This is a genomic window from Marinobacter sp. (assembly GCF_965229985.1).
In the GTDB taxonomy this organism is placed as follows: Bacteria; Pseudomonadota; Gammaproteobacteria; order Pseudomonadales; family Oleiphilaceae; genus Marinobacter.
Window position 1 is genome coordinate 4239599 of the sequence record NZ_OZ245935.1, and the last position, 57671, is coordinate 4297269.

Below are 57671 nucleotides of genomic sequence, written 5' to 3' on the forward strand. Positions count from 1 at the left end.
GGGCATAATCCTGGAACACCATGCCGATCCGCCGTTTTTCCGGGGGCAGGGTGCGCCCGGGCAGGCTTATGGCCTGGGACTGCAGGCAGATTTCGCCGCCGCTTAGTGGCAGAAAGCCGGCGAGGGCGCGCAGTATCGTGCTTTTGCCGCAGCCGCTGGGGCCGAGAAGACAACCGATGTCGCCATGACTCAGGGCAAAACTCACATCCTTGACCACTGAATCCCCGCCGTAGCCGCAGGACAGGTTGTTGACCTCAAGCAGCCAGTCTGCCGGAGATTGCGCGGTTGTGCTCATGAAGTCAGTCCAGCCGGTTCAGGATGAGAAATTCAAGCAGGGCCTTCTGTGCATGCAGGCGATTTTCAGCCTCGTCCCAGACTACGGAGGCGGGATGCTCCATCATATCTGCCGAGATTTCCTCGCCCCGGTGGGCAGGCAGGCAGTGCATGAAGAGCGCATCCTTGTCAGCTACAGCGAGTAGCTCCGGGTTGATCTGGTAGCCACTGAACGCTTTTTCACGGGCCTTCTGTTCGTCTTCCTGGCCCATGGAGGCCCAGACATCCGTCACCAGAAGCTGTGCGTTACGGGCTGCCTCTGCCGGCTCCCGGAACACCTTGACCCGGTCTTCGTGGCTTTTGATCAATGACTCGGCCGGTTCGTAGCCTTCGGGGCAGGCAATGTTCAGGTTGAAATCAAACTGGGCGGCGGCGTTGATGTACGAGTGGCACATGTTGTTCCCGTCGCCGATCCAGGCCACCGTGGCACCACGAATGCTGCCACGGTGCTCGCGGTAAGTCTGCATGTCGGCGAGCAGCTGGCAGGGATGAAAATCATCGGTCAGGGCGTTGATCACTGGCACCCTGGATGCAGCGGCAAAGCGCTCCACTGTCTCGTGGGCAAAGGTGCGGATCATCACCGCGTCGACCATGCTGGAGATGACAATGGCAGAGTCTTCAATGGGTTCGCCGCGGCCAAGCTGGGTGTCCCTGGGCGACAGGAACATTGCGGAGCCGCCGAGCTGGACCATGCCGGCTTCAAAAGAAACCCTGGTTCGTGTGGACGATTTCTCGAAGATCATTGCCAGGACCCGGTTTTTCAGGGAGTCCCGAACCTTGCCTTGCCGCCATTCCTTGCGCAATGCCGAGGCATGATCAACCAGGCTTTCAAGCTCGGTGGTTGTCATGTCATTCAATGTCAGAAAATGTCTTGCCGCCATGCAGTGGCCCTTATCTCAACGAACCCCGCCGCTGGCGGGATTGCCTGAACGTTGGCTGAAAAATGGGGCATCAAGTCTAGCCCTTCGGAGCAGGTATGACAACGCTGTAACGGGGCTGGAACTGCCGGTGTTGCGCGAGGTCAAATCAAGGTGTTTGGTGAGGGGTTAGGCACCCGTGTACAATGGCGTCAAGAAAATTGCCGTGTGGCAAGACTGCTCCAACAGAGGTGAATGTTCATGGATATCAATGAAACCATTAAAAGCCAGCTCGAAGAGAATCCGATCATCCTGTACATGAAGGGCAGCCCCCAGGCGCCCCAGTGTGGCTTCTCGGCCAAAACCGTACAGGCTGTAATGGCTTGCGGAGAGCGCTTTGCCTTTGTGAATATCCTGGATAACCAGGAGCTTCGTGAAGCCCTTAAGGTTTACTCCAGCTGGCCGACCTATCCCCAGCTCTATATTAACGGTGAGCTGGTTGGCGGTTGTGACATCGTTCTGGAAATGTCCGAGAGCGGTGAACTGGCCAAGCTTGTGAAAGAGGCCGCGAAGCAGGCAGAAGCCTGAGGTTGCCGCTGGTCAGAGCCGTTTCGGGGTGAACAGCAGTTCGACCTCGAAGCGGTTCCGGCTCCCGCCGTCTTTCGGCGGTTGGGGGTAGGGGCTCGCTGCCAGAGCGGCCCGGTATGCAGCCTCGTCAATTCTCTTGATACCCGTCGATTTCAGCACCCTTGCCCGGGTCAGGGCGCCATTTCCAAGCAATTGCAGCTCCACTTCCATGGCCACTGTCTGGGTCAAATCCCTCATTGCCGGTACTCTCAGCTTCTCCAGCTCCCGGGCCAGGTGGATGGCCAGCTTGACCACGTAAGGGTCCAGTTCAGCCGGTGACTCGGTTATTCGTGTAACCTTCTGTTCCGGGCTTTCCGCAGACGGTTCCAGTTCTGCTCCAGCAGAGGCGCTGGTGCTCGACTGTGCAGCTTCGCTTTCCGGGCCACTGGTATTGGCTCGCTCACTCGGTGCCGGGGTTTTTGTTTGACGGGAGGTGATAGTCTCGGGTTCCGGTGGGGATTCGGGGCGAGGGGGATCAACCTCAAAAGGCGGGATCCGGGCTGCGTCCTGGCTCGGGCTGGGGTTTTCGGTCATGTTGGCGACGGCTTCACGTGCGCCTCTGGGTACCAGCTCAAAACGGACACTCTCCTTGTGAGTGGTTGCCCGTTCTTCCATGGGAGTCGGGATGCCTGAAAGCAGCAGCGTGTGAAGGAAGAGTGCCAGAGAAACTGCAAGCCCCAGCCGGTACGTGGCCGGCAGGGGATTAAGACTGCTGTTGTCAGGCATTGGCGTCAGGCGGTCTTGCTCCGCAGGGTACCGACGACCGCATCCAGGGCCCGATCAATCAGCGCTCCCTGCTCAAGCAGGGTCAGCCGGCCGCGCCGCATTTCGTGGGCCAGTTCAATCCGGGTTTTCTCAATAACCTTCAGCCCCATCCGGTTCACGAAGACAAAGCAGTCTGCTTCCTCAATGATGGCGGAAAGCTTGCACCGGAAGCTGGCGCCATTGACGAGACGGAACTCTACCCAGTTGCCGATTTCTATACTGTCTATCTGCGCCACGTACTCGGAGATAGCCGCCTCTTCCAGCTCCTGCTGACGTTCAACAGCCGTCTGGTGAACGGTGGCAATCTCCTCTTCTTCCGGCTCCTCGGGCGAATCCTGAAGCGCTTCGATTGCGGCATTGGTACGGAATGCTTCGGCCAGCTGATGCTTAAGCTGGCCCATCATCTCGTCAAGTCTGGATGAGTTATAGGACACTTCTTCCAGTCCTGATCGCAACGACTTCAGCAAGCCCGGCACGACGCGCACCCATTGGTCTCTTTCGTCGTCTTCCTGATGAGGGTGAAGGCACCAGATAAGATCGTCGACAACTTTGACGGTTGCGTTCCATCGATGCTCCACATCGTCCCGGAGATAGGCAAGAAACATCACGCGGCTCCAGCCATTCATCAGGATGTCGTGGATGGATTCGGGAAGTTTATAACGGGAGACTTTCTGCTTCAGAAGGTTATCGACGGTTTGTTGGGCTGTCTGGGATTTGATCCGACCCCGCTCTGATTCCCTGGTTCGCTGCTCCACCAGTGACGCCTTGCGGTTCTCACGTTCGAGAAATTGCTCGAATTCCTGGTTCAGGGTTTCAAACAGCGCAACGTCGCCGTCAAATTCGTTGAGAATCCTTTGCACAATGTTATGAATCTGTCCGTAGAGTTTGTCTTTGGTTTTTTCGTCGCTGCTACTCCAGCCGATGCCAGCTCTCGCGAGGGAGTTCAGAAGCCGTCTGGCCGGGTGCGTAGCCTGGCTGAAGAAACTTTTGTCCCGGATAACCACTTTCAGGATCGGAATCTGCAGCCTGCTTATCAATACCTGAACTGGAGCCGACAGGTTGTAATCATCGAGAATGAACTCGAACAGCATGGAGACGAGGTTAATGAGGTCTTCATCAATTTCGTTAAGCGCCGGTTTTCGGCCATCTCCAGTATCGGTCTGGGAAAGGAGCTGTTGTACCAGTTGACGCAGATCAACGCTGACCGGTTCGCCAGCGCTCAGGTTGCCCTGATCCTGCCGGGCGCCTGACAGTGGCAATGAATTCAAAAGACTTGCCAGTTCGGAGTCACCTACTACCCGTACATTCGGGTCTGATGCGCGGGGAGGTATGCCCGCATTGGCCCGCTGAAGCGCCAGCATCTGTCTGATCTGTTCAAAAACCGCACTACTGCTGCCGGCCTGGCCGGCCCGTTCTGTCGCTGAGGCGTCCGGCGCTTTCTCCTCTGTTGGCGTATCTGTCGACTGGGCCTTGGAGGCATCATGCTGCTGTCCGGCTTTGCCGTGATACCTGAAATTCGGAATGATCCCCGCCTGAATCAGTATGCGGTTGGCTTCATCCAGAAGCATGCCCAGGTTGGAGACAACGTAGCGGTCAAACTGTTTTAGCAGAATCAGGCGTTCCCGAATCTGGATTTCCAGAGCCTGTATGGCCTCAGTGAACGCGCTGCACAGGTGTTCTGGCGCCATGGGATTCACCGGTGATTCGTCGGTGGCTTCCGGATACACCTGGCTGAAGCGGGTCTGGAGCTGAAGCAGCGGGCCCTGAAAGTGTGCTTTCGCCTTGGTGATCATGGCGTTGAGCGCAACCTGTTCTTCTAGGTCGTCGTTGCCGACCAGGGCGAGGGTATCTGCGCTGGCCTGCTTGTTCAGGGTTTCTTCCTGGAGCGGGCCAGTATGAGGGGGGGTGGCGAAGTACTGAGCAACCGTGTTCTGAAAATGCCGCTCCACACCCTTCCGCTTGATGCGTATTTCACGCATCGCTTCGAAATACCGGTTCTGTTCATTATTGCTGCGGGCATTGTTGGCCAACTCGAACAGTGAATCGTCGACGGCGTCGAAGGCGCCCTGCAGCAAATCACCAAGTCCGGCGACAACGGTGTCCCGGATGCGGGTGACCTCCGCAGGAACCGGTCTGTTACTTCCGGCTTCCCTGTGCTCACGGAGGTAATGTATGCCGGACTGCTTGTTCATGGCAGACTCCTGTTTACGCCTCAACCGGATACATGACCGAGCGGGTAATCCTTGAATTCTCGTTATTGGTTAAATTTACCGCATTTTTCTCAAAGTTAACATGACCAAACGCTAACCTGGGAGCAAATTCAAAAAAACATGGGGTGCCGAAAAGGCACCCTCATGCAGGTTACTGACTTGCCGAAGAATTCGTATTCAGCTCACATAAACCGGACCGATACCCATGCTCCAGATGACGACGCTGATGGCAAGCAGAGCGACGAACATAACCAGGCCCACTGTCAGGACTGCAGAGGCGAACATAAAGCCCTTGTCCGCCGGTATCTTCATCAGGATAGGGAGGCCCTCATACAGCAGGTAAACGGCGTAGGCAACGGCCACCAGGCCTGCCAGCATGTTCACCCAGATGTTCGGATAAGCGGCGATGACTCCGATCAGGAAAATGGGGGTCGCCGTGTAGGCGGCCAGGGCCACACCTCTGGGAGTTCGCTCGACCGCGTCATAAGTGGCCGCAAAGAAATCGATGAACTTGCCCAGGACAAAGATCCCGGCAAGCATGGCGCCATAAAAGAGCACCGATAACTGCAGCGCGCTCGTCATCGACAGTTTTGTAATCTGGCCGTCTCCAATCTGCCAGCCCACCTGGGTTGTTCCGAAGAAGCCGGCAACTGCGGGAATCAGTGCCAATAACAGAATGTGACCTGCATATAGTTTCGTGACGGACTCAGATTCATTACGAATCGCCTCCCACTCCTGGTCAGGATGGGCGAGCAGGCCAAACGTGTGTGTCAGACTCATGGACGTATTCCTTGTGATTGTTTTTGTTTCGCACGCTCCTTCAGTGTTGGTGGGGGATCAACGGGGGTCAAGCTGGCGGTTAAATTTTGATCTTTCAAGAACGGGAGGCGCTATAACTGTGGGGTCTATAGCGCCAATCCGGGAGCGTTCTCGGGGGACTATTGTTTTAGTGAAAGTGAGCGCTTTTTGCGCTTTTTCGGGTGCACAATGGCTGCCTTCACAACATTGTCCTTGATTTGCAGCACCTCTACCCGATGACCGTCCACTTTCAGGCAGACGTTGGTGTCGGGGATGTTCTCCAGGGTTTCAGTGATCAGGCCATTGAGGGTTTTCGGCCCGTCGGTGGGGAGCTTCCAGCCCAGGGTCTTGTTGATGGTTCTAACGGCAGAGGTGCCGTCGATAATAAAGGTGCCATTATCCTGGGGAATAATGTCCGGGCTGGTGGCGGCGTAATCCGTCGTAAAGTCCCCGACGATTTCTTCGAGTATGTCCTCGAGGGTGGCCAGGCCCAGAACGTCACCATATTCGTCCACTACCACACCAAACCTGCGGCGACCCTTCTGAAAGTTAATCAGTTGGGTGTTCAGAGGCGTGCTTTCTGGAATGAAATAGGGTTCCTGGCAAAGCTGCATGATCATGGCCTTGTTGATCTCATCCTGCTGAAGCAGTTTCGAAGCGCTGCGTAGATGCAGTATTCCCTGGATGTTATTGATGTCGCCCTTATAAACTGGAAGCCGGGTGTGCTGGCTGCTGCGCAGTTGACGCAGGATTGTGTCGGTGTCGTCCTCCAGATCGATACCTACCACCTCGTTGCGGGGAACCATGATGTCGTTCACGGTTACTTTTTCGAGGTCCAGGATGCTGACCAGCATGTCCTTGTGCTTGGCTGGAATCAGGGCCCCGGCCTCGTTCACCAGTGTTCGGAGTTCTTCGCGACTCAGGTGGTCGTTTGCTGCATCCGCAGCAGAAACGCCCAGCAGCTTGAGAATGCCTCCGGTAAACAGGTTTACGGCCCAGACAATCGGGTAGAGGATTTTCAGCAGGGGGCCAAGGATGTAGCTGGCGGGGAATGCGATTTTCTCGGGAAACAATGCCGCCAGGGTTTTCGGGGTAACTTCTGCGAAGATCAGAATCACGATGGTCAGCAGGATAGTGGCGATCGCGATGCCGGCATCGCCCCAGACCCGTATCGCAATAACGGTCGCGATCGACGAAGCAAAGATGTTGACGAAGTTGTTGCCGATCAGGATCACGCCGATAAGCTGGTCGGTGCGTTGCAGCAAGCCCTGGGCCCGCTTGGCACCTTTGTGGCCGGTTTTGGCCATGTGTTTGAGGCGGTATCGGTTGAGGGACATCATCCCGGTTTCGGAGCTTGAGAAGAAACCGGAGAGCAGGATCAGTCCGACCAGGAGAATAAACAGCGCAGTAAGCGATGTTTCGTTCAAAAGAGGTGTCCTTATATTGCTGACAAGTAGCGAAAATAGGGTTTTGGCGAGTGTTGTGTCAAGAGAATACCGGGAGTTCCTGGGATTAGCCGCCGCGCTGGAAGATCAGCTCCAGCACAAACTTGCTGCCATAGAATGCCAGCATCAGAAGTGCGCAGCCCGCAAGGGTCCATCGGCTAGCGGTAATCCCGCGCCAGCCTTTGGTGTAACGACCAATCAGGAGCGCCACGAAAACCAGTAGGGACAGGATGGAGAACAGCGTCTTGTGAGCGAGGTTCTGGGCAAACAGGTCCTCTATAAAGAGGGCGCCCGTCACGATTGCCAGAATCAGCATCACAACGCCGGCCCAGACCATTTCAAACAGTAGCGACTCCATTGTCTGCAATGGCGGCAGGTTGCGAACCAGCAGGCTGTTGTAGTTGTGCTTTAGTTGGCGGTTCTGGAAATAAAGAAGAACCGCCTGGATGGCCGCCAGGGTAAAGAGGCTGTAGGCTGTCACCGAAAGTGCTATGTGGGAGAGCATGCCATAGCTTTGCTCCGACACCAGTCTCGAGGGGCCGTGTGTAACAAGAGCAAGGATGATGGTGAGGCCGGCCAGGGGATAGACGCCCAGGAAAAGGCTTTGTACTGGTTTTTTGAGGTTGAGCCCCAGCAACAGGAACACGATCAGCCAGGAAATCAGAACCGAGCTTTTGAAAAAGCTGAAATCGAAGCCGCCGTCATGGTGGACCGTCTGGCCAATAAGAAGTCCGTGGCTGGTCAGGGCAAGAACGCCAATCAGGGTGGTAATGGCAATATTGCTCTGAACCCGGCCCCTGAAATGCAGGGCCTGCAGCGCGGTACCGACGCTGTAAAGAAAAAGAGAGGTGACCGCGAGAATCAGCGTTCCCATGACTTCCTTATTAACCACTGTTCTGACTGGGGATCGGCGCTGGTTTCGGCCGATTTGACCGGGCTGGTCGTTTCAGGGCGATAGTCTGGTTATAATGTCGCGATTATGCAACTGGAATCAAGGAGTCGTCGCAGGCTCTGTCGATTCACGCACTCAATTTATCCGGGGTACGGAAGAGCAACATGTTTGAGAACCTCCAAGACCGACTTTCCGGCAGTCTGCGCAAGATTTCCGGCCAGGCGCGCCTCACTGATGACAATATAAAGGACACTCTCCGGGAAGTGCGGATGGCGCTGCTGGAGGCGGATGTCGCCCTGCCGGTAGTGAAGGACTTTGTTGAGGGCGTCCGCAAGCGAGCCATTGGCCAGGAGGTGCAGCGCAGCCTGACACCGGGGCAGGTCTTCGTAAAAGTTGTCCAGCAGGAGCTGGAGCGGGTGATGGGCGAGGGCAACGAATCCCTCAATCTGAACGTCCAGCCGCCGGCAGTGATTATGATGGCCGGTCTGCAGGGTGCGGGTAAGACCACTACCGTCGCCAAGCTTTCCCGCTTCCTCAAGGAGCGGCAGAAGAAGTCCGTTCTGGTGGTCAGTGCGGACGTCTATCGTCCTGCCGCGATTCGCCAGTTGGAGACCCTTGCCGGCGAGGTGGGTGTCGAGTTCTTCCCGAGCAGCGCCGACCAGGATCCCGTGGATATCGCCGAGGGCGCGATCGCAGCCGCCAGGAAAAAGCACATCGATGTGGTGATTCTTGATACCGCCGGTCGACTCCATGTCGATGAACAGATGATGGGCGAGATCGGCCGGCTGCATAAGGCGGTCAATCCGGTTGAGACCCTGTTCGTGGTCGACGCCATGACCGGTCAGGATGCGGCCAACACCGCCAAGGCGTTTAACGATGCCCTGCCACTTACGGGTGTGGTGCTGACCAAAACCGATGGCGACGCCCGTGGCGGTGCCGCCCTGTCTGTTCGCCACATTACCGGCAAGCCAATCAAGTTCCTGGGTGTGGGTGAAAAGTCCGATGCCCTTGAGCCGTTCTACCCGGACCGGGTCGCGTCCCGGATCCTTGGCATGGGGGACGTGCTCTCACTGATCGAAGAGGCGGAGCGCAAGCTGGACCAGAAAAAGGCCCAGAAGCTCACCAAGAAAATCAAGAAGGGCAAGAGCTTTGACCTGGAGGATTTTCGTGATCAGCTGCAGCAGATGAAGAACATGGGTGGCATCGGTGGCCTGCTCGACAAGCTGCCGGGCATGGGTCAGATGGCCCAGGTGGCGCAGCAGCAGGTTAACGACAAGTCCATGGGGCAGATGGAAGCCATCATCTGCTCGATGACGCCGAAGGAGCGGCGTTACCCGGATGTGATCAACAATTCCCGCAAGCGCCGGATCGCCACGGGGTCTGGAACCCAGATCCAGGATGTGAATCGTCTGCTGAAACAGCACAAGCAAATGCAGAAGATGATGAAAAAGTTTGGCAAGAAAGGCGGTATGGCGAATATGATGCGCGGCATGGGTGGCATGATGCCCCCGGGCGGCGGTGGGGGAGGCGGTATGCCTCCGTTTGGCCGTATGTAAAAAGCCTTACATGGAAAACGGGGAAACAACTGGTTTTGCTGTTTTCTTTGGCGCTTTTTTAGCATAGAATAGCGCCCCTTTCGAGTATGGGTCTTCGCGTCAGCTGGTGTTCAGCAGGCGTGAATCGTACAAAGTTCGTTCAACAGAACAGGATATTGGTTAAATGGTAATTATCCGTTTGGCTCGTGGTGGCTCCAAGAAGCGCCCGTTCTACCATCTGACAGTCACCGACAGCCGCAAATCTCGCGACGGTCGTTTCATTGAGCGTGTAGGTTTCTTCAACCCGGTTGCCCGTGGTCAGGAAGAGAGCCTTCGCGTTGATCGTGAGCGTGTCGATTTCTGGCTCGGTCAAGGCGCGCAGACTAGCGAGCGCGTTGCACAGCTGCTGAAGGCTGCTGGGTAAGACAGTACTGACACCGGGGTTTATGGCATGACACAGAATTCGCAGGAAACTGTGATCGGCCGGATTACCTCGGTGTTTGGGGTCAAGGGGTGGCTCAAGGTCTTCTCCTACACCGACCCCAAGGATGGAATACTGAACTATCCCGATTGGACGCTTGATCTGGATGGCAAACGTATTCCGGCCAAGCTTGAGGAAGGTCGCCGCCAGGGGCAGGGGATCGTCGTCAGGCTGAAAGGTATTAACGACCGTGATCTGGCCCGCACATACTGCGGTGCCGAAGTCAGGGTCTCGACAGCTGAGTTGCCGGAACTCCCTGAAGGGGAGTTTTACTGGTTTCAGCTGGAAGGTCTTGATGTGTATACGGTCGATGATGAGTGCCTTGGTAAAGTGCACCATCTGATGGAAACCGGATCCAACGATGTTCTGGTGGTACAGGCCACGGCAGGTTCCATCGATCAACGTGAGCGTCTGATTCCTTATCTGCCTGGCGAAGTGGTCCAGAATGTTGATCTGGATTCAAAACGCATGGTGGTGGACTGGGATCCGGAGTTCTGACGGGTGTGGATTGGCGCAGTCAGTCTGTTCCCGGAAATGTTCAGTGCGGTAACGGACTACGGGATTACGGGAAGGGCAGTCCGGGATGGTCTTTTGACTTTCCGGAGCTGGAATCCTCGTGAGTTTACCCACGACCGGCATCGCACGGTAGACGACCGGCCATATGGCGGTGGCCCGGGTATGCTGATGAAAATTCAGCCTCTCCGGGACGCGATCCATGCGGCAAGGGAAGCGGCACCCGGGAACCCCTGTGTGGTTTACCTCTCGCCTCAGGGCGAGACGCTGACTCAGTCCGTTGTTGAGTCGCTTGCGGCAGAGCAGCAGCTGATTCTGGTGGCTGGCCGGTACGAGGGTGTTGATGAGCGCCTGATAGCGACGGAAGTCGATCGGGAAGTGTCACTGGGTGATTTTGTGCTTTCCGGTGGTGAACTGGCAGCTATGGCTGTTATCGATGCGGTTACACGCCTCATCCCCGGAGCGCTGGGTCATGCGCAGTCGGCAGAGCAGGATTCTTTCGCCGACGGTTTGCTGGATTGTCCGCACTACACCCGGCCCGAGGTTTACGAGGGTCAGGCGGTGCCGGATGTTTTATTGGGCGGTCACCATGATCAGATCCGGCGTTGGCGGCTGAAGCAGTCGCTGAGGCGAACCCGGGAGCGACGCCCCGACCTGCTTGAAAGGCGGGTGTTTACGGACGAAGAGCGTGAGCTGCTGGAAGAGATTTTGAACGAACCGGGTGCCTCTGAATGATCAGGGCATTAACAGATTGGGTATCAGGAGCATTACGATGAGCGGCAAGAACAACATCATCAGTCAACTTGAAGCAGAACAGATGACCAAGGAAATCCCTGCGTTTGCGCCGGGCGATACCGTGGTCGTTCAGGTTCGCGTAACCGAGGGTAACCGTGAGCGTCTTCAGGCGTTCGAAGGTGTTGTCATCGGCAAGCGTAACCGCGGCATGAACTCCTCTTTCACCGTACGTAAGATTTCCTACGGTGTTGGTGTTGAGCGTACCTTCCAGAGCTTCTCCAAGCTGATCGACAGCATCAGCGTGAAGCGTCGTGGCGATGTTCGCCAGGCCAAGCTCTACTACCTGCGCGACCTGTCTGGTAAGGCGGCTCGTATCAAGGAAAAGCTGGGCTGATCAGCAAAGCGCTGAACAGCAGGCAGAAAAAGGCAGCCCCGGGCTGCCTTTTTTGTGTCTGAGGTTCAGGTATGCTTGTCGTGAGACGTTCGCGGTCTGGGAACTCGCCATGAGAGCGGAAGATGAGTCTGTAATTGTCCGGTTTGTTGATGCCATCTGGCTGGAAGACGGGCTGGGCGAAAAGACACGGCAGGCCTACCGGAGTGATTTGTCGCGATTGGCGGAATGGCTGGAGAGCCAGCCTGGCAAACCCGCATTGACCGACGTTCGCCGAACCGACCTTCTGGCCTGGATGTCGCGGGGGCTGGCGGAAGGGGTCAAGAGCTCCACCGCGGCCAGGCGGCTGTCCGGACTCCGGCGTTTTTACCGCTTCCTGCTGCGCGAAGGGCTGATCGCTGAAGACCCGACCCTGCGGATCGACAGCCCCAGGTTGCCCCGGCGTCTTCCCGATTCTCTGACGGAAGAAGAGGTGGATGCGCTGCTTTCCGAACCGGATCCGGGGGTTGCCATCGAGCTCCGGGACAAGGCCATGCTCGAGATACTCTATGGTTGTGGTCTGAGGGTCTCCGAGCTGACAGAGCTGCGGGTTGATCAGGTAAATCTGCGCCAGGGCGTAGTTCGGATCACCGGCAAGGGTGACAAGGAACGGCTCGTTCCCCTGGGGGAGGAGGCGGTGGATTGGCTGTTGCAGTACATGAAGGAAGGCCGGCCGGAGCTTCTGAAAGGCCGCTCCTGCGATGCGCTGTTCCCCGGCAATCGGGCGGCGGCGATGACCCGCCAGACGTTCTGGCATCGCATCAAGCATTACGCCGTGCGGGTTGGTATCCGCAAACACCTGTCACCCCACACGCTCAGGCACGCGTTCGCCACACATCTACTCAATCATGGCGCGGATCTGCGGGTTGTCCAGATGCTGCTGGGGCACTCGGACCTGTCAACGACCCAGATCTATACCCACGTGGCCCGTCAGCGGCTCCAGTCGCTGCATCAGGCTCACCATCCCAGGGGCTGATTGGCAGGATGTTTGCGCCGGCGTAGGTGAACTTTCCTTTTATGTACTTGTCGCATTGAATTGATTCCCGGCCTGTGCCAATACTGCCCGGGTTATTTAACTGCTCTCTGAAAAAGGTTGTTTGTCAGAATGAATATGAAAACTGGGGTTGTGGCTTTTGCCTTCGGTTTCGGCTCACTGTTTATGGCGAATGTCAGTGCCGGTGAAGTCGAAGATCGGATTTCCGAGCGCCTGACCGAGGCCGTCCCGGGTCTTCAGGTGATGTCGGTAAAGGAGTCCGAGGCAAAGGGGCTCTATGAAGTCCAGAGCAACAATGGCGACACGATTTATGCGACCGAGGATGGCCAGTATCTGATGACAGGGGATCTTCTGAAGATTACCGATCAGGGCATCGCCAATGTCACGGAAGCAGCCCGCACTGAGGCCCGTCGCGAGATGATGGCGGATTTCGATGCCAATGGAGTGATCCGCTTTCCCGCGGATAACGAAAAGGCCGTCGTGAGCGTGTTCACTGATATCGACTGTCCTTATTGCCGGAAGCTGCATGACGAGGTTCCGCAGCTCAACAACTATGGAATTACCGTCAATTACTATGCGTTCCCGCGGTCCGGTCCCAATACTGCTTCCTTCAGAAAATACGAGTCGGTCTGGTGCGCTGACGATCAACAGGCGGCCATGGACGCAGCCAAGGCTGGCCGAAAGGTCGCCGATGCTAGCTGTGAAAACCCGGTGCGTGAGCAGTTTGAGCTGGGGGGTCGGGTTGGCGTAACCGGCACTCCCGCCATTGTGCTGGAAGACGGTAACATGGTTCGTGGCTATGTCCCGGCGCAGCGTCTGGCCGAGGGGCTCGGGCTGCTCTGACAGCCTTCCGGACACGTCGTCCGGGCTTCGTTGTACGGTATTTGCGATGGATCCGATTCAGGGCTTATTCCGTGAGGCCTGAATCGGTATACTATGCCCGCCTAATATAATTCATCAGCACCCCTTCGGGATCAGAGGTGAGAGTTTGAAAGACGTCAGTGTCGGAATCTGCGGATTGGGAACCGTCGGCGGCGGTACCTTTAATGTCTTGACCCGCAACGCCAGGCTGATTGCCGGCCGGGCCGGGTGCAATATCCGGATTACCCGGATTGCCAGTCGACGGGCCCGCGAGGATATGGACCTTGGGGATGTGCCCTTCAGTACCGACATTTATGACGTGGTGAACGATCCCGGCGTCGATATCGTGGTGGAGCTCATTGGTGGCTATGACGCCGCGCGGGAGCTGGTGCTCGCAGCTATCCGCAACGACAAGCACGTGGTTACTGCCAACAAGGCCCTGATCGCCGTCCACGGTAACGAAATTTTTGAAGCGGCCGAGAAAGCCGGCGTCGTGGTGGCCTACGAGGCGGGTGTTGCCGGTGGTATTCCGGTTATCAAGGCCGTACGTGAAGGCATGGCGGCAAACCGCATCGACTGGATTGCCGGCATCATCAACGGTACCGGGAACTACATCCTGACCGAAATGCGTGCCGGTCGGGAATTTTCCGAAGTTCTCAAGGAAGCCCAGGACCTGGGTTACGCGGAAGCGGATCCGACCTTTGATGTGGAAGGCATTGATGCCGCCCACAAACTGACCATTCTGGCATCCGCCGGATTTGGTGTGCCCCTGCAATTCGAAAAAGGCTTCACCGAAGGCATTTCCAAGATTACCCCTTACGATATTGCCCACGCCGAGTTACTGGGCTATCGCATCAAGCACCTTGGTATTGCCCGTCGTCGGGATGATGGCATTGAACTCCGCGTTCACCCGACCCTGGTGCCCCAGAGCCATCTGATTGCCCAGGTTGATGGCGTCCTCAATGCTGTCCTGGTGGATGGCGATGCCGTTGGTCAGACCATGTATTACGGTCCTGGCGCAGGGGATGAGGCAACAGCGTCGGCTGTCATCGCAGATATCGTTGATGTTGCCCGTGCTGTGGCAACAGAAAGCAGCCTCCGTGTGCCATATCTTGGTTTCTCACCGGATGCCATGGAAGACCTGGATGTGCTGTCCATGGAAGACATCCAGTCTGCCTACTACCTGCGCATTACTGCACTGGATCGTCCGGGTGTGCTGGCAAAGATTGCCTCCATCCTGAGCGAGCATGGCATCAATATTGAGTCGATCATGCAGAAGGAATCCGAGCTGAAAGATGGCCGTATTCCGGTGATCATCCTGACTCACACCGTTCAGGAGCGGCAGATCAACCGTGCGATTGAAGAGCTGGAAGCCCTGTCCGATACCGATGGCCAGGTTGTCCGCATCCGCGCTGAAAACTTCAACTGACAGGTACGAACGTGAGATACATCAGTACGCGGGGTGAAGCGCCCGCACTGGGCTTTGAGGATGTTTTGCTGACCGGTCTGGCGACGGACGGCGGCCTCTACGTTCCCGAATCCCTGCCACATTTCAGTCTGGAAGAAATCCGAAGCTGGCGCGGGCTTTCCTATAGTGAGCTGGCGTTCAAGGTCATGCATCCCTTCGTGGATGACGCGGTCCCCGCAGACGATTTCCGCAAGATGCTGGACGAGACCTATGCGGTCTTCGCCCACAAGGCTGTGGCCCCGCTGGTTCAGCTGGATACCAACGAATGGGTCATGGAGCTGTTCCGCGGCCCGACCCTGGCATTCAAGGACTTCGCCCTGCAGCTGTTGGGCCGCCTTCTGGACTATGTCCTGGAAAAGCGCAAGCAGCACGTGGTTATCATGGGAGCGACCTCCGGTGATACCGGCTCTGCGGCAATCGAAGGGTGCCGCCGGTGCGAGCACGTGGATATTTTTATCCTGCATCCGCACCAGCGCGTTTCCGAAGTCCAGCGCCGCCAGATGACCACCGTCCAGGGTGACAACATCCACAACATTGCTGTGCGGGGCAATTTTGACGATTGCCAGCGCATGGTGAAGGAGAGCTTCGGCAACCAGTCGTTCCTGGGTGGCAGAACCCAGCTGGCAGCCGTGAACTCCATCAACTGGGCCCGGATCATGGCCCAGATTGTTTACTACTTCCATGCGTCCCTGGCGTTGGGTGGTCCGGACCGCAGCATGGCGTTTTCGGTGCCCACAGGGAACTTCGGCGATATCTTTGCCGGTTACCTGGCCAAGAAGATGGGGCTGCCGATTTCCCAGCTGGTCATTGCCACCAACCGCAACGATATCCTGCATCGTTTCATGAGTGGCAACAAATACGAACAGCACCAGCTGGAACACACCCTTTCTCCGAGCATGGATATCATGGTGTCGAGCAATTTCGAGCGTCTGCTGTTTGATCTGCACGGCCGTGATGGGCTGGCAGTGAAGACCCTGCTGGAAAATGCCGCCAAAGGCCCGGTCAGCATTGAGGATTATCGCTGGAAGCACGCACGCAAGCTGTTCGACAGTGATGCGGTGGATGACAAGACCACCTGCGATACCATCCGTGAGATTTACGAGCAGAACGAGTATCTGCTCGACCCTCACACTGCCATCGGGGTTCGCGCTGCGCGCAGCTGCCGGCGCGATCATGCGGTACCGATGATCACCCTGGGTACTGCACACCCGGCCAAGTTCCCGGATGCTGTAGCCGAGTCCGGCCTGAGTGTTAAGCCGCCGCTGCCGGCTCATATGGCTGACCTGTTCGAGCGGGAAGAGCGCTACACAGTGCTGGATAACAACATTGCCGGTGTGCAGGAGTTTATTGCCAAGCACTGGAAAAACGCCTGATCGGGTATGACACCAAAAAAGATCCTGCGTCGCCCCCAGCCCGAGACATTCCCGGACTGGGGGCAAAACCTGCCCCCCTTGCTTCGCCGCCTGTACGCCGCCCGTGGCGTAACCTCTGATGAGCAACTGAGTTACACCCTCAAGCACCTTGCTTCACCGTTGTCACTTCGGGGCATCGATCGGGCTGTCGAGCTTCTTGCGGAAGCCATCGAGCAGCAACAGCGGGTTCTTGTGCTCGGGGATTTTGACGCCGATGGCGCCACCAGCACGGCCGTCGCCATGCTTGGCCTTTCGATGCTGGGTTTGGAGAGCATCGATTTTCGCGTCCCCAGCCGGTTTGCCGATGGCTACGGCCTGACACCGGGTATTATTGAGCGGTTGCGCGATGAAGGTCAGCTTCCCGATCTGATGGTCACCGTCGATAACGGTATATCCGCCGTTGAGGGCGTTCGAGCGGCAAAAGAACTTGGCGTGAAAGTGGTGGTGACGGATCACCACCTGGCCGGCGAAGAGCTTCCGGATGCCGATGCCATCGTCAATCCCAACCAGCCGGGTTGTCCTTTCCTGAGCAAGAACGCCGCCGGTGTTGGTGTCATGTTTTACGTGCTCACCGCGTTGCGCAAGCAGCTCCGTGAAACCAATCGCCTGCCCGATCCCGAGCCGAACCTGGGGAGCCTGCTGGACCTGGTGGCCCTGGGCACGGTGGCTGATGTCGTGCCCCTGGATCATAACAATCGGATCTTCGTGGAGCAGGGCCTGCGCCGTATACGTCAGGGCGAGGCCCGGCCGGGAATCCTTGCACTGCTGGAAATCGCAGGCCGAGACCACACCGCGATCAGCTCAACCGATCTCGGTTTTGTGGTTGGCCCCCGCCTCAATGCCGCGGGACGGCTTGATGACATGAGTATCGGCATTGCCTGCCTGCTGGCAGACAGCCCGGACGAGGCTCGTCGACTGGCCCGGGAGCTGGACACCTTCAACCGTGAACGCCGGACCATCGAGAAAGACATGAAGGCCCAGGCACAGGATCTGCTGGCTTCCATGTCTCTTGATCTTGAGGGGCTGCCCTGGGGCCTCGCCCTGTTTGATCCTGAATGGCATCAGGGGGTTATCGGCATCCTCGCGGCCCGAATTCGAGAGCAGACCCACAGACCAACCATTGCCTTTGCCCCGGATGACAATGGCGAAGACATCAAGGGCTCCGCCCGTTCCATCCCGGGTTTGCATATCCGGGATGTGCTCGCGGTGGTCGATTCCCGCCACCCCGGCATGATGAAAAAGTTTGGTGGCCACGCCATGGCCGCCGGCATGACCCTCGCCAAAGCGGATCTGGATGCTTTCTCCGAAGCCTTTGATCACGCCGTTCGCGACACGCTGTCGGCGGAGGATCTGGAAGCTGCGATCACCACCGACGGGCCCCTTGGGCCAAGCGAGCTTTCCCTAGACACCGCGGCACTGCTCAAGCGGGCCGGCCCCTGGGGGCAACACTTCCCGGAGCCGCTGTTCGACGGCGAATTCCGGGTGGTGAGCCAGCGAATCGTTGGGGAGAACCACCTAAAACTGGTGCTGCAACCAGCCGAGGGCGGCGGAATTATCGACGGCATAGCTTTCAATACCGGCCCGGAAGTGCCCGACTACACCCGCACCGGGGCTAGGGTTGTTTACAAGCCGGATGCCAATACCTTCCGGGGGCGCACCAATCTTCAGCTTCTGGTGGATTATCTGGAGCCGCTTTCCTGAGCCTTTTTTGGGTACAGGAGTCTGGCCGCGAGCCGGGGGAGCTTTTTCTTCCGGGAAAAGAACTCGCTGCGCTCAGCCACCTTTTCCCTGCAGAAAAAGCTCCCCCGGCCCCCGGCCGATCAGGCTGAAGAATGAAACCAAAATCATGGGCAGGAGGCAGGCAAGGCTTTCCGGGAGTGTCGAAAACAGGGATGTTTTCGTCAAGCGTACAGGGATGTATTTACAGCGTCTCCCGGAAAGCCTTGCCTGCCTCCTGCTTGCACCGGTCTCTGGAATCCACATCTGCTGTTTGCTCCTCAAGGCCGGAAAACCACGGCTGATTTAAAAAGCAATTTCGGGTAGAATCCGCCCTCTGTTTTTACTCTCCATTTTCTAGAGCGAGTAAGGGTTTCATGGAAATTAATCCCATTGTGACGAAGATTAAAGAGCTTCGTGAGCGCACTGAAGCGCTCAGGGGGTATCTTTGACTACGATCAGCGTAGTGAGCGACTGACCGAAGTTGAGCGCGAACTGGAACAGCCGAGTGTCTGGGACGACCCCGAGCGGGCTCAGGCTCTGGGCAAAGAGCGAGCGGATCTTGAACTGATCGTCAAGACCATCGACAACCTCACCTCCGGCCTGGAAGACGCCGAAGGTCTGCTGGACATAGCCGCAGAAGAAGAGGATGCGGGCACCGTTGGCGAGATCGAATCAGATCTTGAGGGCCTTGATAAAGAGCTTGAGAAGCTCGAATTCCGCCGCATGTTCTCCGGCGAAATGGACGCCAACAACGCCTACCTGGATATTCAGGCCGGCTCCGGTGGCACCGAAGCCCAGGACTGGGCCAACATGCTCCTGCGCATGTACCTGCGCTGGGCCGAGCGTCGGGGCTTCAAGGCCGAGATTGTCGAGCTGATGGAAGGTGAAGTGGCCGGCATCAAGAGTGCCACCATTCACATCCAGGGCGACTATGCCTATGGCTGGCTGCGTACCGAAACCGGCGTGCACCGGCTGGTGCGTAAGTCCCCGTTCGATTCCGGCAACCGTCGGCATACTTCGTTTTCTTCCGTGTTTGTGTCACCGGAAGTGGATGACAGCTTCGAAATTGAAATCAATCCGGCGGATCTGCGGGTGGATGTCTACCGTGCCTCCGGCGCCGGTGGTCAGCACGTTAACCGGACCGAGTCGGCGGTACGTCTGACTCACAACCCCACCGGTATTGTTGTGGCCTGTCAGGCTGGCCGAAGCCAGCATCAGAACAAGGACCAGGCCATGAAGCAGCTCAAGGCGAAGCTGTTTGAGCGTGAGATGCAGGAGCGCAACGCCGAGAAGCAGAAGGCCGAGGACGCCAAGGCCGATATCGGTTGGGGCAGCCAGATCCGCTCCTATGTTCTGGATGACAGCCGTATCAAGGACCTGCGCACCAAGGTTGAAACCAGTAATACCCAGTCGGTGCTGGACGGTGACATTGACAAGTTCATCGAAGCCAGCCTGAAGATGGCGCTGTAATCAGCGCCTTTGCCACGCTAACCCGGACAACCCGATTCCTAGTGAGCCAAAATGACTGATCAAACTCAGAATGCCGCACAGCATGAGGACAACAAGCTGATTGCCGAGCGCCGCGCCAAACTGTCAGAGATGCGCGACGAGGGCAATGCCTTCCCGAACGACTTCCGTCGTGACGCCACCGCTGCCGAACTGCAGGCGAAATATGGTGATAAAACCAAGGAAGAGCTGGAGTCCCTCGGTATCAAGGTGGCCATTGCCGGCCGCATGATGCTCGATCGCAAGGCATTCAAGGTGGTTCAGGACATGACCGGCCGGATCCAGATCTACGCCTCCAAGGATGTCCAGAAAGACACCAAGCACTGGGATCTGGGGGATATCGTGGGTGTCCGTGGCACCCTGTCCAAGTCGGGCAAGGGCGACCTGTACGTGACCATGGATGAGTACGTGCTGCTCACCAAGTCCCTGCGCCCGCTCCCTGAAAAACACAAGGGCCTGACCGACACGGAAGCCCGTTACCGCCACCGCTACGTCGACCTGATGGTCAACGAGGACAGCCGTCGGGTGTTCTATGCGCGCTCGAAGATCATCAGCGCCATGCGTCAGTACTTCACCGACCGCGACTTCATGGAAGTGGAAACCCCGATGTTGCAGGTGATTCCCGGCGGTGCCACAGCGCGCCCCTTCGTGACCCACCACAACGCCCTGGGTATCGACATGTACCTGCGCATTGCGCCGGAGCTGTTCCTGAAGCGCCTGGTGGTTGGCGGCTTTGAGCGGGTATTCGAGATTAACCGGAACTTCCGCAATGAGGGTCTCTCCACCCGTCATAATCCGGAATTCACCATGGTCGAGTTCTACCAGGCCTACGCCGACTACAACGACCTGATGGATCTGACCGAAGACATGCTGCGCACCATTACGCAGAAAGTGCTGGGCACGACGACTGTCGTGAACACCCGCACCCTGGCGGATGGTAGCGAAGAAACCATTGAGTACGATTTCGGCAAGACGTTCGAGCGCCTGACAGTAGTCGACGCCATCCTGCGCTACAACCCGGACATCAAGCCGGAACAGCTGGCGGACGACGCCAGTGCCCGCCAGGTGGCGAAAAACCTCGGTATTCATCTGAAGGATGGTTGGGGCCTGGGCAAAGTCCAGATCGAGATCTTCGAGGCTACGGCCGAGCATCGTCTGATGCAGCCGACGTTTATCACCGAGTACCCGAAAGAAGTGTCGCCCCTGGCCCGCTGCAAAGACAGCAACCCGTTCGTCACCGAACGGTTCGAGTTCTTCGTGGGCGGTCGCGAAATCGCCAACGGCTTCTCGGAGCTGAACGATGCTGAGGATCAGGCCGAGCGCTTCCAGGCTCAGGTGGCCGAGAAAGACGCCGGTGATGACGAAGCAATGTTCTACGATGAAGACTACGTGATGGCTCTGGAATACGGCCTGCCGCCCACCGCCGGCGAAGGTATTGGAATCGACCGGCTGGCCATGCTGCTGACCAACTCGGCATCAATCCGCGACGTTATACTGTTCCCGGCCATGCGCCCTGAGCACAAGGCCGACAGCCGTAAAGACGAGGAGTGATCCATGAGCCCGGTTGAGGTACTGGCCAGCCAGCTCAGGCCCGACCGGGGCTGGAAAGAACATCTCGCGGAAGAGTTCCGCCAGCCCTACATGCAGGGCCTGGCGGAATTCCTCGCCGCCGAGGAACAGGCCGGCAAAGTCCTGTTCCCCGCCAGCCAACACTGCTTCAACGCCCTCAACAGCACCCCGCTGGATAACGTAAGAGTGGTTATCCTTGGCCAAGACCCCTACCACGGCCCCGGCCAGGCCCATGGCCTGTGCTTCTCCGTGCGCCCGAACGTGGCCATCCCGCCCTCGCTGGTGAACATCTTCAAAGAAATCCAGGACGACTTGGGCATCGCTCCGCCCGATCACGGCTGCCTCCAACCGTGGGCAGAGCAGGGCGTTTTGCTGCTCAACAGCGTTCTGACCGTCGTCCAGGGCCAGGCCGGCGCCCACCAGGGCAAAGGCTGGGAAACCTTCACCGACAAAGTCATCGAAACCATCAACCGCGAACGGGAAGGCGTGGTATTCCTGCTCTGGGGCAGCTACGCGAAGAAGAAAGGCCAGCACATCGACCGCAGCAAACACCTGGTCCTAGACGGCCCCCACCCCTCGCCACTGAGCGCTTACCGGGGCTTCTTCGGTTGTAAGCACTTCTCGAAGGCGAACAACTGGTTGGCTCAGCAGGGAAAGCCCACGGTCGATTGGCAACTGCCTTCGAAAGACGCCCTGCTTGAACAGTATGGAAAGCCTTCCAAAAAGGTTTGAAGCGGCAAAGTATGTAGAAGGGAAAGATGCCCCTCAGAAGTCGGATCGGTGTGGGGGTGGTGAGTCTTTCCCGACAGGAAAAGGTGTCTGAGCGAAGCGAGTTCTTTTCCCGAGGGAAAGACTCACCGCCCCCGCGCCAGCCCCCAAAATCGCGGGGGCAAGGCGCCGAGGTAGGTATTACTGAAGCAGCGCCATAGCCGCTTCCATCTGAGCGTTCAGATCCTCTTCCTCGCTCATGTCGACATTCGGATCCAACCCAAGACGATCAAAGGCCGAAATCTTCGTCCAGTCCATCTCCGTCCACGGATGCTCAGAACCCGCGACCAGCTGCAGATTGGCGACCATCACCAGATCCGCATAGTCGGCCGCCGGCACCTCACGGTTGAAGTTGGCGTATTCCAGGGGAACGTTCTGAAGCTCCTTCGGGAAATCCCACTTTTTGAGGATGGTCGCCCCGATCTTTGGATGCAGTTCATCAACCACGTTGTCCAGCATGATGCTGCTGATCTGGATGTCCTGGTCTTCCACATAGCGCAGGATCGGCAGCACGCCGATCAGATGTACCAGGCCTGCAAGGGTGGCCTGGTCCGGCTTGAGTTTGGTGTAGTGTTGCGCCAGAACGTGGCAGACACCGGCCACTTCGGTACTGGTCTGCCAGGTGGCACGCATGCGCTTGTCGATCATGTCGGAAGTGGCCTGGAACATCTGCTCCATGGCCAGGCCCATGGCCAGGTTGCTGGTGTAGGCCATGCCGAGGCGGCTTACCGCCATGTTCAGGTTCTCAATGGCACGGCTGCCGCGGAACAGCGGGCTGTTGGTCACCCGGATGATGCGAGCCGACAGGGCCGTATCATTGCTGATGACCTTTACCAGGTCGGCTATTGAAGAATCCTCGGATTGCGCAATGTCTCTGACCTGAAGGGCTACCTCCGGAAGGGTGGGGAGCACCAGTTTGTCATTTTCGATGGCTGCGTTGAGATCGGCTTTGATGGTTTCAACAATATTCGACATGGTCAGTAAAGGTCCGCTTAAAGAATTCGAAGAATGGCCAGAATGCCTGAGCCAGTGTCCGAACAATCAAATATGTGAGCTACTGCATAGCAAAATAGCAAATTCTGGCGCGTTTGCCTGTCAACTTATGTATCTGATTGTGCGCTTTTTTCCCTTTCGGGCACCGAGTAGGGCAGTGGCATTGGCATCAGCACCGCCTCTGGCAGGCCATCCGGATGCAGGGCTTTTTCGGCTGCATCGTGGCGCACAACAGCGAGCAGCTCTAAGCTGCCGTCATGGTATTTTACCGAGTTTACAACCTCTCCCACTGACCGTTCGCCAGCAAACACGGCGCTTCCGGGGACGGGCAGATCTTCGGCCTGTTCAATCCGGAAGCGGAACAGGCTTTTCTTCAGTTGTCCGAGAAAATGCATCCGGGCAATCACTTCCTGACCGGTATAGCAGCCTTTCTTGAAATGCACGCCGTCCACATGCTGCCAGTTCAGCATCTGTGGCACGAAAGACTCCTGTGTGGCGGCGGTGAGGGAGGCCACACCCGCAGCAATCTCGGATGCCTGCCAGTCTGCCAACGACATATGGGTGCTGGCCGGAAGTGCTACTTCGCCGTCTTCAGTTTGCCAGAACTCGAAGCGGGTCGTGCCCTCGGCTGTCGGTTGCGTTTTCACGAGGATGCCGCCACGGAGTAGGCAAGAGTCGCCCGGTTCCTTCAGGCTGTCCAACGCATTTTCGGCGAGCTTTTCGGCCAGCTCGTTGCCCAGTATCCCGACGATCCTGGCTTCCTGGACCAGCTCCATCGTGGTCCCGCGAAACAGCATCAGGTATTTGCGCAAGTGGCTGATGATGTCGTCAGCGAGCTCGGAGGCAAAATCCATCAGGATGTCGTCTCCTTCCCGAACCATGCGGGTAAGGCAGTAGGCGCGGCCCTTGGGGGTCGCGGCCGCGGCTCGGGGAGAGCGGCCAGGGATAACCTCGTCCAGGTTCTGGCTGAACTGGCCCTGGAGAAACTTGTCGGTGCCGGGGCCGCTGATGCGCACAACCACCCGGTCGTCGAGAACTGCCCAGCCGCTGTTGGGCAGCGGATAGTCTGCAACGGCTGATACAGGAGAGTCTGTGTCGGTCATGGAGTGCTCCAGATCGGTGAATCAGGTGGTTGATCGCCCGGATCGGCCCAGTCTGAGCCATACCCTCAGGCGACGGAAATCGTCTGCTGCAACGTTACCCGGTCTGCCGGGTGATGGCGCCAGCAGAATCGTGGTGTAAGACTGGAATCTGGTGCCGGTCGGTCGCAGTTTCAAGAGTGCCAGCCCGGACCAGATCCGACTGGATGCCAGCGGAAGCACCTGAACCTGCCGGTTGTCTCCGGTTTTGGCGTATATCTTTCCGTGTTCAATCAGAAGGCCGTGCACAGAACCGCCGCCCAACAGTAATCCGTTGGACCGATACTGCAAGGTGGCGCCGCCCAGTGCAATCGGTGCTGCAGCAAGAAACCAGATTTTGCCGGCCAGCGCCGCGACCAGCAGGAATATCAGTAGCAGCAGCCAGGGCACCACTGCGAGAACGCCAACCGGCAATGAGGGGGTGAGCGTCAGCTCAATCCGGCTGGACACGTTTGAGAATGATGTCGACCATGCGTTGGAGGTCCGGATCTGCCGGGCGGCTGCGCTGCATGAACCACTCGAACATGTCATTGTCCTCGCAGGTGAGCAGCTTCTTGTAACGAGCCTGGTCTTCGGCGTCGAGGTCGCGATAGGCCTCTTCCATGAATGGAATCAGAAGGTTGTCCAACTCCAGCATGCCGCGGCGGCTGTGCCACCACAGGCGGTTGAATTCTGCTTTTTCGGACGATGCAGGTGTCTCTGACATAGTGTTTTCCATTGAATCGTGTGTAACAGTCAGCGTTCGCTCAGGGCGCGAGCGTTCGGTAGGTCGTGGGAACCAGTACGGTATCACGGACCTCATTGAGCAGTCCCGGATAATCCAGCGTGTAGTGCAGTCCGCGGCTTTCCCTGCGCTGCAGTGCCGAGCAGATGATAAGGTCTGACACTGTGACCAGGTTACGAAGTTCCAGCAGGTCGTTGGTCACACGGTAATTGCTGTAGAACTCTCCGATCTCGGCAGACAGCAGGTCCACCCTGTGCTTGGCCCGCTGGAGGCGCTTGGTGGTCCGCACAATGCCCACATAGTCCCACATGAAATGTCGCAGCTCGTCCCAGTTGTGGGAGATAACAACGTCTTCATCAGAATCCCGGACCTGGCTCTCGTCCCAGTCCGGGGCTTCCGGCGGTGGCGGAATGTCGGCTTCCCGACGGGTAATATCCGCGGCGGCGGCGCGTCCATACACGAGGCACTCAAGCAGGGAATTGCTGGCCATGCGATTGGCACCATGGAGTCCCGTGAATGCTGCTTCGCCCACAACATAGAGCTGATTGACATCGGTTCTGGCCCGCTCGTCACTCATGATGCCACCACAGGTATAGTGGGCAGCGGGCACCACGGGGATGGGCTCCCGAGTGATATCAATGCCAAAGCCAAGGCACTTCTCGTAGATAGTGGGGAAGTGATGCTTGATAAAATCGGCGGGCTTGTGGCTGATGTCCAGGTACAGATGATCAGCACCCAGTCGCTTCATCTCATGGTCAATGGCGCGGGCAACGATATCCCGCGGTGCCAATTCGCCGCGTTCGTCAAAGCGGTCCATGAACCGCGACCCATCAGGCAATTTCAGGAGACCACCCTCCCCGCGCACGGCTTCCGTGATCAGGAAGGATTTGGCGTGGGGATGGTAAAGGCAGGTGGGGTGAAACTGGTTGAATTCCATGTTCGCTACCCGGCAGCCGGCACGCCAGGCCATGGCAATTCCATCGCCGGAGGCGCCGTCCGGGTTGGTAGTGTAGCGGTACGCCTTGGAAGCGCCACCGGTGGCAATAACCGTGAATCTTGCCCGGAACAGCTCTACGTGGTTGTCTTCAAGATTCAGGATGTAGGCACCGACACATCGGTTGCCCGGCAGGGACAGTTTGCGATTGGTGATAAGGTCCACCGCGACACGACCGGACATAAGTTCGATGTTTGGTCGTGCCTCTGCCTGGGACGTCAGAGTGGTTGAAACTGCGTGGCCGGTGGCATCGGCTGCGTGAATGATGCGCCGGTGGCTGTGACCGCCTTCCCGAGTCAGATGGTAGTGGGCATCCTGATCCCGGGTAAAATCGACACCGGAATCGATCAGCCAGTCGATGCTCTCCTTGCCGTGCTCAACAGTGAAGCGCACGGCGTCCTCATGGCACAGGCCGGCGCCAGCATTCAGGGTGTCAGTAATGTGGTTTTCGGTGGAGTCCTGATCATCCAGAACCGCAGCGATCCCTCCTTGCGCCCAGAGGGTTGCGCCGCTGCTGATCTGCGCCTTGCTCACCACACAGACCTTCAGATGCTCTGGCAGATTGAGGGCGACGGTGAGGCCGGCAGCTCCGCTGCCGATAATGAGAACATCGTATTCGAAGGACTGTGGCATCGGGTCGTTATCGCAGGCCATAATGTGGACGTGTATTGAACTAAACTTTACGCTTGCTGTCTATTTGGCCTGACAGGGTGAGCCGCCGTACAGGTGGCTAAGCCCGTTCCACTAACGGACGCCGGATAGCATCAATGACGCAGCGAAACTTGGTACAGGCCGGACAGCTGGCCATCAAATCAGGGAACCCCGGCAACCAGTCCATGACTCCTGATACAGAGAAACGTCAAGGCGAACACTCCGATAGCCAGACAGACCTGCAGTTGGTCCGCAAGGTCCGCAATGGTGATCGCGCCGCCTTTGATCTACTGGTGGTCAAATACCAGTCCAGGGTCGCGTCTATTATCAGTCGGTACGTCTACGACACTCAGGAAGTCATGGATCTGACCCAGGAGACCTTCGTCAAGGCATTCCGGGCGATCGAGCGTTTCCGGGGAGACAGTGCCTTCTACACGTGGCTGTACCGGATCGCCGTGAACACCGCGAAGAACTATCTGGAGTCCCGGGGGCGTCGTCCGCAGGGTAGTGCCGATTCGGCCGAGGCGGAGAATTTTGATGACGGCTCCCGACTCCGCGATACTGCATCGCCGGAACGACTTCTGCAACGGGAGCAGCTCCAGAAAGAACTGAACAGGGCTATTGCACAGCTTCCCGAGGAGTTGCGTTCTGCCTTCCTGCTCAGGGAGTACGATGGCCTGAGCTATGAGGATATCGCTGGCATTCTGGAGTGCCCGATCGGTACCGTCCGTTCACGAATATTCAGGGCCCGGGATGCGGTTGATAAGCATCTTGGACCTTTACTCAATCATTCCGTGACGTAATTGAGGTTGCATCCCATGGATGATCGTCTCAGAGAAACACTGTCCGCCATGATGGACGACGAAGCCGACGAGCTTTCGGTACGTCGCCTGCTTTCACACGAAAGCCAGGACGAGGTTCGGGCGCAGTGGCAGCGTTGGCAGGACGTGCGGGACCTTATGCATGATGGCCACTCCCCGGCCCATGGTATGGACGTCAGTTTGGCCGTCCGTGAACTGCTTGATGGCCGCGGCTCCGGGACGTCCCGGCCAGAGCCCGCTGTTCAGGCCAATAAGGCGGGCCGATGGCACTGGCCGGCGGCCGCCATGGTGGCCATGGCGCTGCTGGTCGGATTTGGGGCTGGCGCCGGCTGGGATTCGTCCGGCCCGGGGCCGGTTCAGCCCGTGACAGCGGCCGCACCGGAAACGCCTGTTCAGAATCAGCCTGTCAGGGAGATCGCCCTGCAGGGTCTGGATGAGGAGCAGTGGGAATACATGAGTCGCTACCTGCTGGAACACGCACAGCACAACAGCGTTGGTGCAGGGCGGGGCGCCGTTGGCTATGCCCGCCTGGTCAGCGCCAACGGTGCCGGCTACTGAACCCCGGAGCGAGTGTAATCATGCCTCAAGCCTTCAAAGATTTTTCCCGAAGCCGTGCGCTGTCAGTGGTTGTTGGTATTCTGCTTACACTTGCAGGACCTCCGCTGTCTGCTGCGGAAGAAGATGAGGCTGCCGCCTGGCTCGAAAGGCTCGGGCCGGCTCTGAACATGACCTCCTATCGCGGCGTGTTCGTTTACGCCCGTGGTGAGAGTGTGCACTCCATGCAAATTGCGCATCGCTATAATGATGGTGTTGTTGAAGAGCGGTTGGTGCTGCAGGACGGCGGAAGCGGCGAAATTGTTCGCAAGGGCATGAACGTGGTCTGCGTGCTTCCTGAAACAGGCCGTGTGCAGCTTGATCAGGTCATTCCCTCGGGGCCGTTTGCCGAAGCATTCACCAGCCAGCTGGTGCCGGTTAGCCGCTGGTACCGGGCAGAGATGAAAGGTGACGATCGGGTTGCCGGATATGAGGTGGTTTCTGTGGCGCTGAGCGCTAGAGATTCCTACCGCTATAGCCATCGGCTCTGGCTGGAAAAATCCACTGGGTTGCTGGTGAAGAGCCATGTCCGGAACGCTGAGGGCGAGGTGCTTGAGCAGTTCCAGTTCACCAGTCTTCACATCGGCGAAGACATTCCCGACAGCGAGTTTGTGATTCGTACCCAGGGCAGGGAAATCTCCAGAACCCTGGACGAACCCCCTGCCTCGGCATCTGTGGTACAGCGTATGGACGGATGGCAGCTTGGCTGGCGCCCGGAGGGATTCGTACCCGCCGCAGCGCCCCGCTCCGGCAAGGGGCAGGCGGTTGCCTTCTCCGATGGCCTGGCGGCTTTTTCAGTGTTCGTTGAACCGGCTGGTCCGGTAACCATGCCCACTGGCGCCTCCAAAATCGGCGCCACGACAGTTTACATGCACCAGGTAAAGGAGGGAGACAACGCCTTCCTGGTCACTGTTGTGGGCGAACTGCCACCGCAAACAGCCCGGCAGGTCGCCGAGTCGGTGCGCATTGAAGACTCGCTGGCCCTGGGTGCGGGTGAATCGTGATTACCGAAACCGGGAAGGTTGTCGCGCTCAAGGGCGACCGGGTCTGGGTCCAGACGATTCGAACCAGTGCTTGTCAGAGTTGTGCCGCCCGCAACGGCTGCGGTCAGAAAGTACTGGCGGCGGCGTCTGGTGGACGCGCCAATCAGATTCTGGTGACCAACTCGATCAATGCCAGGGTTGGGGATGAAGTCACTATCGGTATTGATGAGCAGGCGTTGCTGGGCGCTTCGCTTCTGGTTTACGCCTTGCCGCTGATCCTTATGGTGGTTGCAAGTGTCCTCGGTCACCAGCTGTCCGGCGGGCACGATGGCGCAGCGATGCTGGCTGCCGTTGCTGGCCTGGCCCTGGGCTTTTTTGCAGGGCGAAAATTGCAACGCGCAGGCGGCAGGGATTATGAGCCCCGTCTGGTCCGGGTAAACCGGAATTCCTCTGAAAACTGTCTGTAAATCCTACGGTTTTGTAAGTTGAAAATCGGTGGGGTGAGCCCAAAATTTACGCGTATATGCTAGAACAACAGGGGGTACCACATGTCGAGTGCAACAGCAGTTGCCCAACCGTCACAGAACTTTATACCCGGAAGGATGCCGGCTGTTTTGTTTCTCGTTCTGTCCGCCATGGTGTTGGTGGGCTGGAGTCAGGCCAGTGCAGCCCGAAGCTTGCCGGACTTCACCGAGCTGGTTGAGGAGAATGCGGGTGCTGTGGTGAATATCAGCACAACGACCGAACCCCGACGCGGGAATTCCCGCGCCCCCGGGATGCCGTTTGATGAGCGTCAGCTCGAACAACTCCCCGAGTTTTTCCAGGATTTCTTCCGCGGCCCGCAGTCTCCGTTTGGTGGCGGGCCGGGTAACTCACAGCCCCGACGTTCCATGGGCTCCGGGTTCATCGTATCCTCGGACGGCTACGTACTGACCAACAATCACGTGGTTGAAGGTGCTGATGAGATCATCGTGCGCCTGAACGACCGTCGCGAACTGCCTGCTACCCTGGTTGGAACCGATCCCCGTTCCGATATGGCCGTGCTGAAGATTGAAAACGGGGATGACCTGCCAGTGGTGAAGGTAGGCCAGTCCCGGGATCTGAAGGTTGGTGAATGGGTCTTTGCGATCGGCTCGCCCTTCGGATTCGACTATACGGTGACTGCCGGCATCGTCAGCGCTTTGGGGCGGTCATTGCCATCGGAAAACTATGTGCCCTTCATCCAGACCGATGTGGCAATCAACCCGGGCAATTCAGGCGGGCCCCTGTTTAATCTGGAAGGTGAAGTGGTGGGCATCAACTCCCAGATCTATACCCGCTCTGGCGGTTTCATGGGGGTCTCGTTTGCCATTCCTATCGACGATGCCATGAATGTGTTCCGTCAGTTGCGTGACAAGGGCTCTGTGTCCCGCGGCTGGCTCGGGGTGCTGATTCAGGAGGTAAATCGTGACCTGGCCGAGTCCTTTGGTCTGAAACGGCCTCGCGGTGCGCTGATTGCCGAAGTGATGGCGGACTCACCGGCGCAGAAGGCGGGTCTGCAGTCGGGGGATATCGTTCTCAGCTATGACGGTGATGAGGTGCAGCTTTCCTCTGACTTGCCGCCTATGGTAGGCCGCACTCCGGTAGGTGAAACCGCCGAGCTGAGAGTGCTTCGAGGTGGCGAGGAAATCGAGCTTCAGGTTGAAATTGGTCGCCTCCCCGAGGAGGGAAGCCAGCAAGCTGCTGCGCCTTCCGGTGACAGTGGTGGTCCCGCGTCTGCGCCTTTGGGCATGATGGTTGAGCCGCTGCCTGCGGATATGGCCGACTCCATGGGCATTGAAGGCGGCGTTGTGGTCAATAACGTTGCCCGGGGTGCTGCGTCTGACGCTGGCATCCGGGCGGGGGATGTGATCACTGAAATCAACCGCCAGAAAGTGACTTCCTTACAGGAGTTTCGCGAGGCTGTGCGGTCCCTGCCTGAGGGCAAGGCGGTATCGGTTAGGGTGGTTCGCCAAGGCCGGGCACTGTATCTGGTGATGAAGCCCTGATATTCCTCTCCTGAGCCAGATCATAGGCTAAGAAAGCCCCCGCAGGTGTCGGAAACGACACCTGCGGGGGCTTTTGTTATACTCAGCGAATCAACAAAAATGAGTGGCCATGGAACGGACCAGCCCCATGATGAACAGACAGGAACTCTCCCTTCGCAAGTTACTGGAATTTCGCAACGCCTGGGTCGCCTGGCTGATTTTTGCCGTTGCCATTGCTGTCACCCTGTTGCTCTGGCAAGTGTCCATTCGGCTGGTTGAAGACCGCACGGAGGCTCGCTTTCGCACCCAGTCTCTGCAACTTAAATCCGCCATTGAAGAGCGCCTGCTGAACTACGAGCAGGTGCTGGCCGGTAGTGCCGGTCTGTTCGCGGTGACCGGAGACGTTTCCCGTGACCAGTGGCGCGAGTACGTCGACAAGGTGGATATCAACCGTTACTACCCGGGCATTCAGGGTATTGGCTATGTTCGCCGTATTGGTGTCCGCCAGATGGCCGATCATATTGCTTCAGTCCGGGCGGAGGGGGTGCATAATTACCTGGTGAACCCGCTGGGCAGTGGCCCCTATTACTATCCCATGGTTTACCTGGAGCCGGGCACTGAGCGCAATCGCCGGGCCCTTGGCTACGATGCCTTCAGCGATCCCATTCATCGTCGGGCCATGGAGCAGGCCCGTGATGAGGCTGTCCCCACCGTTACGGCCAAGGTGGTGCTGGTTCAGGAAGAGCTTGGTGAAGACCAGGCAAGTTTCCTGATGTACTACCCCGTGTACCAGGGCGGAACCGTGCCCGAGATCCGGGCCGAGCGTCGCATGATGCTGGCAGGCTATGTGTTCAGTGCCTTCCGGATGAACAACCTGATCGACGGCATCGTCGGCCTGATCTCGCCGTTTCTGGATGTCCGGATCTACGATGCCGGAGTGGTGGAGCGGCAGAACCTCATGTACGGCTCCAACCTGGGTTCCCTCGATAACGAATTCAGTTTCCAGATGAGCCAGACTATCAGCCACGGTGGTCGCGATTGGCTGTTGCAGACCCGTTCCACGCCTGCCTTTGATTTCCTGGCCTCGGATCCGCGTCCTCCGATCGTTCTGGGCAGCGGCCTGGTCATCAGTGCCTTGCTGTTCCTCTTCGTGCTCGCGCTGATCCGGTCACGTCTGATGGCGCAGATCAGTGCCGGCCGCTATCGGGCAATTACCGAGGGCGCTGCCAACGTCACTCTGGTGATGGATCGTGCCGGGCAGGCTCTTTACGCCAGCCCGTCCAGCCTCGATATTCTCGGTTTTGAACCGGACCAGGTTCAGTCCCTGGACTTTGAAGAACTGGTTCACGGCGACGACTGGCCTCAGCTACAGAAAGGCTTTGACGATTCCGTGCAGTCGCCCGGAAAACAGATGCCGGTAATCCGGGTTCGTATTCGCGATGCCGAGGGGCAGTGGCGGGATATGGAGGGCACCTTTACCGCCATGTTGTCGGTGCCCGGTGTCAATGGGGTTGTGCTTAGCCTGCGGGATCTGACCCAGCTCAAGGCTGCCCAGTCTGAGCTGCACCGGTTGGCATTCTACGATCCGCTCACAGGGCTGGCAAACAGGCAGCTGTTCCGCGACCGCCTGAACCACGTAGTCAGCCGTAGCCGCCGAAGCGGTGAGCCGGCCGCGCTCATGTTCCTGGATCTGGACGGGTTCAAGCGTATCAACGATACCCTGGGTCATGATTCCGGGGATGAGCTCCTTCGCCAGGTGGCCCAGTGGCTGGTGGGCTGCGTCCGGGAAGAGGACTCGGTTGCCAGGCTCGGCGGCGACGAATTCGTGGTGCTGTTGTCACGGATCAGTGATTCGGACGCCGCCAGCAAGGTGGCAGAGACTATCCTGCGCAGCCTGTGCCAGCGGATCCGGCTGAACGATCATGAAGTCGGTATCACGGTCAGTATTGGTATTACCATGATCCCGCACGACAGCGAGGATGCCGGGACCCTGATGAAGTATGCCGATCTGGCCATGTATCGCGCCAAGGAACTGGGACGCAATACCTTCCAGTTCTTCACGCCGGCCATGAATATCAAGGCGGCGCGCCGGCTCCTGCAGCAGGAGGAGTTGGCCACGGCCCTGGATGGTGATCGCTTCGTTTTGCACTACCAGCCGAAGATTGATCTGGCCAGTGAGCGGGTCATCGGGGTTGAGGCATTCCTGCGCTGGCATCATCCGGAGAAAGGACTGGTTTCCGCCCAGCAGTTCATCGGCCTGGCTGAGGAAACGGGCCTGATCGTGCGCCTGGGAGAATGGGCCCTAAGGCAGGCCTGTATTCAGGTGCAGGCCCTGGAACGGGCCGGTTTCGAATCTCTGAAAATGGCGGTGAATCTGTCCGTTCGCCAGCTGACCGATTCCGGTTTCCTGGATATGATTCGCCAGGTCATCACCGAAACCGGCGTCTCGCCCGAGCGCCTCGAGCTGGAAATGCCGGCGGAACTGCTCAATGAAGATCCACGAATGCTCCGGGAGTTGCTGGTGTCGCTCCATGATTTGGGGGTCTGTCTGATTCTCGATGATTTTGGCACCGGTTCCTGTTCTCTGGTTTCGCTGCAACAGCTGCCCCTGGATGTGATCAAGATCGATCACCGGTTCATCCGCGATATACCCTACAATGTCAGTGCTACCGATGTTGCCTCCGCGGTAATTGCCCTGGCCCGCAAGCTCCACCTCACAGTGGTTGCAGAAGGTGTGGAAACCCCGCAGCAACTGAGCTTCCTGAAAACTCACGGCTGTGCCCAGTGTCAGGGCAACCTGTTCAGCTATCCGCTGGACGAGGATGCCCTCATTGGCTTCCTGATCCGGCAATACGAAAGGCCGCTGATTTCCTGATCATGGCAATGGCGGCCGGTAACCGGTAAAATCACGCCGTTCCCGGATCCCGGTAGCGGCCCCTCCGGGCTCAATCCTTCGTCTTAACTGAGTATTCATTGTCTGTGACTGAACTGAGCCGAATCCGTAACTTTTCCATCATCGCCCACATCGACCATGGTAAATCCACGCTGGCAGACCGTTTTATCCAGGTTTGCGGCGGCCTGACCGACCGTGAAATGGCCGAGCAGGTCCTGGACTCCATGGATCTCGAGCGTGAGCGAGGGATTACCATCAAGGCCCAGAGTGTCACGCTGAATTACAAAGCCCGTGACGGCCAGGAATACAAACTGAACTTTATCGACACCCCGGGCCATGTGGATTTTTCCTATGAGGTCTCTCGGTCGCTTTATGCCTGCGAAGGGGCCTTGCTGGTGGTCGACGCCGGCCAGGGCGTTGAAGCCCAGTCCGTGGCCAACTGCTACACCGCCATTGAGCAGGGTCTCGAAGTTGTGCCGGTTTTGAACAAGATGGACTTGCCCCAGGCCGAACCGGAACGGGTAGCGGCGGAGATCGAGGACATCATCGGCATTGAAGCCTCTGATGCGGTCCGCTGCAGCGCCAAGAGTGGCCTGGGTGTTGAGGATGTGCTGGAAGATCTGATCAAAAAAATCCCGCCGCCGAAGGGCGACCGGAGCGCGCCACTGCAGGCGCTGATTATCGATTCCTGGTTCGACAATTATCTGGGCGTGGTGTCTCTGGTAAGGGTGACCGAAGGTACCCTGAAAACAGGCGACAAGATCGTTATCAAGTCCACCGGCAAGGCCTGGAACGCCGACAAGGTCGGTATTTTCAATCCCAAACCGAAAGACACCGACATGCTCGAAGCCGGCGATGTCGGCTTCGTAGTGGCAGGCATCAAGGATATTCATGGTGCGCCCGTCGGCGACACCATCGTGCATCAGAAGTTCGCCGAGCAGACGCCGATGTTGCCGGGCTTCAAAAAGGTTAAACCCCAGGTCTACGCCGGGTTATTCCCGGTCAGCGCCGACGACTACAACGATTTTCGGGACGCCCTGGAAAAGCTGACCCTGAACGATGCTTCCCTGTTTTTCGAGCCGGAGAACTCCGATGCCCTTGGCTTCGGTTTCCGCTGTGGTTTCCTGGGCATGCTGCACATGGAGATTATCCAGGAGCGGCTGGAACGGGAATACGACATCGACCTGATCACCACGGCGCCAACGGTTATCTATGAGGTGGTTACCAAACAGGGTGAGACGCTGTCGGTAGACAACCCGTCCCGGCTTCCGGATATTGGTTCCATTGAGGAAATGCGTGAGCCGATTGTGGAAGCGAATATCCTGGTACCCCAGGAGCATATCGGCAACGTAATAGCCTTGTGCGAGGAAAAGCGTGGCGTCCAGAAGAACATGCACTTCATGACGACCCAGGTCCAGCTCACCTATGAGCTGCCCATGGCCGAAGTGGTAATGGACTTCTTTGATCGGATCAAGTCGGCCAGCCGCGGTTTTGCCTCTCTGGATTATCATTTTACCCGATTCCAGACCGCCAATCTGGTGCGGCTGGACGTTTTGATCAACGGTGAGCGCGTTGATGCCCTGGCTCTGATCGTGCACAAGGAGCAGGCCCATCACAAAGGTCGCCAGCTGATCGAGAAGATGAAAGAACTGATTCCGCGGCAAATGTTCGATATTGCCATTCAGGCCGCCATCGGTAATCAGGTGGTATCGCGGGTCACGGTCAAGGCACTGCGCAAGAACGTAACCGCCAAGTGTTACGGTGGTGATGTGAGCCGGAAGAAGAAACTGCTGCAGAAGCAGAAGGAAGGTAAAAAGCGTATGAAGCAGCTGGGTAATGTCGAGGTGCCTCAGGAAGCGTTTCTTGCCGTACTGAAAGTAGATAAATAAAAGGCCTCCTGGATGGATATCGATTTTCCCCTGGTACTGGTGGTACTGACCTTTGCAACGGGTCTGATCTGGCTGGCGGACAAGCTGTTTCTTCGTGATCGTCGTCTTGCTGCCTACCGTGCCAGTGGTGCTGCCGGAGAAGTGGGTGATGGCTCATCCTCGGAATCTGAGGAACCGAAAGAACCCTACCTGGTCGACCTGAGCCGATCGTTTTTCCCGGTGTTGGCAATTGTGCTGGTGCTGCGCTCTTTTCTGGTGGAGCCGTTCCAGATCCCGTCAGGGTCCATGCTGCCTACCCTGGAGGTGGGCGACTTCATTCTGGTGAACAAATACGCCTACGGATTGAGACTGCCTGTTGCCGGGACCAAAGTGATCCCGGTTGGCGATCCGCAGCGTGGCGACGTGATGGTGTTCCGCTACCCGGAAGACGGCCAGACCAACTACATCAAGCGGGTAATCGGTCTGCCGGGCGATCATATCCGTTACCGTGACAAGCAGTTGTTCATCAACGGTGAGAAGGTCGAAACGCGATTTATCGCGAGACTGCCGCCGATGGAGCTGCGCCGTGAAGATCTGGGTGAAGTCGAGCACGACATTTTCCTGACCATGGGTCGGCCCGGTGGCAGTGGTGAGGGTGAGTGGCTGGTGCCCGAAGGCCATTATTTCGTCATGGGTGACAATCGCGACAACAGTAATGACAGCCGCTACTGGGGCACGGTCCCGGACGAGCTGGTGGTGGGCAAGGCCTTTGCTATCTGGATGCACTGGAAATCCCTTACCAGTCTGCCATCCTTTGATCGTGTAGGCGGAATCGAGTAACTCGGACTATCTGGAGCGCAGTCGTAATGAAGAAAAACAATCTTTCCGGCATGGGCCGTCAGCGGGGTGCTTCGGCATTGACCATGATGGTTATGGTGCTGTTTTTTGGTGGTCTGCTGACGCTGGTGATCAAGCTGGGCCCCGCCTACCTGGATGACATCACGATTCAGGAGGCGCTGGAAAGTCTCGATGGCACCGAGGGCCTCTCTCAGATGGGGCCGGCCCAGGTCCGCACACTGATTAACAAGCGGCTCAGTGTGAACAATGTCCGGGGTTTCGATGCCAAGAATATTTCTGTCGATAAAGACGGCGATCTGGTCGTTATCAATGTTGATTACGAAGTGCGTAACAACCTGTTCAGTAATGTGGATACGGTGGTTCACTTCAAGCACCAATATGAGATGAAGGGCAAGTGAGTTCACAACCGGATCTGGATCAGTTACAGCGGCGCATTGGCTATCAGTTCAAATCGCCGGAGCGGCTTCTGCTGGCACTTACCCACCGGAGCTTCGGAAACCAGAATAACGAGCGCCTCGAATTCCTCGGCGATTCCATTGTGAACATGGTTATTGCCGAGTATCTGTTTCTGCACTTCGAAAAAGCCCGTGAAGGCCAGCTGAGCCGCCTGCGGGCCCGCATGGTAAAGGGCGTGACGCTGGCTGAGATTGGCCGCGAGTTCCAACTCGGAAGTTACCTGCGCCTGGGCTCCGGTGAACTGAAAAGCGGCGGGTTCCGTCGCGAATCCATCCTGGCTGATGCGGTGGAGTCCATCATTGGTGCGATCTACCTGGACAGTGACTTCCACACTTGCCGGGAACAGGTCTTGCGCTGGTTCGAGCACCGGTTGGAAAAGCTTGATCTCCAGGATACCCAGAAAGACCCCAAAACCCGCTTGCAGGAATACCTTCAGTCCCGCCAGTTTCCATTACCGCGTTATGACGTGATTTCCGTGGATGGCGAGGCTCACAACCAGACATTCCATGTATCCTGTGCGCTGCCTTCGCTGGACCGAAAGACCACCGGGACCGGCAGCAGCCGCCGGGTGGCTGAGCAGCAGGCAGCCCGTAACGCCCTGAAAGAACTGGGCGTGGAGAACCAGTAATGAACGATATCACCCGTCCGGAAAACCCGGACAGTCGCTGCGGTTTTGTGGCCATCGTCGGCCGTCCGAACGTGGGCAAGTCCACACTACTGAACCATATCCTGGGGCAGAAGCTGAGCATAACCTCCCGCAAGCCGCAGACCACGCGTCATCAGGTGCTCGGGATCAAGACCGTGGGGCCGGTGCAGGCGATCTACGTGGACACACCGGGCATGCATGAGGAAGAGCCCCGGGCCATTAACCGTTACATGAACAAGGCAGCCACGTCGGCACTCATTGATGTCGATGTGGTGGTGTTCGTGGTGGACCAGCTGGCCTGGACGACGGCGGATGAAATGGTGCTGGAGAAACTCAGCCGGCTGAAATGCCCTGTGATCCTGGCGGTGAACAAGGTCGACAAGATTGAAAAGCGGGAAAGCCTGCTGCCGCACCTGGAAATGCTCTCGAAAAAGCGTGAGTTTGCCGAGATCATTCCGCTTTCGGCCCTGAAAGAGACCAACCTTGAACCTCTGGAAGAGGCGGTGGGGCGTTTCCTGCCGGAGAGTATCCACTTCTACCCGGACGACCAGATTACCGATCGCAGTGAGCGTTTCCTGGCGTCGGAGATCGTCCGGGAAAAAATCACCCGCCAGTTGGGGGCTGAATTGCCTTACTCCGTGGCGGTGGAGATCGAGGAGTTCAAGCGGGAGGGCAAGACCCTGCATATTTCCGCACTGATCCTGGTCGAGCGTGAAGGTCAGAAGAAGATCATCATCGGCGAAAAGGGCGAGCGGATGCGCCGGATTGGTCAGGAGGCGCGCACGGATATGGAGCGTATGTTCGACAGCAAAATCATGCTGAGGCTCTGGGTCAAGGTTAAGCGTGGCTGGGCAGACAGCGACCGGGCCCTGAAGAGCCTGGGCATGAACGACCTCTGAGACGGCGATGAAGGGGCCTGAACTTCAGGAGCCCGCTTATGTCCTGCACCGCCGGCCCTGGCGGGAAACCAGCCTGATGGTGGATCTCTTTGCCCTGAACCATGGCCGGATGACCGTCATTGCCCGGGGCGCCAACAGTGCCAAAAGTCCTCTGAAAGCCCAGCTACAGCCCTTCCAGCCGCTGGTGGTGGACTGGGCCGGTCGGGGCGACCTGAAAACCCTGACCCAGGTCGACGTGCGAACCGGCCCGACAATCACCCGGACAGTGTCGCTCTATAGTGGCCTATACCTGAATGAACTGTTGCAGCGGGTTCTGCCCGCCGCTGATCCCCATCCGACCCTCTTTGCAGCCTACATAGATGCCATCCGGCAGCTCTCCGACACCACAGACGTGGAGCCGGTGCTGCGGCGGTTCGAACTCGCTTTTGCTGCCGCCCTGGGTTACGACTTTGCCTGGGATCTTGCCACCGATACGGGGCAATCCGTCGAGCCTGACCGGGAGTATTGTTATGATCCGGAGCAGGGCATTGTTTCCGGGCTGTCGGCCGGTGTGCGCCTGCGGAATCTGCCCGGGGAAGTATTACTGGATCTGGCCCGGGATGATCTGCAATCGGACCGCTGTCGGCGGCTGGCGAAGCGGGTCATGCGGGTACTGATCGATTATCTTCTGCAGGGGCGCCCCCTGAATAGTCGCAGCCTTTTCACTCACCTTCGGGGAGAATCCCATGAATCCTAGAGTACTGCTTGGCGTCAATATTGATCACGTTGCCACCCTCCGTCAGGCGAGGGGGACCCGGTATCCGGATCCGGTTCAGGCAGCACTGGTGGCCGAGGAAGCCGGGGCAGACGGCATCACGATCCATCCGCGGGAAGACCGGCGTCATATCCAGGATCGGGACGTGCTGTTACTCAAGGAAGTGCTTCAGACCAAGATGAACCTTGAGATGGCGGTTACAGATGCCATGCTGGCGTTTGCCGAGCAGGTCCGGCCGGAATGTGTCTGCCTCGTGCCGGAGAAGCGTGAGGAATTGACCACCGAGGGTGGTCTGGATGTGGAGGGTCAGGAATCCCGGGTGGCCAGGGCCTGTGAGCGCCTCGCCCGGATTGGCGCCGAAGTCTCGTTGTTTATTGATCCGGACCCGGCCCAGATTGATGCCGCAGTGCGTTGCGGCGCGCCGGTAGTCGAACTTCATACCGGAGAGTATGCCGAGGCCGAAACGTCAGAGGCTGAAAATGCCGCGTTCAAAACCATTGCCGATGCGGTCGCCTATGCCCGCAAAAAAGGGCTTGTCGTCAATGCCGGCCACGGCCTGCATTATCACAACACCGAGCGGGTAGCGGCGATCCATGGCATTAACGAACTGAATATTGGACATGCCATTATCGCCCGTGCGGTTTTCACCGGTCTGAAAGAAGCGGTCCGGGATATGAAGGCCATTATTGATCACGCCCGGAGCCGGGCCTGATTCGAGGTAGCGTCAGGTCGTTTCGGCGGCCTCGTGGCGTTCGCGAAACAGCTGTTGCCAGTCGGTCTGGTCGCTCCAGATTTGCAGCCGCTCCATGGCCGAGAGCAACTGGTCTTTCTGGTGCTCAAGATCCGGGGCAGAGCATTTGATGGCCGTTTCCAGGTGGTTGGCTGCGGCCCGCAGTTCCGGTACACCGCAGTAGCGGGTGGCGCCATGGAGTTTGTGAACGCACTCCAGCAGCTCATCCATATTGTCGTTGGCCCAGAGTCCCGGTATTCGCTCCCGATCCACGTGGACCTGTTCGAGCAGCATGCTGAACAGTTCTTCCGCAAGGTCAGCCTTGCCAGCGGCCAGCTGGATGCTCTCGTCGACGCTGACGCAGTCCTGCTGCATTTTGCGGGTTGACGGCCTGAGGGCCCGGCGGGTGTCGCGGACTTCCGGCACGGGAAGCCGGCCGTTGCTTCCGCTCTTAGGGCAGACGTAACCGGTGTACTCATGGATGATTTCGGTAAGCTGGCCACTGCTGATGGGCTTGGGCATGTAGCCATCGAAGCCCTGTTTGGTCAGCCGTTCCTGCTCGTCCGCCAGGGCGTGGGCGGTCAAGGCAATGATCGGAGTCCGATGATTGCCGGTATCCATCTCCCTCAGCCTTGCCGTGGTTTCCACGCCGTCCATGCCGGGCATCTGCAGATCCATGAAGACCAGGTCGAAGGGTTTCTGTCTGGCCTTGCTAAGGGCTTCAAATCCGCTGGAAGCGCCTTCAGCGTCCAGTTGGCAGTCTTCCAGCAGGGTCATCACCAGCTTGAGGTTGGCGTCGTTGTCATCCACTGCCAGTACCCGGGGAACATTGGCGGTGGTCACTCGGTTGGCGGAAATCTCGTATTCGGGCACCCGCCCACTGGAATTGATGCCGTGCACCAGCAGCAGAAGCTCGTCGTATAGGGAATCGCGGCACACCGGTTTGGTGAGGTGGCCACTGGCAAGCCCCGACAGTGGTGTGTCGTGAGTTTCCAGGGTGGGGGTCAGCAACAGTGTCCGGCAATCCCGTTCGATCTCCAGGGTACGGACAAGGCCACAGTACTGGCTGGAATTGAGCAGGTGACGGGTAATGCCGACAATGGCCACCGCATAACCAGCCTGGCTTTTCTGGGCCTCCTCAATGTGTTCCTGCAGCGCACCGGGTGAGGCCACCCGGTCCACCACCATGCCCCAGTCCCGCAACAGGTGTTCCACGGCCAGTCCGGTGGTTTTCTGTTGTTCCAGGTAGATTACCCGTTCCCCACGCAGGGCATCCCGGGGGGCAACGGCCTCACCGCTGGTGGCAAGCTCCGAGGTAAGGGTGAACCAGAAGGTCGAGCCCTTGCCAAGTTCACTCTCAAGCCCGATCTTGCCCCCCATCTCCTCGACCAGGCGCTTCGAGATGGCCAGCCCAAGGCCGGTGCCACCGTATTGTCGGGCAGTCGAAGCGTCGGCCTGGCTGAAGGCGTTGAACAGGGATTGCTGCTGGGCCCGGGAGAGGCCCACGCCGGAATCCGTGATGCTCAGGCGCAAGGTCACCCGGTTGGTGTCTGTCTCTTCCTCTTCCAGGCTCGCCCTCAGGACCACCTCGCCGGTCTGGGTAAACTTGATGGCGTTGTTGACCAGGTTGGTGATCACCTGTTTGACCCGCAAGGGGTCACCCATGATGTTATCTGGCACATCGTTGTAGACCAGCGGCACCAGATCCAGGTTCTTGGCATGGGCGGCCGGCGCCAGCATGACCATGACTTCCTCGACAATATCCCGCAACTGGAAGGGCACCCGGTCCAGAATCAGCTTGCCGGCTTCAATTTTTGAGAAGTCCAGGATGTCGTTGATGATGGTTAGGAGAATCTCCGAGGATTTCCTGATGGTGCTCAGATGGTCCCTTTGCTGCCTTGGCAGGGGGCTCTTCAGGAGCAGCTCGGTGAAGCCGATAATGCCGTTCAGCGGCGTGCGGATTTCATGGGACATGTTGGCCAGGAACTCTGACTTTATCCGGCTCGCTTCCAGCGCCTCCTTCCGGGCAAAATCCAGTTCAATGTTTTGGATTTCGATGGTCTCCAGCGTTTCCCGCAGATCTTCCGTGGCCTGGTCGATGTTCTGCTGCATTTCTGCCTGGGCCTTGCTCAGTTCCTCGGCCATCGCATTGAGGCCGGATTCCAGTTGTTCGAACTCAGGGCCGGCGCCGGTATAGACGCGAGTATCCAGCTTGCCTTCCTTGAGTTTGGCAACGGCTTCGTTCAGCTCGAACACGGGGTTGGTGAACGCACGGCTCAGCCGCAGGGCAATGGCCATGCTGAGAATAACGCCGGCTAGAATCAGTAGCAGGGAAATCAGCAGGGCCTTGTACGTCTCTTTTTCGGTGCGGATATGGGACATCTCCACAACCACCCAACCGAGAGGCTCCCGAAGATTCGACATGGACTGGCGGGCATCCGGGTCGAGCATGCTCTCGATCATCAGATCCTGGAGAAAAACAGGGGTGATGAAGCGAGTGCTGTTTTTCCGGGATATCCGGGTTGCGTGCTCGGCGGTGAGTTCCCCGGACTGAACGGTCTCTGAGCTTCCCGGCCCGGTGTGAAGCAGGCGCGAGCCGTCACTGCCAAAGAAGGTGATGGAGCGCACGTCCTGCTCTTCCAGGAGGGCATTGGAGAGGCTGCTGAGCAAGCTGCGGTTAGCGGTAAACAGGCCGTACTCGGAACCGGCGGCGAGCTGACGAGAGAGTGATTCGCCCCGATCTTTCAGCAGGCTTTCTATATTGTTAACCCAGCTGTAGGTAAAGAACAGCCCCAGCATCAGGGTGGTCAAGAGGGTGGGAACCAGTGTGACCACCAAAACTTTCTTGCGAATGCCCCAACGTCGCATACCGTGTTCCTGAATTATTGCTTATGTCCGCACCGCAGAGCGGGAAACGTCCGTGTTAAGAATAGCTGATCCGGAACGGGATAACTGTGGTATCAGTCCCGGCAGTACCGGAAAATCCGGTGTCGGATATAGCCGCCGGTCATGGATATAGCGAGAAGCTGTATTGGGAGACCGGGGCGATAACGCGTATCATGCGAAGCCAAAAGTGTACCACAGGGTTATCATATGCATTTTCCCACCATTGAAGATTATGTCGGGCACACCCCTCTGGTTCGCCTGCAGCGTCTCCCCGGTGAGACGAGTAACGTGATTCTGGCCAAGCTGGAGGGAAACAACCCTGCCGGCTCGGTCAAAGACCGCCCGGCTATCAGCATGATCCAGGAGGCGGAGCGCCGGGGCGACATCAAGCCAGGCGATACCCTGATCGAGGCGACCAGTGGCAACACCGGCATTGCCCTGGCCATGGCGGCTGCGATCAAGGGTTACCGCATGGTGCTGATCATGCCTGCGAACATGAGCGAGGAGCGTCGGGCATCCATGCGCGCCTACGGTGCGGAAATTGTCACTGTCACCAGGGAAGAGGGTATGGAAACCGCCCGTGACCTGGCCCTCAAGATGCAGGCGGAGGGCAAGGGCAGGGTGCTGGACCAGTTCAGCAACCAAGACAACCCCCTGGCGCACTACCGCACAACCGGTCCCGAGATCTGGGAACAGACCGGCGGGCGCGTCACCCATTTTGTCAGCTCCATGGGCACCACCGGCACCATCATGGGCGTTTCCCGTTACCTCAAGGAGCGCAACCCGGATATTCGCATCATCGGGCTGCAGCCAAAAGAAGGCGCTTCGATCCCCGGGATCCGGCGATGGCCCGAAGCCTACCTGCCGAAAATCTACGATGCCGCACGGGTGGACGAGGTGCTGGATGTTGGCCAGGAAGAGGCCGAGAACACCATGCGGGCCCTGGCTTCCGAGGAAGGCATTTTTTGTGGCGTCTCCTCCGGCGGTTCGATCGCGGCCGCGCTCAAGCTCTCGCAGCAGGTTGAAAACGCCATCATCGTGGCCATTATCTGTGACCGCGGCGACCGCTATCTTTCCACCGGTGTATTTCCCGGCGCCTGAACACGATTTTACCAAGAGACCCAAGTATGAGCAGACGACGCAGGAAGGTTCTTCCGAAAGAGCCCGTGCGCTGTGAGATTGAGACCCTGAGCCACGATGGCCGGGGTATCGCCCGTCAGGACGGCAAAACCCAGTTTGTGGATGGCGCCCTGCCGGGTGAAACGGTGATGGCGAAAGTGGTGTCCAGCCGAAGCAAGTTCGACGAACTGCGCACCGAAGAGGTTCTGGAAGCTGCGCCGGATCGCCAGACGCCACCCTGCGAGTTTGCCGACCTGTGCGGTGGCTGCAGCCTCCAGCATATGAGTGGCGATGCCCAGATCGAGTTCAAGGAAAACACCCTGCGGGAGCATTTTGCTCATTTCGGGGGCATTGAGCCCGAACAATGGATTGAGCCGCTGCGATCGGAGGAGAGCCTCGGCTATCGCCGCAAGGCCCGCCTCGGGGTTCGTTACGTCAAGGCCAGGGAGTCTGTCCTGGTGGGGTTCCGGGAGAAACGCAACAGTTTCCTGACCGACATCGATCGTTGCGTGGTGCTGGATCCCCGCATCGGCGACCGCATACTGCCCCTGCGCAATATGCTGCACGACCTGGACGCATACAGCCGAATCGCCCAGGTGGAGGTTGCCTGTGGCGATGATGTGGCCGTGATGGTGTTCCGGAACATGGATGACCTCTCGGCCGGTGATCGGGAAAAGCTCATCGCCTTTGGTCAGGCCCACGATTTGCATATCTACCTGCAACCAAAAGGCCCCGACACGGTGCATCGGATATGGCCCGAAACCTCTGGCCGGGATGATGAACGGCTGAGCTACAGGCTGGAAGAATTCGACCTGACCATGAAATTTCATCCCATGGACTTTACTCAGGTCAATGCAGGCATTAACCGCGCGATGGTACACAGGGCCGTGGAATGGCTGGATGTCCAGCCGGGTGAGCGTGTCCTGGATCTGTTCTGCGGTCTGGGGAACTTTACGCTGCCCCTGGCCCGGAGGGGAGGACAGGTTGTTGGCGTGGAAGGCGACGAGACCATGGTCGTGCGCGGTCGGGAAAATGCGGAACTGAATGGCCTGGAAAATGTCGATTTTCACGGTGCCGATCTGCACGGAGACTTCACCGGCCAGAGTTGGGCGAAGGAAGGGTTCGACAAGATCCTGATTGATCCGCCCCGCTCCGGTGCCGAGGAAATCTGCAAATACCTCACCGCCTTCGGTGCGCGGAAGATAGTCTATGTCTCCTGTAACCCGGCTACCCTTGCGCGGGATGCGGGCGTTATGGTGCGCAACGGCTATCGCCTGGTGCGCGCGGGTGTGATGGACATGTTTCCCCACACCACCCATGTGGAATCCATCGCGCTGTTCGAGCGGGATTCCGGCTGACGATGTTGTGGGCAGTCAGGGATGGCTGCGGAAACCATCAGGAATAACAAGACTGATATGGTAAAAGTTCGCGAAGACTACGCAATGACTGGCGATGGCCAGGTGGATATTGAGGGCTGGGTTCACCAGATAGCCTCGCAGACACACCTGGAAGACCCGGGTCAGTTCCGGCAGGCCTGCGAAAAAGCCGCGGAGATCGATCTTCAGGCGTTCCGGCAGGACCGGCAATGGGCCCCTGGTTCCAGCAGCTTCCGGATCGGCATTGAGATGGCCCAGGTCCTGGCGGAGCTGCATCTGGATCAGGCCAGCCTGGTGGCGGCGATTCTTTACCGCGCGGTACGTGAAGAGCGTGTTCCCCTCGAGACGATCCGCAAGGAGTTTGGCGACGAGGTGGCAGGCCTGATCAATGGTGTGCAGCAGATGGCGGCTATTTCGTCCATCCATCACCCCCTGAAAGGCAACGTCCTGGGACAGAGTGAAGGCCAGCTGGACAACGTCCGCAAGATGCTTGTCACCATGATTGACGACGTCCGGGTTGCCCTGATCAAACTGGCCGAACGGACCTGCGCCATCCGGGCGGTCAAGGATGCCCCGGAAGAAAAACGCATGCGAGTGGCCCGGGAAGTGTTTGATATCTATGCACCGCTCGCCCATCGTCTTGGCATTGGTCACATCAAGTGGGAGCTGGAGGATCTGTCTTTCCGCTACCTGCATGAGTCTGCGTACAAGAAGATCGCCAAGCTGCTTGATGAAAAGCGGCTCGCCCGCGACAGCTACATCAAGCGGGTGATTGAGACCCTGCAGACCGAGCTGAAAGCCTATGGCATTGAAGGCGAGCTGTCTGGCCGCGCCAAGCACATCTACAGCATCTGGCGGAAAATGCGGCGCAAGGGCATCGATTTCTCCCAGGTCTACGATGTCCGTGCTGTTAGAATTCTGGTCCCGGAAGTGCGCGACTGCTACGCCGCCCTGGGTATCGTCCACACGCTGTGGCGCCATATTCCGAACGAATTCGACGACTACATAGCCAACCCCAAGGAAAATGGTTATCAGTCGTTGCACACGGCGGTGATCGGCCCCGAGGGCAAGGTCATGGAAGTGCAGATCCGTACCCACAAAATGCATGAGGAGGCGGAGCTGGGCGTCTGTGCCCACTGGTTGTACAAGGGGATGGATAAGGGCAACAAGTCCACCGGGTACGATGCCAAGATCAACTGGCTGCGCCAGGTGCTGGAGTGGCAGGAAGAGCTGGGCGACCTGTCCGGGCTGGCGGACCATCTGAAATCCGATGTGGCGTCAGACCGGGTTTATGTTTTCACGCCCGAGGGCCATGTTGTGGATCTGCCCCAGGGTGCAACGCCGGTGGACTTTGCCTATCGGGTTCACACCGAAATCGGCCACGCCTGTCGAGGTGCGCGGGTGAACAGCCGGATTGTCCCGCTGACCTATCCGCTGAAAACCGGCGACCAGGTGTTCATCCTGACCTCCAATAATCCGGCCCCCAGCCGCGACTGGCTGAACCCGAGTCTGGGTTACATCCAGACCTCCCGGGCAAGGGCCAAGGTTACCCACTGGTTCAAACAGCAGGATCGGGGCCGCAATATCGTTGATGGCCGTGCCATCCTCGAGGACGAGTTCAAGCGTCTGTCCCTTTACGACGTGGATCTGGGTGAGCTCGCGAAGAAGGTGAATTATCACAGTGCGGAGGACATGTTTGCCGCCACGGGTGCCGGCGATCTTCGCCCCACTCATGTCGCCAATGTGGCCCAGCAGATGCTGGAGCCCAAGTCCGAACAGCTGGATCTGAAGCTCAGCACCCAGCGCCGCAAGCCCTACGATACCGAATCGGACATCCAGATCCTGGGCGTTGGCAAGCTCAAGACACAGGTGGCGAAATGCTGCAAACCCTTGCCCGGTGACGCTATTGGTGGCTACATCACCGTCGGCCGGGGCGTTACGGTGCATCGCCAGGACTGTCTGACGTTCCTGAACCTGCGTGAGTTCGAGCCCAACAGGATCATTGAGGTGAGCTGGGGTGGCCGGCCGGCGGCGGTCTATCCGGTTGATATCGAGATTGAGGCCTATGACCGGTCCGGACTGCTCAGGGATATCACCCAGGTGCTGTCGGCCTCCAAGAGTGATGTGCTGTCGCTCAATACCCTGAGTAACAAGGATGAGAATACGGCCACCATGACCGTGACGGTCGAGATTTCCAGCCTGGAGCAGCTGGCGCGGTTGCTGGCGCAGATTCGCAACCTGCCCAATATCATTGATGTAAGGCGTAAACGCGGATGAGCTATACCATTGAGGATCTGAAAACCCTGATGGCCCGTCTCCGGGACCCGGAGACGGGCTGTCCCTGGGATACCAGGCAATCCTACAAGACCATCGTGCCGCACACGCTGGAGGAAGCCTACGAAGTCGCCGATGCCATTGAGCGTGAGGATTACCCGCACCTGAAAGACGAGCTGGGAGATTTGCTGTTCCAGGTGATCTTCTACACCCAGCTTGGTCGAGAAGACGGCCATTTCGATTTTGATGGTGTGGTCGATAATCTGGTGCGCAAACTGGTGCGCCGACACCCCCACGTTTTTCCGGAAGGGACCCTGGAAAGTCGAATCGATCCGGATAACCGGCCGGATGAGGCCTGGATCAAGGAAAGCTGGGAGCGCATCAAGGCCGAGGAGCGGGCACTGAAGCCGACACCCGAAGCCGGCGCACCGGTAAGCCGGCTTGATGGCATCGCCCGTACCCTGCCAGCCATGGCACGGGCCGAAAAGCTCCAGAGACGGGCGGCCCGCCACGGCTTTGACTGGCCGGATATCGGCCCCGTCTTCGACAAACTCCATGAGGAAATCGACGAGCTCAAGGAAGCCTGGAAAGCGGCGCACACCGGCGCCGGCGATCCGGATGCCGTAGAAGATGAGCTGGGCGATCTTATGTTCGTCTGTGTGAACCTGGCACGGTTCATGAAGGTTAATCCTGAGCAGGCCCTCAATCGAACCAACCACAAGTTCGATGCCCGCTTCCGGGCGATTGAACGTGTACTTGAGCGCGAGGGCCGGGACATGGACGAAGAATCACTGGAGGCGCTGGACGCTGTCTGGCAGGCGGTTAAAGGCGTGGAACGGGGAGAAAACGGGGACTGAACAGGACGGATCGGTAAGTACAATCCGTTACCAATTTTCTCGCCCCCAGACCGACGGCTTCGTCTACACTTCCGGAAACGGATGCACAGTTTTCGTGCGCCGTGCGCCATCAATAAGATGCAGGAGTGAAGGCACCATGAAAATCAAAGATCTGGTCAACTACTGGGACAAGCATGCACGTGGTCGGCTTACCCGAGACGCCTATTTCATGGCGTTGTCTGACCAGCATCACAAGCGCCTCGAAAAGCTCGCAGCGCTTTATCCGATGAAGTCACCTCAGGATCTGATGCGGGATCTGATTTCTGCAGCACTGGACGAAATGGAAACCAGCTTTCCTTACGTTCAGGGTACCAAGGTGGTGGCGTATGACGAGGATGGTTTCGAGATCTACGAAGATCAGGGGCTGACTCCGAAGTTCGTCAGCCTGAGCCAGAAACACATCCAGCGCCTCAAGGCTCGTCAGCTGGAATCAGTAGCCTGACGAAAGGGCAGCGAACGCTGCCCGTCGTTACTTACTTATCCTTCCCTTCCAGCTTGTCCTTCAGCGGGCTCTGGCGAACCAGATCGTCTAGTGCCGCGCCAATCATATCGTTCAGAATATCGCTCTCACTGCGGTCCGGGTATAGCTCTGCCAGTGCAGCCACCCGTGCGGCATCTTCCAGCGGCAGACGCAGGTTGTAATCGTGGGTGCGCTCCACAGACTCTTTTTGCTTTTCCCAGTGCTTGGGCAAATCAGTGACCTTCATGATGACTCCTTGCAGCTACAGGCTTGAATCGCCAATAGACTTTCTCGACTGTTCCTTAGTATCGTAAGTTTACTTCGCCTCCGTCAATTCAAAAGGACGCCAATGTGACTGAGCTACATCCCGAACTCCGAGAAAACGTACGAATGCTGGGCGAGCTGCTTGGCCAGAGCATACGGCGGTATCCCGGACAGGATTGCTATGAGCTGATCGAGGAAATCCGTGCGGCCGCCAAGGCTGATCGCCGCCAGGAAAGCGGTTCCGGCCAGCGGTTGGTGAATCTGCTCGGCAAGCTGAGCGATGATGAGCTGCTTCCGGTAACCCGGGCTTTTAACCAGTTCCTGAACCTGGCCAACCTGGCCGAGCAATACCATGGTATCCGTCGCAAGCGGGGCCACCAGTCCGATCTCATGGTGGAATCGCTGGGTGAGGTGTTTGAGCGGCTGAAGAGCGGCGATGTCACGCCGGAAGAATTGCATCAGCGGGTCGCGGACTTACGCATAGAATTCGTGCTCACGGCCCACCCCACCGAAGTGGCCCGGCGCACCCTGATCATGAAATACGACGAAATGTCGGATTGCCTGGCTCGGCTCGACCACGACGACCTGATGCCGGCCGAACGGGAGGAAATCGTCAACCGCCTGTCCCAGCTGGTGACGGAAGCCTGGCACACCGACGAGATTCGTCATGAGCGACCAACCGCGGTGGATGAGGCCAAGTGGGGCTTTGCGGTTATCGAAAACAGTCTATGGCAGGCTTTGCCACAGTTTCTGAGGAGCCTGGACACCTCTCTGGAGGGTGCGACGGGGAAGGGCCTGCCCCTGCAGGCGTCACCCATCCGGATTGCGTCCTGGATGGGCGGTGATCGCGATGGCAATCCGAATGTTACCCACAAGGTTACCCGTCGGGTCTTCCTTCTTGGCCGCTGGATGGCAGCGGATCTCTATCTTCGCGATATTCAGGCGCTGCGAGCGGAACTGTCCATGTGGCAGGCAAGCGACGAACTCAAGGCCGTCGTTGGTGATTCCCGGGAACCCTATCGCCATGTGCTCGCTGAACTCCGCGAAAGGCTGATCAAAACCCGTGACTGGGCCGAGGCGAGCGTCAATGGAGAGACTGCTGACGCCAGCGGTATTCTGTTTGAAAACGAGGATTTCACCGGCCCCCTGGAGCTCTGCTATCGGTCGCTGGTTGAGTGTGGTCTGGAGGATATAGCCAACGGCCCGCTGCTGGACACCATCCGGCGTGCACACACCTTCGGCCTGCCGCTGATCCGGCTGGACATTCGCCAGGAGGCGAGCCGTCACGCAGAGGCCGTGGCCGAGATGGTCGATTATCTCGGTATGGGGGATTATCTGTCCTGGTCCGAGCAGGAGCGCCAGGCGTTCCTGGTGCAGGAGCTTCAGGGCCGACGCCCGCTGGTCCCCCGCAATTGGGAGCCTTCTGAGTCCGTTGCGGAGGTGCTGGCAACCTGCGAAGTGGTGGCGCAACAAACCCCGGAAGCCCTGGGGTCCTATGTGATTTCCATGGCCAGCAAGCCTTCTGATGTGTTGAGTGTGATTCTGCTGCTGCGGGAATCCGGGATGAAGTTTCCAATGCGGGTCGTCCCGCTTTTTGAAACCCTGGATGACCTGCGTGGCGCGCCGGACAGCATGTCGGCACTGTACGAGGTGGAATGGTACCGGGAGTATTGCCAGGGCCGGCAGGAAGTGATGATCGGCTACTCGGATTCCTCCAAGGACGCGGGTCAACTTATGGCAGCCTGGGCCCAGTACCAGGCCCAGGAGAAACTCACTCACGTCGCCCGCCAGTACGGTGTGCATCTGACCCTGTTCCATGGTCGGGGTGGTACCGTTGGCCGCGGTGGTGGACCTGCCAACCGGGCGATTCTGTCCCAGCCACCGGGCTCGGTAAACGGCAGTTTCCGGATCACTGAGCAGGGGGAAATGATCCGGTTCAAGTTCGGTTTGCCCCGGCTGGCAGTCCAGAGCCTGACGCTTTACACCACCGCGGTTATTGAAGCTACTCTGGCGCCGCCACCCAAGCCGGAGGACAGCTGGCGGGAAACCATGGACTGGCTAACCGAGCGGTCCCTGAAAGCCTACCGGGATGTGGTTCGGGAGAATCCGGATTTCGTGCCCTATTTCCGCCAGGTCACACCCGAGCAGGCCCTGGGTAAACTGGCGCTTGGCAGCCGGCCGGCCCGGCGAAAGGCAACCGGCGGCGTGGAAAGCCTTCGGGCCATACCCTGGATTTTCGCCTGGACTCAGATGCGGCTGATGCTGCCGAGTTGGCTGGGTAGTGACGTCGCGCTTGAGGAAGCGGCCCGGGATAACCGGCTTCCAGTATTGAGGGAGATGATGCAGGGCTGGCCGTTCTTCCGCACCTACGTGGATATGCTGGAGATGGTCTTGGCCAAGGCGGATTTGCGCATCGCCAGCTATTATGAGCAGACCTTGTTGGACGATGACCGGCTAAAAGCCCTGGGTGAAAGCCTTCGAACACGCCTCCAGGGTTGCATAGAGCGGCTTCTGGAGCTCAAGGAGCAAACCGATCTGCTTGAGGCGGAGCCCGTGTTCGCGCATTCTATGCGGGTCCGCAACCCCTACACGGATCCACTGCATTACCTGCAGGCTGAACTGCTGCGGCGGGATCGGCAAAGTGAGGGCAAGGGCGAGGTGCCGGAACTGGTGGAACGGGCCCTGAAGGTCACCATGGCGGGCATTGCTGCGGGCATGCGCAACACCGGTTGATCGCGTACGCTAATGATTTGCCCGGAGATAGTGCCGAAAAGAGTGCCGGGAAAAGGCCGGGTAGCCTGGCCACCGACGAAGAACAAAGGGAGTAAGCTGTGGCTCTGGCTGCACGATTGGAACGTTTTCTCGCCCGCAAGGGCATCAGCTATCAAGAACTGCCGATAGATCAGGTGACCAGCCTGGATGCGGCGGTTATTGCCTCGGGCCTGTCGCAGGACGCCTTTGTTCAGGCCACCCTCCTGATCGATATTACCGGCGTCGTGATGGCCGTGCACAAGTTCGACAGTTCCCTGGACCCGGATGCCCTCCACCAGTTGACTGGTCGGCGCCTGCAGCCGCTGACCGCTCGTCAGACCATGCGCCTGTTCGGGGATTGCGATCCCGGCTTCACGCCACCCATCGGGCAGGCCTACGAACTGCCCGTTATCGTTGATGAGGATGTGATTCAGTCGGATCAGGCCGTGTTCTCCAGCGGTACCGATCATTCTCTGATAGAGATGGATGGCCGATCCCTCCGGCTGGCGCTGGCAGGCGCCAGGGAAGGGCACCTGGTTATCCGGGGGCCGGGGAATGGCAACCGCGAGGCACTAACGCTCGAGGAAGTGGCCGACAAACTCCAGAAACTCTACCGCCTGCCACCAATGCCGGCCCTCGCCCTTCGCATCCTGCGGTTGACCGCCAATACCGACGCCACCGCCCGGGAACTCGCCGAGCTGATCGAGTTTGATCCGAGCCTGACAGCGCAGATCATGCGTTATGCCCGGTCTGCACTGTTCAATTATCCGGGCCAGATCAATTCGGTACAGGAAGCGGTCACCCGTGTACTGGGGTTCGACCGTGTGGCTCACATCGCCCTGGGCATTGCCTCTGTTCGCGCCTTTGAAGTACCCCGCCATGGCATTCTGGGTATGGATAATTTCTGGCGCCACTCCCTGTATTGCGCGTTTCTATGCCAGATTATTGCGCCGCGGTGCGGTGCCGAGAAAGGTCTGGGTTATCTTTGCGGGCTGTTGCACAACTTCGGCCTGTTGCTGGTCGGGCATCTTTTCCCGGCGGAGTTCGATGAACTCAATGAGCTTCGCGAGGCCAATCCTGAGGCCAGCATGCACTCTCTCGAGCAGCAGGTGTTCGGGCAGGGCAATGGCCAGGAGATCCTCTCGGTTGGCCATGGCGCCATTGGCGGGATACTGCACCGTTTGTGGCAACTGCCGGATCCGGTGGTCAAGGCGGCCGGTGTTCATCAGCAGTCCGGTTACCACGGCGAGCATGAGAACTATGTCCTGATGGTTCAGCTGGCCAACGCCCTGCTTAAAGATCGGGGTATTGGTGATGAGTTCAACCCCGACGACGTGCCGACTTTGCTCGAGGGCCTGGGCCTGCGACCGGAGGTTCTGGAAGAGCTGAATGTAGAACTTGATCGCGTGGCTCCAGATCTGGACGCACTGGCCAGCTCCCTGTCATCCTGACACCCTGTCGTTATTCGCTGGGAAATGCGCACTTCCGGTGCATGATACGGAGGTCGACTTTCTCTGACGTGGCTGACTTCGTATAATGCGCCTTCGCCGTTCCGGCTGACACCTGTTCCGTGCAGGAGAGGCTGTCGCAAAGGCAGAGGTTTTTGCCACAGCTTTTCAAATGATAATGACTAAAACGGGAGCACAGCGTTATGCGAATCATCATGTTAGGCGCACCGGGCGCAGGCAAGGGAACTCAGGCCCAGTTCATTACTGAACGGTTTGGTATTCCCCAGATTTCCACCGGTGACATGCTGCGGGCGGCGGTAAAAGCCGAGTCCGAGCTGGGCAAGCAGGTCAAGGAAGTCATGGCAACAGGCGGCCTGGTGTCTGACGACATCATTATTGCGCTGATCGAAGAGCGCATTCAGCAGCCGGATTGCAAGAACGGTTTCTTGCTGGACGGCTTCCCGCGGACTATCCCCCAGGCCGAGGCTCTGAAAGACCAGGGAATTGCCATCGACTATGTGGTCGAAATCGCCGTCGATGACGAAGAAATCGTCAGCCGTCTGTCCGGGCGCCGGGTACATGAAGGTAGCGGTCGCATCTATCACGTGAAATACGATCCGCCCAAAGTAGAGGGCAAGGACGACCAAACCGGCGAGCCGCTGGTTCAGCGTGAGGACGACAAGGAAGAGACGGTTCGCAAGCGTCTGAAGATCTACCACGACCAGACCGCACCGCTGGTCGGCTACTATCAGGACTGGGCATCGAAAGAGCCTGCTGCGGCGCCAAAATACGTCCGCGTGGAAGGCGTTGGCAGCCTGGACAGCATTCGCGACCAGATCCTGTCTGAACTCAAGTAAATCATTGGCATCCTGACCTGAGGTTTTCACACCTGTGAAACTGTTGGCACTGGATACGTCATCAGAGGGCTGCTCGGCAGCCCTTCTTGTTGATGGCGAGATATCCGAACGCTTCGAGCTTGCCCCCAGGGGCCACACCCGGCTTCTGATGCCAATGGTGCGGGAGCTGTTGGCTGAGAAAAACCTGGCCCCGGCAGAGCTGGACGCCCTGGCATTTGCCTGCGGCCCGGGCTCTTTCACCGGGGTGAGGATCGCCACCGGTGTCGTACAGGGCCTTGCCTGGGGGCTCGATATCCCGGTGGTGCCCGTCTCCTCACTGGAGGCGGTTGCTCTGGGTGCCATTGATGCCCTGGAGATCCCCGAGGACACCGGTATTGCGGTGGCATTCGACGCCCGTATGGGCGAGGTTTATTGGGGCTGTTTCGCCGCCCGGTCAGGACTCCCGGTGGCGCTGGCTCCGGAACAGGTCTGTCCGCCGGAGGCGGTGACGCTGCCCGCAGGCGCTGAACGCTGGTTCGGAGCAGGTCCGGGTTGGCAGTACCGCTCCGCCATGCCCGAGGAGGTATCCGGAAGGGTAGATATTATCGATGAAACTCTGGTGCTCCGTGCAGCCTGGGTTGCGCGCCTGGCAGTGATCGCCTACGAGCAGGGAAAGGCGGTGCCGGCAGAGCAGGCTCAGCCGGTGTATATCAGGGATGAAGTGGCCTGGAAAAAGCTGCCCGGCCGATAGTCGCGATGGACGCCCGGTTTAATCCGGGCAAGTCGCCATCCTGGGTAAAAACTGACCAACCGTCTTTTCTTCCAGGCGATAATCTTCCATACTTCCAGCTCACGTTTTCCTGTCATCCGGCCAGTGGTATCTGAACATGATTGGCGGTATTAACCCGGGTAACAATTTCAATTTCCAGACCGGCAACAACAGCCCTGTTCGGGAGCGCAGCGATGCGGCCCGTGCGCCTGCGTCAACGCCGGAAAAAGCGCCCGATGCCGCCCGCCGTGACTTGGCTGATGGCCGACAGGGCATTGTCAGCGACCGTAATGCGACTGAAAGCCTCGAGCGGCGGGTTGAGGCCCGTCGTGCCGCCGAAGACGTCCGTCTGGAGCGGTTCCGTGCTGACGAGGTTTCTCTCCCAGCCGCCAGGGCTCTGTCCACATTCGCCTCTGTCGCCGCCGCCGGTCAGGAAACTGGCGGCGATGGTAGCTTGGCCGGAATTGATATTCTGGTCTGATGCCTGACTCTTCTTCCGAACCGTCCGCCCTTTCTGCCCTTTGCCAGAACACCGTCGCCGTTGGCCGCAGCGCGCTGGGAGACCGATTCCAGGCCGAGCCTCTCGCTGAGTCTCTTGGGCTGATCAATCTCGGTGTCGTGCGACCCAGAGATGTCAGGGATTTTCCGGTTTTGCTATTCCTTGATGAGCAGGGTCTTGGCCTGCAGGTGACCGGCAAGGGTGCACCCGGGCCGGTGCGCGCGGAATTTGTTACCGGCAAGATGGGGTACCGTCGCGAACATGGCGGTGGTGCCGGTCAGTTGGTGGCCAAAGCGGTCGGCCTGCAGAAAACCCGTGCGACGCTTCATGTGGTTGATGCGACCGCAGGGCTGGGCCAGGATGCCTTCGTTCTGGCCAGCCTCGGTTGCAGGGTCACGCTGTTCGAGCGTAATCCGGTGATCCATGCCTTGTTGGCGGATGGTCTGGCGCGGGCCGCCCTGAACGTGGATTGCGAAGCTATCGTCGCGCGCATGCGATTGCTGGAAGGCAGCAGTATTGACTGGCTGCTGAACTCTGATGCCGAGGCTGCCGATATCGTCTACCTGGACCCGATGTTCCCCCACCGGGACAAGTCGGCTCTGGTGAAAAAGGAAATGCAGGTGTTTCGTACCATCGTGGGGGACGACGAGGACTCCGGGCAGCTGCTGGCTGGCGCTCTTGAGCGTGCCCGTTACCGGGTTGTGGTCAAGCGACCCCGGAAGGCCCCGGCGATTGAGGGGCCGGAGCCGACAACTCGCATAGAAGGCAAAAGCAGCCGTTATGATGTCTACTCCATCAAGGCGCTGCCAACCCAGTGAGCGCGATCAGGCGCCCATCATGGTGACCTGCTGGATAGCCTGTCGCTTCTCGACACTCAGCACCAGGCGTGCATCATCCGCCACCTCATCCAGTCCTTCCCCGTAGCACAGCAGGCCATTATCGTCGGTGGTGATAACGCCATTGTTCTGCATATTGGCAATGAAGTTCCGGAACAGGCTCTTGTCAAAGAACTCCGGTGCGTTGAGACCGAAAAGGATGGACATGCGTTCGGCCAGCAGCGCACTCTGCTCTTCCAGTTCGGAGGCACTGATCTTACCCGAGCCGTACTTGCGCAGAATGCCCAGGGCAATGTGGTAGCGCTCGACGGTCTGAATGATAAAGCGGGAGAGAACCCTGAGCCTCAGCATCGACTCTGTCCCTTCCTCCGGCCGACCGATCCGGTCATCATCCAGCGGCTTCAGCAGGCCCTGCTCAATAAGAACATCAATCCACTGATTGATCACGTTTTTGGCTTCATCCGGCTGGTACTTCAGGAACAGCTCGGATTGCAGGTAAGGATAGGCCACGCTGGCGAGGAACACGATCTTGTCCCGACCCAGCGAATCCTTGTTTTCAAACAGGCTGGCAATCAATGAGGGCAGAGCGAACAGATGCTGGATGTTATTCCTGTAGTAGGTCATCAGGATGGCATTACTGCCTTCCAGGGCAATGATGTCGCCGAGTTTCTGAGGCTGGCGGCTAACCAGACCCATGTCTTCACAGTAGGCGATCCAGTCCTTGCCGGAGCCCTCAGGCAGGGTTACCGTTTCCGCATAGGGGAAAGCCCTGAGCAGCCCGGCGTATTGATCCATCAGGCGGATTAACTGGCCCTCATCCATCGCCAGTCGGTCGGTGCCCAGCAGAACAGTAGCGGTCATGCCGATCGGGTTAACGGCAACCGAGGCGTTGATGTTGGATGCCACCCGGAACGATAGCTCCGACACCGCGCTGTTAAGCCAACGTGGACGATATTCAGTGTCGTAGGCCTCATCCCGCCAGCTGCTGTGAACATCATCGAGAACCTCTGACAGGTGAATGGCTTCGCCAAAGTTCACCGCGACGCGACCAAAGGAGTTGCTTAGTTTGCGAACGGTTTTCGCCAGGCCGAATACGCTCTCTTTCTCTTTTTTCTTGCCACGAAGTTCGCCCAGATAGGAGCGACCCTCCATGACTTTTTCATAGCCGATGTAAACGGGCACAAACACAATGGGTTTGCGGTGGTCGCGGAGGAAGCTGCGAACGGTCATTGCCAGCATGCCCGGCCGCGGCTGCAGCATCCGGCCCGTGCGGCTGCGACCACCTTCCACAAAGTACTCGACGGAGTAGCCCCGGGAGAACATCACGTGC

General features: G+C 58.4%; 53 protein-coding genes (2 of these 53 running past the window's edge). 38 read left to right on the plus strand and 15 right to left on the minus strand.

The window, feature by feature from the left end; all coding sequences use genetic code 11:
• Both ACO06L_RS19490 and argF read right to left on the minus strand, forming a co-directional pair.
• Positions 1-295 carry the beginning of an ABC transporter ATP-binding protein gene (locus ACO06L_RS19490; protein ID WP_064227096.1) on the minus strand. It extends 779 nt beyond the left edge of the window, so 295 of the gene's 1074 nt are visible here — the first part of the coding sequence; its start codon is at positions 293-295; its stop codon lies off the left edge, out of view.
• A 4-nt stretch (positions 296-299) separates the two neighbouring features.
• Positions 300-1214, minus strand: a complete 915-nt coding sequence (argF, locus tag ACO06L_RS19495) for an ornithine carbamoyltransferase (protein WP_064227097.1) — start codon at positions 1212-1214, stop codon at positions 300-302.
• A 237-nt stretch (positions 1215-1451) separates the two neighbouring features.
• Between argF and grxD the strand changes: the two genes are divergently transcribed.
• Positions 1452-1778 carry a Grx4 family monothiol glutaredoxin gene (gene grxD, locus ACO06L_RS19500; RefSeq protein ID WP_008176261.1) on the plus strand — a complete coding sequence of 109 codons (327 nt, stop codon included), beginning with the start codon at positions 1452-1454 and terminating at the stop codon, positions 1776-1778.
• 12 nt (positions 1779-1790) lie between these two features.
• Here the strand turns inward: grxD and ACO06L_RS19505 are convergent, their stop codons facing one another.
• From ACO06L_RS19505 to ACO06L_RS19525, 5 genes are all read right to left on the minus strand, one after another.
• Complete coding sequence (locus tag ACO06L_RS19505) at positions 1791-2543, minus strand: energy transducer TonB family protein (RefSeq protein ID WP_202347110.1); 753 nt, start codon at positions 2541-2543, stop codon at positions 1791-1793.
• A 5-nt stretch (positions 2544-2548) separates the two neighbouring features.
• On the minus strand, positions 2549-4774 hold the full coding sequence (locus tag ACO06L_RS19510; protein WP_421846153.1) for a DUF1631 domain-containing protein: 2226 nt from the start codon (positions 4772-4774) through the stop codon (positions 2549-2551).
• 195 nt (positions 4775-4969) lie between these two features.
• Entirely contained in the window at positions 4970-5572 is a 603-nt protein-coding gene (locus tag ACO06L_RS19515; protein WP_064227100.1) for a Yip1 family protein, read from the minus strand.
• A 158-nt stretch (positions 5573-5730) separates the two neighbouring features.
• A complete protein-coding gene (locus ACO06L_RS19520; protein ID WP_064227101.1) occupies positions 5731-7017 on the minus strand; it encodes an HlyC/CorC family transporter in 1287 nt (428 codons plus the stop codon).
• An 85-nt stretch (positions 7018-7102) separates the two neighbouring features.
• Positions 7103-7909 (minus strand): cytochrome C assembly family protein, encoded by an 807-nt coding sequence (locus ACO06L_RS19525; protein ID WP_008176250.1) that lies wholly within the window; start codon positions 7907-7909, stop codon positions 7103-7105.
• Between the two features lie 182 nt (positions 7910-8091).
• Between ACO06L_RS19525 and ffh the strand changes: the two genes are divergently transcribed.
• The 13 genes from ffh to ung all read left to right on the plus strand — a co-directional run bounded on the left by ffh (position 8092) and on the right by ung (position 21882).
• On the plus strand, positions 8092-9483 hold the full coding sequence (gene ffh, locus ACO06L_RS19530; RefSeq protein WP_202347112.1) for a signal recognition particle protein: 1392 nt from the start codon (positions 8092-8094) through the stop codon (positions 9481-9483).
• Between the two features lie 163 nt (positions 9484-9646).
• Positions 9647-9886, plus strand: a complete 240-nt coding sequence (gene rpsP / locus ACO06L_RS19535; RefSeq protein WP_064227103.1) for a 30S ribosomal protein S16 — start codon at positions 9647-9649, stop codon at positions 9884-9886.
• A gap of 27 nt (positions 9887-9913) precedes the next feature.
• The gene (gene rimM / locus ACO06L_RS19540; RefSeq protein ID WP_202347113.1) at positions 9914-10441 is read left to right on the plus strand and encodes a ribosome maturation factor RimM; all 528 of its coding nucleotides are present in this window, start codon (positions 9914-9916) and stop codon (positions 10439-10441) included.
• Between the two features lie 3 nt (positions 10442-10444).
• Entirely contained in the window at positions 10445-11191 is a 747-nt protein-coding gene (gene trmD, locus ACO06L_RS19545; RefSeq protein ID WP_202347114.1) for a tRNA (guanosine(37)-N1)-methyltransferase TrmD, read from the plus strand.
• A 37-nt stretch (positions 11192-11228) separates the two neighbouring features.
• Positions 11229-11585 (plus strand): 50S ribosomal protein L19, encoded by a 357-nt coding sequence (gene rplS / locus ACO06L_RS19550; RefSeq protein WP_048495327.1) that lies wholly within the window; start codon positions 11229-11231, stop codon positions 11583-11585.
• A 109-nt stretch (positions 11586-11694) separates the two neighbouring features.
• Positions 11695-12597 (plus strand): site-specific tyrosine recombinase XerD, encoded by a 903-nt coding sequence (xerD, locus tag ACO06L_RS19555; RefSeq protein WP_202347115.1) that lies wholly within the window; start codon positions 11695-11697, stop codon positions 12595-12597.
• A gap of 135 nt (positions 12598-12732) precedes the next feature.
• Positions 12733-13458 (plus strand): DsbC family protein, encoded by a 726-nt coding sequence (locus ACO06L_RS19560; protein WP_413816176.1) that lies wholly within the window; start codon positions 12733-12735, stop codon positions 13456-13458.
• 145 nt (positions 13459-13603) lie between these two features.
• Positions 13604-14905 (plus strand): homoserine dehydrogenase, encoded by a 1302-nt coding sequence (locus ACO06L_RS19565; protein ID WP_202347117.1) that lies wholly within the window; start codon positions 13604-13606, stop codon positions 14903-14905.
• A gap of 11 nt (positions 14906-14916) precedes the next feature.
• Positions 14917-16317 (plus strand): threonine synthase, encoded by a 1401-nt coding sequence (gene thrC, locus ACO06L_RS19570; protein ID WP_202347118.1) that lies wholly within the window; start codon positions 14917-14919, stop codon positions 16315-16317.
• 6 nt (positions 16318-16323) lie between these two features.
• Positions 16324-18057, plus strand: a complete 1734-nt coding sequence (recJ, locus tag ACO06L_RS19575) for a single-stranded-DNA-specific exonuclease RecJ (RefSeq protein WP_064227110.1) — start codon at positions 16324-16326, stop codon at positions 18055-18057.
• Positions 18058-18449: 392 nt separating this feature from the next.
• Positions 18450-19545 (plus strand): peptide chain release factor 2 gene (gene prfB, locus ACO06L_RS19580; RefSeq protein ID WP_138103014.1). Its coding sequence is split into 2 segments (ribosomal slippage): positions 18450-18521 and positions 18523-19545, totalling 1095 coding nucleotides; the frame shifts between segments, so codons are not numbered across the junction.
• Between the two features lie 51 nt (positions 19546-19596).
• Entirely contained in the window at positions 19597-21132 is a 1536-nt protein-coding gene (lysS, locus tag ACO06L_RS19585) for a lysine--tRNA ligase (protein ID WP_202347119.1), read from the plus strand.
• A 3-nt stretch (positions 21133-21135) separates the two neighbouring features.
• Positions 21136-21882: a uracil-DNA glycosylase gene (gene ung, locus ACO06L_RS19590; protein ID WP_202347120.1), complete on the plus strand. Its 747-nt coding sequence runs from the start codon at positions 21136-21138 to the stop codon at positions 21880-21882.
• A 177-nt stretch (positions 21883-22059) separates the two neighbouring features.
• Here the strand turns inward: ung and ACO06L_RS19595 are convergent, their stop codons facing one another.
• The 5 genes from ACO06L_RS19595 to nadB all read right to left on the minus strand — a co-directional run bounded on the left by ACO06L_RS19595 (position 22060) and on the right by nadB (position 26401).
• On the minus strand, positions 22060-22893 hold the full coding sequence (locus ACO06L_RS19595) for an HDOD domain-containing protein (protein ID WP_064227113.1): 834 nt from the start codon (positions 22891-22893) through the stop codon (positions 22060-22062).
• A 125-nt stretch (positions 22894-23018) separates the two neighbouring features.
• Positions 23019-24014, minus strand: coding sequence for a YgfZ/GcvT domain-containing protein (locus tag ACO06L_RS19600; protein ID WP_202347121.1), 996 nt, complete (start codon positions 24012-24014; stop codon positions 23019-23021).
• A gap of 21 nt (positions 24015-24035) precedes the next feature.
• Positions 24036-24500 (minus strand): hypothetical protein, encoded by a 465-nt coding sequence (locus ACO06L_RS19605; RefSeq protein ID WP_202347122.1) that lies wholly within the window; start codon positions 24498-24500, stop codon positions 24036-24038.
• Positions 24484-24756 (minus strand): succinate dehydrogenase assembly factor 2, encoded by a 273-nt coding sequence (locus ACO06L_RS19610; RefSeq protein ID WP_104322080.1) that lies wholly within the window; start codon positions 24754-24756, stop codon positions 24484-24486. Before ACO06L_RS19610 ends, ACO06L_RS19605 begins: the two co-directional genes overlap by 17 nt.
• A gap of 40 nt (positions 24757-24796) precedes the next feature.
• Positions 24797-26401: an L-aspartate oxidase gene (nadB, locus tag ACO06L_RS19615; RefSeq protein ID WP_202347211.1), complete on the minus strand. Its 1605-nt coding sequence runs from the start codon at positions 26399-26401 to the stop codon at positions 24797-24799.
• 134 nt (positions 26402-26535) lie between these two features.
• Here nadB and rpoE point away from each other — a divergent pair, with 134 nt between their 5' ends.
• The 13 genes from rpoE (at position 26536) to pdxJ (ending at position 39909) form a co-directional block, all read left to right on the plus strand.
• Positions 26536-27222, plus strand: coding sequence for an RNA polymerase sigma factor RpoE (gene rpoE / locus ACO06L_RS19620; RefSeq protein ID WP_064227118.1), 687 nt, complete (start codon positions 26536-26538; stop codon positions 27220-27222).
• 15 nt (positions 27223-27237) lie between these two features.
• The gene (locus ACO06L_RS19625) at positions 27238-27798 is read left to right on the plus strand and encodes a sigma-E factor negative regulatory protein (protein WP_064227119.1); all 561 of its coding nucleotides are present in this window, start codon (positions 27238-27240) and stop codon (positions 27796-27798) included.
• 20 nt (positions 27799-27818) lie between these two features.
• Positions 27819-28838 (plus strand): MucB/RseB C-terminal domain-containing protein, encoded by a 1020-nt coding sequence (locus tag ACO06L_RS19630; protein ID WP_227715881.1) that lies wholly within the window; start codon positions 27819-27821, stop codon positions 28836-28838.
• Entirely contained in the window at positions 28835-29284 is a 450-nt protein-coding gene (locus ACO06L_RS19635) for a SoxR reducing system RseC family protein (RefSeq protein ID WP_202347123.1), read from the plus strand. Before ACO06L_RS19630 ends, ACO06L_RS19635 begins: the two co-directional genes overlap by 4 nt.
• A gap of 135 nt (positions 29285-29419) precedes the next feature.
• Positions 29420-30844, plus strand: a complete 1425-nt coding sequence (locus ACO06L_RS19640; RefSeq protein ID WP_202347213.1) for a DegQ family serine endoprotease — start codon at positions 29420-29422, stop codon at positions 30842-30844.
• A gap of 127 nt (positions 30845-30971) precedes the next feature.
• Positions 30972-33698, plus strand: a complete 2727-nt coding sequence (locus ACO06L_RS19645) for a bifunctional diguanylate cyclase/phosphodiesterase (RefSeq protein WP_064227491.1) — start codon at positions 30972-30974, stop codon at positions 33696-33698.
• 104 nt (positions 33699-33802) lie between these two features.
• The gene (gene lepA / locus ACO06L_RS19650) at positions 33803-35605 is read left to right on the plus strand and encodes a translation elongation factor 4 (protein WP_202347124.1); all 1803 of its coding nucleotides are present in this window, start codon (positions 33803-33805) and stop codon (positions 35603-35605) included.
• Positions 35606-35617: 12 nt separating this feature from the next.
• On the plus strand, positions 35618-36424 hold the full coding sequence (gene lepB / locus ACO06L_RS19655) for a signal peptidase I (RefSeq protein WP_064227122.1): 807 nt from the start codon (positions 35618-35620) through the stop codon (positions 36422-36424).
• A gap of 26 nt (positions 36425-36450) precedes the next feature.
• A complete protein-coding gene (locus tag ACO06L_RS19660; RefSeq protein ID WP_064227123.1) occupies positions 36451-36840 on the plus strand; it encodes a DUF4845 domain-containing protein in 390 nt (129 codons plus the stop codon).
• A complete protein-coding gene (rnc, locus tag ACO06L_RS19665; protein ID WP_064227124.1) occupies positions 36837-37526 on the plus strand; it encodes a ribonuclease III in 690 nt (229 codons plus the stop codon). Before ACO06L_RS19660 ends, rnc begins: the two co-directional genes overlap by 4 nt.
• On the plus strand, positions 37526-38443 hold the full coding sequence (era, locus tag ACO06L_RS19670; RefSeq protein ID WP_202347125.1) for a GTPase Era: 918 nt from the start codon (positions 37526-37528) through the stop codon (positions 38441-38443). The genes rnc and era overlap by 1 nt, the downstream gene beginning before the upstream one ends.
• Positions 38444-38450: 7 nt before the next feature.
• Complete coding sequence (gene recO, locus ACO06L_RS19675) at positions 38451-39179, plus strand: DNA repair protein RecO (protein ID WP_202347126.1); 729 nt, start codon at positions 38451-38453, stop codon at positions 39177-39179.
• Positions 39169-39909 carry a pyridoxine 5'-phosphate synthase gene (pdxJ, locus tag ACO06L_RS19680; protein WP_202347127.1) on the plus strand — a complete coding sequence of 247 codons (741 nt, stop codon included), beginning with the start codon at positions 39169-39171 and terminating at the stop codon, positions 39907-39909. Before recO ends, pdxJ begins: the two co-directional genes overlap by 11 nt.
• 12 nt (positions 39910-39921) lie before the next feature.
• Here the strand turns inward: pdxJ and ACO06L_RS19685 are convergent, their stop codons facing one another.
• Positions 39922-42795, minus strand: coding sequence for an ATP-binding protein (locus ACO06L_RS19685; protein WP_202347128.1), 2874 nt, complete (start codon positions 42793-42795; stop codon positions 39922-39924).
• Between the two features lie 225 nt (positions 42796-43020).
• Here ACO06L_RS19685 and cysM point away from each other — a divergent pair, with 225 nt between their 5' ends.
• From cysM to ACO06L_RS19710, 5 genes are all read left to right on the plus strand, one after another.
• The gene (cysM, locus tag ACO06L_RS19690; protein WP_008176171.1) at positions 43021-43914 is read left to right on the plus strand and encodes a cysteine synthase CysM; all 894 of its coding nucleotides are present in this window, start codon (positions 43021-43023) and stop codon (positions 43912-43914) included.
• Positions 43915-43940: 26 nt separating this feature from the next.
• Positions 43941-45290, plus strand: a complete 1350-nt coding sequence (gene rlmD / locus ACO06L_RS19695) for a 23S rRNA (uracil(1939)-C(5))-methyltransferase RlmD (protein ID WP_202347129.1) — start codon at positions 43941-43943, stop codon at positions 45288-45290.
• Positions 45291-45347: 57 nt separating this feature from the next.
• Positions 45348-47585 (plus strand): GTP diphosphokinase, encoded by a 2238-nt coding sequence (relA, locus tag ACO06L_RS19700; protein ID WP_064227493.1) that lies wholly within the window; start codon positions 45348-45350, stop codon positions 47583-47585.
• Positions 47582-48439, plus strand: coding sequence for a nucleoside triphosphate pyrophosphohydrolase (mazG, locus tag ACO06L_RS19705; RefSeq protein WP_202347130.1), 858 nt, complete (start codon positions 47582-47584; stop codon positions 48437-48439). Before relA ends, mazG begins: the two co-directional genes overlap by 4 nt.
• A 136-nt stretch (positions 48440-48575) precedes the next feature.
• Positions 48576-48920 carry a hypothetical protein gene (locus ACO06L_RS19710; protein ID WP_008176163.1) on the plus strand — a complete coding sequence of 115 codons (345 nt, stop codon included), beginning with the start codon at positions 48576-48578 and terminating at the stop codon, positions 48918-48920.
• A gap of 31 nt (positions 48921-48951) precedes the next feature.
• On the opposite strand, the gene ACO06L_RS19715 is transcribed toward ACO06L_RS19710, so the two are convergent.
• Positions 48952-49185, minus strand: coding sequence for a hypothetical protein (locus tag ACO06L_RS19715; RefSeq protein ID WP_064227131.1), 234 nt, complete (start codon positions 49183-49185; stop codon positions 48952-48954).
• A gap of 104 nt (positions 49186-49289) precedes the next feature.
• On the opposite strand from ACO06L_RS19715, the gene ppc reads away from it, so the two are divergent.
• The 6 genes from ppc (at position 49290) to ACO06L_RS19745 (ending at position 56323) form a co-directional block, all read left to right on the plus strand.
• A complete protein-coding gene (gene ppc / locus ACO06L_RS19720) occupies positions 49290-51935 on the plus strand; it encodes a phosphoenolpyruvate carboxylase (protein WP_202347131.1) in 2646 nt (881 codons plus the stop codon).
• Positions 51936-52033: 98 nt separating this feature from the next.
• Complete coding sequence (locus ACO06L_RS19725) at positions 52034-53404, plus strand: HDOD domain-containing protein (protein WP_202347132.1); 1371 nt, start codon at positions 52034-52036, stop codon at positions 53402-53404.
• 200 nt (positions 53405-53604) lie between these two features.
• Complete coding sequence (gene adk / locus ACO06L_RS19730; protein ID WP_202347133.1) at positions 53605-54258, plus strand: adenylate kinase; 654 nt, start codon at positions 53605-53607, stop codon at positions 54256-54258.
• A gap of 34 nt (positions 54259-54292) precedes the next feature.
• Positions 54293-54988, plus strand: a complete 696-nt coding sequence (tsaB, locus tag ACO06L_RS19735; RefSeq protein WP_202347134.1) for a tRNA (adenosine(37)-N6)-threonylcarbamoyltransferase complex dimerization subunit type 1 TsaB — start codon at positions 54293-54295, stop codon at positions 54986-54988.
• Between the two features lie 136 nt (positions 54989-55124).
• The gene (locus ACO06L_RS19740; RefSeq protein WP_202347135.1) at positions 55125-55487 is read left to right on the plus strand and encodes a UDP pyrophosphate phosphatase; all 363 of its coding nucleotides are present in this window, start codon (positions 55125-55127) and stop codon (positions 55485-55487) included.
• A complete protein-coding gene (locus tag ACO06L_RS19745; RefSeq protein ID WP_202347136.1) occupies positions 55487-56323 on the plus strand; it encodes a class I SAM-dependent methyltransferase in 837 nt (278 codons plus the stop codon). Before ACO06L_RS19740 ends, ACO06L_RS19745 begins: the two co-directional genes overlap by 1 nt.
• Positions 56324-56329: 6 nt before the next feature.
• Here ACO06L_RS19745 and plsB read toward each other — a convergent pair whose 3' ends face one another.
• Positions 56330-57671, minus strand: partial view of a glycerol-3-phosphate 1-O-acyltransferase PlsB gene (gene plsB / locus ACO06L_RS19750; RefSeq protein WP_202347137.1) — the 3' portion only. It continues 1127 nt past the right edge of the window; only the last 1342 of its 2469 coding nucleotides appear in the window; the start codon falls outside the window, past its right edge; the stop codon is at positions 56330-56332.

Excerpts from the sequence above, each read along its gene's own strand:
- argF (WP_064227097.1), bottom strand. The coding sequence starts at position 1,214 with ATGGCGGCAAGACATTTTCTGACATTGAATGACATGACAACCACCGAG.
- grxD (WP_008176261.1), top strand. The coding sequence starts at position 1,452 with ATGGATATCAATGAAACCATTAAAAGCCAGCTCGAAGAGAATCCGATC.
- ACO06L_RS19505 (WP_202347110.1), bottom strand. The coding sequence starts at position 2,543 with ATGCCTGACAACAGCAGTCTTAATCCCCTGCCGGCCACGTACCGGCTG.
- ACO06L_RS19510 (WP_421846153.1), bottom strand. The coding sequence starts at position 4,774 with ATGAACAAGCAGTCCGGCATACATTACCTCCGTGAGCACAGGGAAGCC.
- ACO06L_RS19515 (WP_064227100.1), bottom strand. The coding sequence starts at position 5,572 with ATGAGTCTGACACACACGTTTGGCCTGCTCGCCCATCCTGACCAGGAG.
- ACO06L_RS19525 (WP_008176250.1), bottom strand. The coding sequence starts at position 7,909 with ATGGGAACGCTGATTCTCGCGGTCACCTCTCTTTTTCTTTACAGCGTC.
- ffh (WP_202347112.1), top strand. The coding sequence starts at position 8,092 with ATGTTTGAGAACCTCCAAGACCGACTTTCCGGCAGTCTGCGCAAGATT.
- rpsP (WP_064227103.1), top strand. The coding sequence starts at position 9,647 with ATGGTAATTATCCGTTTGGCTCGTGGTGGCTCCAAGAAGCGCCCGTTC.
- rimM (WP_202347113.1), top strand. The coding sequence starts at position 9,914 with ATGACACAGAATTCGCAGGAAACTGTGATCGGCCGGATTACCTCGGTG.
- rplS (WP_048495327.1), top strand. The coding sequence starts at position 11,229 with ATGAGCGGCAAGAACAACATCATCAGTCAACTTGAAGCAGAACAGATG.
- xerD (WP_202347115.1), top strand. The coding sequence starts at position 11,695 with ATGAGAGCGGAAGATGAGTCTGTAATTGTCCGGTTTGTTGATGCCATC.
- ACO06L_RS19560 (WP_413816176.1), top strand. The coding sequence starts at position 12,733 with ATGAAAACTGGGGTTGTGGCTTTTGCCTTCGGTTTCGGCTCACTGTTT.
- recJ (WP_064227110.1), top strand. The coding sequence starts at position 16,324 with ATGACACCAAAAAAGATCCTGCGTCGCCCCCAGCCCGAGACATTCCCG.
- lysS (WP_202347119.1), top strand. The coding sequence starts at position 19,597 with ATGACTGATCAAACTCAGAATGCCGCACAGCATGAGGACAACAAGCTG.
- ung (WP_202347120.1), top strand. The coding sequence starts at position 21,136 with ATGAGCCCGGTTGAGGTACTGGCCAGCCAGCTCAGGCCCGACCGGGGC.
- ACO06L_RS19595 (WP_064227113.1), bottom strand. The coding sequence starts at position 22,893 with ATGTCGAATATTGTTGAAACCATCAAAGCCGATCTCAACGCAGCCATC.
- ACO06L_RS19600 (WP_202347121.1), bottom strand. The coding sequence starts at position 24,014 with ATGACCGACACAGACTCTCCTGTATCAGCCGTTGCAGACTATCCGCTG.
- ACO06L_RS19610 (WP_104322080.1), bottom strand. The coding sequence starts at position 24,756 with ATGTCAGAGACACCTGCATCGTCCGAAAAAGCAGAATTCAACCGCCTG.
- nadB (WP_202347211.1), bottom strand. The coding sequence starts at position 26,401 with ATGCCACAGTCCTTCGAATACGATGTTCTCATTATCGGCAGCGGAGCT.
- rpoE (WP_064227118.1), top strand. The coding sequence starts at position 26,536 with ATGACGCAGCGAAACTTGGTACAGGCCGGACAGCTGGCCATCAAATCA.
- ACO06L_RS19625 (WP_064227119.1), top strand. The coding sequence starts at position 27,238 with ATGGATGATCGTCTCAGAGAAACACTGTCCGCCATGATGGACGACGAA.
- ACO06L_RS19630 (WP_227715881.1), top strand. The coding sequence starts at position 27,819 with ATGCCTCAAGCCTTCAAAGATTTTTCCCGAAGCCGTGCGCTGTCAGTG.
- ACO06L_RS19640 (WP_202347213.1), top strand. The coding sequence starts at position 29,420 with ATGCCGGCTGTTTTGTTTCTCGTTCTGTCCGCCATGGTGTTGGTGGGC.
- ACO06L_RS19645 (WP_064227491.1), top strand. The coding sequence starts at position 30,972 with ATGATGAACAGACAGGAACTCTCCCTTCGCAAGTTACTGGAATTTCGC.
- lepB (WP_064227122.1), top strand. The coding sequence starts at position 35,618 with ATGGATATCGATTTTCCCCTGGTACTGGTGGTACTGACCTTTGCAACG.
- ACO06L_RS19660 (WP_064227123.1), top strand. The coding sequence starts at position 36,451 with ATGAAGAAAAACAATCTTTCCGGCATGGGCCGTCAGCGGGGTGCTTCG.
- era (WP_202347125.1), top strand. The coding sequence starts at position 37,526 with ATGAACGATATCACCCGTCCGGAAAACCCGGACAGTCGCTGCGGTTTT.
- recO (WP_202347126.1), top strand. The coding sequence starts at position 38,451 with ATGAAGGGGCCTGAACTTCAGGAGCCCGCTTATGTCCTGCACCGCCGG.
- pdxJ (WP_202347127.1), top strand. The coding sequence starts at position 39,169 with ATGAATCCTAGAGTACTGCTTGGCGTCAATATTGATCACGTTGCCACC.
- ACO06L_RS19685 (WP_202347128.1), bottom strand. The coding sequence starts at position 42,795 with ATGCGACGTTGGGGCATTCGCAAGAAAGTTTTGGTGGTCACACTGGTT.
- cysM (WP_008176171.1), top strand. The coding sequence starts at position 43,021 with ATGCATTTTCCCACCATTGAAGATTATGTCGGGCACACCCCTCTGGTT.
- rlmD (WP_202347129.1), top strand. The coding sequence starts at position 43,941 with ATGAGCAGACGACGCAGGAAGGTTCTTCCGAAAGAGCCCGTGCGCTGT.
- relA (WP_064227493.1), top strand. The coding sequence starts at position 45,348 with ATGGTAAAAGTTCGCGAAGACTACGCAATGACTGGCGATGGCCAGGTG.
- mazG (WP_202347130.1), top strand. The coding sequence starts at position 47,582 with ATGAGCTATACCATTGAGGATCTGAAAACCCTGATGGCCCGTCTCCGG.
- ACO06L_RS19710 (WP_008176163.1), top strand. The coding sequence starts at position 48,576 with ATGAAAATCAAAGATCTGGTCAACTACTGGGACAAGCATGCACGTGGT.
- ACO06L_RS19715 (WP_064227131.1), bottom strand. The coding sequence starts at position 49,185 with ATGAAGGTCACTGATTTGCCCAAGCACTGGGAAAAGCAAAAAGAGTCT.
- adk (WP_202347133.1), top strand. The coding sequence starts at position 53,605 with ATGCGAATCATCATGTTAGGCGCACCGGGCGCAGGCAAGGGAACTCAG.
- ACO06L_RS19740 (WP_202347135.1), top strand. The coding sequence starts at position 55,125 with ATGATTGGCGGTATTAACCCGGGTAACAATTTCAATTTCCAGACCGGC.
- ACO06L_RS19745 (WP_202347136.1), top strand. The coding sequence starts at position 55,487 with ATGCCTGACTCTTCTTCCGAACCGTCCGCCCTTTCTGCCCTTTGCCAG.